This window comes from Mesorhizobium sp. WSM4989 (assembly GCF_029625795.1).
Classification (GTDB): Bacteria; Pseudomonadota; Alphaproteobacteria; order Rhizobiales; family Rhizobiaceae; genus Mesorhizobium.
This window is the reverse complement of the sequence record NZ_JARTVN010000002.1, coordinates 1,650,634-1,706,095: the sequence shown is the minus strand read 5'-3', so window position 1 is coordinate 1,706,095 and position 55,462 is coordinate 1,650,634. Positions and strand designations below refer to the sequence as shown.

Below are 55,462 nucleotides of genomic sequence, written 5' to 3'. Positions count from 1 at the left end.
AGTGGCGACCGGACTCCGGCCGCTGGCGATGACCGCAGAATCAGATGTCGAAGCTGACGACGTGGTCCATCGTCTGCGAGGGCAGGAGCTGGTCCATCTGTCGCGAAGGCTGGTCGCAGCCGGTCTCTCCGACGACACGCGCCGGCACGCCGGCGACCGTCTTGTTGTGCGGCACGGGCGACAGCACCACCGAACCGGCCGCGATCTTCGAGCAATGGCCGATCTCTATGTTGCCGAGGATCTTGGCGCCGGCACCGATCAGGACGCCGCGGCGGATCTTCGGATGGCGGTCGCCGCTGGCCTTGCCCGTGCCGCCCAGTGTCACGCCGTGCAGGATCGAGACGTCGTCCTCGATGACGGCGGTCTGGCCGACCACCAGGCCGGTGGCGTGATCGAGGAAAATGCCCTTGCCGATGCGGGCGGCCGGGTTGATATCGGTCTGGAACACCGAGGACGAGCGGCTCTGCAGGTAGAGCGCGAAGTCCCTGCGGCCCTGGTTCCACAGCCAATGCGCCAAACGGTGCGTCTGGATGGCATGAAAGCCCTTGAAATAAAGTACCGGCATGATGAAGCGGTCGCAGGCAGGGTCGCGATCGTAATAGGCTTGGATGTCGACGCGGACCGTCGTGCTCCACTCCGGATCGTCGGCAAGCATGGCCTTGAAGGTCTGCCGGATGAGGTCGGAGCCGATATCCTGATGCGCCAGGCGCTCGGCCAGGCGGTGAATGACCGCTTCTTCCAGGCTCTCCTGGTTGAGGATGGTGGAATAGAGGAAAGCAGCCAGCAACGGATCGCGGTTTACCGCTTCCATCGCCTCATCCCTGATCGCGCGCCAGATCGGGTCGACCGGCTGCACCATGCTGGGGCGGGCTATCGTAACGCTGTTCATCGACGGTCTCCGGCCTGCTCATTCATCCGGCGGCACATATAGGCCAGATCATAACACGGTTGAACTCAATTTTCCTTAGTGCTTTGTCAAATGAACTTGGTTCACCGAGATTCAAGCGGCGATGGAAAACGAACCCTTGATCGACGATGCGCTGAAAAGCGAGCTTGCCGCGCTCTATCAGACCGCGGATCGCGACTATCACGGCTTGCCTCACATCGAAGCGATGCTGGCGTTGGCAGCCGAACACCGGCACCTTCTTGACGATCCAGAAGCAGTCGAAGCGGCGATCTGGTTCCATGACGCGGTCTATGACAGCCGCGCCAAGGACAACGAGGCAAAGAGCGCGGTGCTCGCAGCAAGGAAGCTCTCCGGCCGCACCGACCCGGCCCGGCTTGCCCGGATTCTGGCCATGATCAGCGCCACCGCCACGCACCAGTTGCCGCCGCTCGAAGATGAGGGTGCCGCGAGTGATGCCGCCCTTTTCCTCGACATGGACCTCGCGATCCTCGGTGCCGACCCGAACCGCTTCGACGCCTACGAGAAGGCGGTCCGGCGCGAATATGGCTGGGTCGAGGAACCGATCTGGCGCGCCGGCCGCGCGGCTGTCCTGACGAGCTTCCTGGCCCGTCCGCATATTTTCAACACACAATCGTTTCGCGATCGGTTCGAGGCTCGGGCCAGGGAAAATCTGGTCCGATCGCTGCAGGTCCTGCAAGACCAGTCTCAACAGACCTGATCGCCACGCCGAACGTGAACGCCTCTGGGATGACCGAAACCATGGAAAACAACTTCTTCCAACCCGTCGACGCCGCCCAGGTGCCGCGATTTGCCGGGCTTTCCACCTTCATGCGGCTGCCGGCGGTGCCGAACGCGAAGGGGCTCGATATTGCCCTTGTCGGGATTCCTTGGGATGGCGGCACGACCAATCGGGCCGGCGCCCGCCATGGTCCGCGCGAAATCAGGAACCAGTCGAGCCTGATGCGCCGCGTCCACCACGTGTCGGGAACCGAGCCGTTCAGCATTGCCAATGTCGCCGATGTGGGAGACCTCTCGGTCAATCCCATCAACTTGCTCGACGGCTTGAAACGCATCGAGGACGGCATCGCCGCGATCGTTGCTGACGGCGCTCTCCCTTTGGCCGCCGGCGGCGATCATCTGACGACATTGCCGGTGCTGCGCGCCATCGCCCGCAAGGAACCCGTCGGCATGATCCACTTCGACGCGCATTCCGACACGAACGACCGCTACTTCGGCGACAATCCCTATACGCACGGAACGCCCTTTCGCCGCGCGATCGAGGAAGGGCTGCTCGACCCGAAGCGGGTTATCCAGATCGGAATTCGAGGCTCGATCTATGAGCCGGGCGAACACGACTGGGCGACCGCTCAGGGCGTGCGCATCGTATATATGGAAGAGTTCGTCAAACGCGGCACCGCTTCCGTCATGCAGGAAGCACGCGATCTTGTCGGCGACAGCCTCACTTACGTGACCTTCGACATCGATTGCATCGATCCGTCGATGGCCCCTGGCACCGGCACGCCGGAGCTCGGCGGCTTCACCACCCGCGAGGTGCAGGAGCTGGTTCGATTGCTCGACGGATTGAATTTCGCCGGAGCCGACGTCGTCGAGGTCGCGCCTCCTTTTGATATTGGCGGCATGACGGCGCTTGCCGGCGCGACCATGATGTTCGAGCTGCTTTGCGTCATGGCGAAATCCATCGCCGACAGGAGAACGCGCGGCTAAAGCATTCTCCCCGAAGTGCTTCCAGTTTCGGGAAAAGGACATCGCAAAGGTCAAAAGCAGGTCGCGTTTCGCGCAACCTGCTTTAGACGCGTCCTCGCCCGCAGCGGACGGTATGGGTCAGAGCGGATTTTCGGCGTAGAACTCCAGCACGCGCTGCTTGAAGCTCTTGTCGCCGACGGCAAGCATGTGGTCGCGGCCCTCGATGCGAAAAGCCTCTGCGTCGGGCATCAGCGCGGCAAGCTGGTCGGGCGAGCCGGCGATGTCGTCCTTGGTCCCGACGGCAATCAGGGTCGGCTGGGCGATCCGCGCGACATCGTCCTCGCTCATTGACGCGCGTGAGCCGACGATGCAGACGGCCAGCGCCCGGCGGTCGCTGCGCGTCTGGTCGGCGAAGGCGCGAAACGAGCGGCCGCGCGCATGGCTGATCGTACCGGGATCCTCGGCCAGAAGCGCATCGGCGATTGGATCCCAGTCGCCGACGCCGTCGACAAGACCGATGCCGAGGCCGCCGAACACCAGCGTCGCCACCTTGTCCGGATTGGACAACGCCATGAAGGCGGATACCCGCGCGCCCATCGAGTAGCCCATCACATGGGCGTGCTCGATGCCGAGGTGATCGAGCAGCGCGGCCGCGTCCGCGGCCATCTTGGCCGGCGTGTAGTCGGCCTCCTGGTAGCTCTTCGTCGAAGAACCGTGGCCGCGATTGTCGAGGGCGATGGCGCGGTACCCCGCGTCGTTCAGCGTCTTGAACCAGCCCGGCGAGACCCAATTGACGTAGTGGCTGGAGGCGAAGCCGTGGATCATCAGCACCGGATCGCCCTGACCGGACGCCGGCGGGCGGTCGAGGTAAGCGAGTTCGAAGCCGTCATGGGAAAAATATTGCATCTGGCGCAGCCGCGGTCAGTTGGAGCCGGCGCCCGAGGCCTTATCGATCGCTGGATGACGCAGGAGATCGCCGTCCTTCAGACCGTCCTTGGCGGCCGTTCCCGCCTTCAGCTCAAGCACGAAGCTTACCGGCTGTCCGGGCGAGATGATCGCCTCCGACTCCGGTTCGCCACGCTTGACGGCCTTGATCCTGCCGTCCTGGCCGATAAAGACCAGGTCGAGTGGCATCGGTGTATTCTTCATCCAGAAATTCACCTCAGCGGGCCGCTCGAACACGAACAGCATGCCGTGATCGTCGGCCATGTCCTTGCGGTACATCAGCCCGGCCTCGCGTTCTTCCGAGCTGTCGGCGATCTCGATTGAGAAGGAATGCTTGCCGGAGCCGGTGATCGCGACGAGCGGCGTCGGATCGGCAGGCAGCATCATCGCCTGACCGTCCGCCGAACTCGGTCTCAAGGCGCTGAAAATGGCGGCCAGAGCGATGGCGGCGCAAAGCGCGCCTGCGGTCAGCCAGTTGCGATGAGCCATGTGATACCTCGTACAGGCCCTGTCCTAGACCATGATCCGAGCGAGTGGAACTGGTTTTTGGACAGGAACGGCCTTGCACCGGGCAGGGCATCCCGATCGTATCGAGAGGGCCCGATGCATGTCGCCCAAAACTGCCAAGCGGTTTTGGCGAACCTGCATCAAGCAAAAAATAAAGTGCGTCGGGCCGCGCTTTAATGCGAGACCGGCAAGGTGCCCATATCGGGGTGTATTTCGGCGGCCATAAGGCCTTTGTCGCCGCGTCCGAAGCGAACCAGTACGACCTGGCCGGGCCTCAGCTCGGTGATGCCGTAGCGGCGCAGCGTCTCCATATGGACGAAGATGTCCTCGGTGCCCTCGCCCCGGGTCAGGAAGCCGAAGCCCTTGGTGCGGTTGAACCACTTCACCAGCGCCCGCTCGAGCCCGCTCTCGGCAGTCACGGTGACATGCGTGCGCTGCTCCTGCTCGGCCGGATGCACCGCTGTCGAGGCGTCCATGGAAAGAACCCGGAACGCCTGCAGGCCACGCTCGCCCTGCTTGACCAGACAGACGACGCGCGCGCCTTCCAGCGCGGTCTGAAAACCGTCTCTTCGAAGACATGTCACATGGAGGAGAATATCACCCGAGACGCCGTCGTCCGGAAGAATGAAGCCGTAGCCCTTGGCCACGTCGAACCATTTGATAGCGCCGGCGATTTCGACAAGCCCGGCGGAGTCGCCGCCACTGTCTCGCGTCAAGGCGTCGTCAAGGCTTCCGTCCCGCCTCGTAAAAGAGGCTTTTTCCCCCATAAGAACGCCCCCTTTTCCAACTGCAACCGCTAGTGATTCTTGCCATCAGATTAACACTGCGGCTTCCGGGGTGTGCAAGACCTGACGTGCCTTTTTTCACCGTTGAGCACCGGAAAGCCTCAATTGTTGTTTACCGGCGCGGCCTGAAGCGCAAAGGGGCGGCTGAAATCGATCACCTTATCGGTTTTGTCGGACGATTGCCCTTTGGCGGAGCGGCTCCTATGGTGCGCCGCAAACGTAACGCCGCGAGGAATCCGATATGCGCTATCTTCACACAATGGTCCGCGTCGCCGACATCGATCAATCGCTCGATTTCTACTGCAACAAGCTCGGCCTCAAGGAAGTGCGTCGCTACGAGAACGAGCAGGGACGCTACACGCTGATCTTCCTCGCCGCGCCCGATGACGAGCAAAGCGGCATTGCCGAGAAGGCGCCGCTGGTCGAACTGACCTACAATTGGGATCCGGAGGAGTACAAAGGCGGCCGCAACTTCGGCCACCTCGCCTATGAGGTCGACGACATCTACGCCACCTGCCAGAAGCTGATGGACAATGGCGTGACCATCAACCGGCCGCCGCGCGACGGCAACATGGCCTTCATCCGCTCGCCGGACGGCATCTCCATCGAGCTGCTGCAGAAAGGCCCGGCCAAGGCAAAGGCGGAGCCATGGGCCTCGATGTCGAATACGGGAAGCTGGTAGGCGCCTGCCCCTCCCGGGGATTTGACCGGCCGGGCTATGGCGTTTTGCCGGATCGCGCCTATCTAAGCGCTTGTGGCGCCAGCCAGATCAGGCTGGCGCTTTTCTTGATCGCCGGGAGAATTTCATGCCGACCAGCCGCGCCGACGTCGCCACTGAAAACGCCAGCCGCTATCTGCAGCAGCTCTGCAAGCACTGGGCGCACAAGTTCCCGGTCGAATTCGACCCGCATCACGGCGCCATCCAGCTCTCGCTCGGCCGCACCGTGATGGATGCAGACGACAAGGCTCTCCACATCGCGGTCGCCGCTGACGACGCCGCCTCGCTCGAGCGGCTGGAAACCGTGGTCGCCGACCACATCAGGCGCTTCGCCTTCCGCGAGGAGCTGACTTTCGATTGGCAGAAGGCTGCCTGAAAGTATTGAGCGTCAGCCGGCGGCCTTGCTGGCCATTTCGAGCAGCGCAAGCACGCTGCGCCAGTTGCGCGCCGTGCCCGGCACCTTGAGCGTTCGCCCAATAAGATTGGCAAACACCGATTTGCCAAGCCCTTCCGGCGCATGCAGGTAAAGCACGTCGCCTTTGATCTCGAAGCGCGCCGGGCCGGCACACTTTTCCGCCAGCCGCTTCGCCTCTTCCGCGGTCGGCTCTCGCTCCAGCGCATAGGCATGCAGCTTGGTCGGCTCGCCGGCAACCTCCGGATAGGGATTGTCCTTCACCAGGCGCTCGAACCAGCCGGCATTGCGCACCATGATGCGGGAATTGAACTCCCATTTCTTCTCGAAGGCCGCTTCGAGTGCTTTGGTCAGCGCCGCAGCGTCGTTGTTGTTGGCACGAAACACGACGTTGCCGCTTTGCACGTAGGTCGATACGTCGGTGAAGCCGAGGTCTTCGAAGAACGACCTCAGCTCCGCCATCTTGACGATGCGGTTGCCACCGACATTGATGCCGGAAAACAGGGCTACGAACACCGTTCCTTTTTCGCCCGTTTTTGCCCCGCTCATATGATGAACCCCGCGAGCGTCTCGTTGTCGGTGATGTCCTGATACTGCACGCCCTCGGCGTCGAAATTGGCCTTGAGCAGATCGAAATTGCGCCGGTCCTTGGTCTCGATGCCGATCAGCACCGAGCCGAAATTGCGCGCCGACTTCTTGAGATACTCGAAGCGCGTGATGTCGTCGTCCGGGCCCAGCATTTCGAGGAAATCGCGCAATGCGCCCGGCCGCTGCGGGAAGCGGATGATGAAATACTTCTTCAGCCCCTCGAAACGCAGCGCCCGTTCCTTAACGTCCGGCAGTCGCTCGAAATCGAAATTGCCGCCCGAGACGATCGCGACGATAGTCTTGCCCCTCATCTCCTTGCGCGAAAAATCCTTGAGCGCGTCGATCGCCAATGCGCCGGCTGGCTCCAGCACCACGCCCTCGACATTGAGCATCTCGATCATCGTCGCGCAGAGCCGGTTTTCCGGGACAAGGCGCACCGCGTCGACGGTGAATTCCTTGAGATGGCGCAGCGGCTCGCGGCCGATTTCAGCCACCGCCGCGCCATCAACGAAGTTGTCGACCTTGGCGAGCCTGACCCGCTTGCCACCGGCGAGACTCTCGCTAAGGCTAGGCGCGCCCGCCGGCTCGCAGAACACGAACCGCAATTCTCGCTGCTGGTCAGCGAAATAGTGGGTGACGCCGGCAGCCAAGCCGCCTCCGCCCACTGGCAGCATGACGATGTCGGGCATGCGCCCGCCCGGCATCTGGGCTGCGATCTCATAGGCGACGGTCGCCTGCCCCTCGATGATGTCCTTGTGGTCGAAGGGCGGCACCATATGCGCGCCGGCAGCTTCGGTGAATTCGAAGGCGGCGCGATAGCAATCGTCGAAGAAGTCGCCGACCAGCCTGATCTCGACGAAATCGCCGCCGAAAAGCCGCGTCTTGTCGATCTTCTGCTGCGGCGTCGTCACGGGCATGAACACCACGCCCTTTTTGCCGAAATGGCGGCAGACGAAGGCAAAGCCCTGCGCGTGGTTGCCCGCCGAGGCGCAGACGAACAGCTCGGCATTGTTGCCGGCGGCGAGCGCCTTGCGGAAGAAGTTGAAGGCGCCCCTGATCTTGTAGGAGCGGACCGGCGTCAGGTCCTCGCGCTTCAGGAGGACGCGGGCGCCGGTCTTTTTCGACAGATAGTCGTTCTCCTGCAGCGGCGTTTCCGGAAAGATCCCGCGGATCGCCTCCGCGGCGCCTGCGACGCGGGAAGAAAAACTGTTCATGAGGCAACCGGCTCCGAGACCATGTGGTTCGCAGCCCAAGCCTATTGCATAGTTTGGTTTTCGCGGCCACCGATGCAGCCGCTCGCCGGCCTGCTGCCGCCACTTTGGTTTTCGCGCAACAGTGCCAAGGCGGTTGGCACCCGCCGATCAAATTTCCGCTGGACACGACTTACTTCCGCCGCACTTCCCCTGTCCGGGAGATTTCGCGGAGGCAGATGGCCAATTGCGGCCGGAATGGAAGTTTCGACGTGCATTTGAAGACGATTTGCATCATTGCCCTGGCCTTGCTGGTTGTAGGCTGCGCGGGACGACCGTCACAGGAAATCCTGGGCAGCGTCGTGGTGCCGACGACGGCGACCGAGATCGCCGGCAACCATTCGATCTTCATCGCCACCACCCGCAAGCGCTCAGACGACCCGAACAAGGTTTTCGACGGCGAGCGCTCGGCGACGCTCAATTACGCCCGCGTCAACGTCACCGTCCCGCCGGTTCATGAGACCGGTCAGATCGAGCGTCGCTCGCGCGGGACGTCGAACGATCCGACCAAATATTTCATGGCTTCCGAGGTCGTCGGCTACGACACGCAGCCGAAATTCTCCAGCGCGCTCAATGCCGACATCGACGCCCGCGGCGGCCGCGTCATGGTCTTCGTCCACGGCTACAACACCGGCTTCGACGATGCCGTCTACCGTCTGACCCAGATCGTCCATGATTCCGGCTATCCCGGCACGCCGGTGCTTTTTTCATGGGCTTCGGGCGCCAAGACCACCGACTATGTCTATGACAAGGAAAGTGCCGCCGCCGCCCGCGACCAGTTGGAAGTGACGCTGAGAATGCTGGCGCAGACCGGTGCGCGCCGCATCGACATCGTCGCCCATTCGATGGGGACGTGGGTGACGATGGAAACACTGCGACAGCTCGCCATCACCGGTGACCGCGACCTCGGCGGCAAGCTCGGCGATGTTCTCCTGGCCTCGCCCGACATCGACGTTGATGTCTTCAAGAGCCAGATGCGCCGCTACGGCAAGCCCGACAAGCCGTTCATCCTGCTCCTGTCGGACGACGACCGCGCTCTCCGGCTCTCCGGCCTGATTGCCGGTGCACGGCCGCGCGTCGGCGACTACAGAGACGCGGCCGACCTCGCCTCCTACGGCGTCACGGTGGTCGACCTCTCCAAGGTGAAGGGCAACGACAGCTTCAACCACACCAAATTCGCCGACAACCCGATGCTGGTGAAGATGATCGGCCGGCGGCTGCGCCAGGACGACGGCTTTGCCAGCGACCGCGACGTCACCGACCGGATCAGCCAGCTCGCCACTCAATAACCGTGTTCACGCGGTTGCCGCCCTGCACGGACTTTGAACTGGACCAGACCGCTCGCTGGCTTTATCGAAGGAGCCCGAGAGGTTTGCCGCCCTTGGGGGATCCCGGGTGATCGTGCGTTGGAAGATCGTCCTTGGCCTTGCCTTCACGCTCGCCCTGACGGGCTGCGCCGGGCAGAACGCGCATGACCTGCTCAATCGGAAGGCCGTTACCGCGCCTGCATCGGACATTGCGGCCAAGCACGAGATCTTCGTCGCCACGACCCGGCAGCAGGCGACCAAGGACCCGCGGCAGGTTTTCGACGGCGACCGTTCGCTGACCACCAGCTACGCGCGCGTCGATGTCACGGTTCCAAAGATCCACCAGGTTGGCGCGATCGAGCGAGCCAAGGGTTCGGCCGACAGCATTCCGGCCAGGCAGTTCACCGCAACCGATGTCGTCCACTATGGGAACGCCTCGCAATTCGCCAAGGCGGTCGGCACCGATATTGCCATACGCGGCGACCGCGCCCTGGTCTTCGTGCACGGCTTCAACAACGGCTTCGACGATGGCGTTTACCGCCTGACGCAGATCGCGCACGACACGAATTATCCGGGCACACCGGTGCTGTTCTCGTGGGCGTCGAGCGGCAAGACAACCGGCTACATTTATGACAAGGACAGCTCCACCGCCGCGCGCGACGACCTGGAAGCGACACTGAGGATGCTTGCCAAGTCACGCGCCAAAAGCATTGACATCATTGCCCATTCGATGGGGACCTGGCTGACGATGGAAGCTTTGCGCCAGCTCGCCATCACCGGCGACCGCGATCTCAACGGCAAGCTCGGCTACGTCATCCTCGCCTCGCCTGACATCGACGTCGATGTCTTCAAGAAGCAGATGATCCGCTACGGCAAGCCCGACAAGCCTTTCGCCATCCTTCTCTCGGGCGACGACCGGGCGCTGAAGCTGTCCAGCTTCATTTCCGGCGAAAAGCCGCGCGTCGGCGATTACGACAACGCGGCTGATCTCGCCAACTACGGCGTGACGGTTGTCGATCTGACCCGAACCAAGGGCGGAGACCGGTTGAACCATGCCAAATTCGCCGACAATCCGATCCTGGTGCAGTTGCTCGGCAATCGGCTGCGCACGCCTGCCGGTCTTGCCTCCGACGAGCCGGATCCAACGCAGCTCAACAATATCGGTCAGGGTCTCGGCAAGGCGGTCGGCTCGGTCGCCGAGGTGGTCATCACCACGCCGTTCAGGGTGCTGACGATCGCCACCGGCGGCTGAGCACCGGTTAGGGCGTGTCGAGGTTCGGTCAGGCTGACCTCACCCGAACATCGGCACATGCTAGACGAACAGATCGACCTTCTGGAACGACGTCACATCGACAAGTCCGACATCGGAAATCCTGAGCTCCGGGATAACGACCAGCGCCAGCAGCGAATGCTGCATGTAGGCGTTGTTGAGCGAACAGCCGACCTTGCGCATCGCTTCCGTCAACTGCTCGGCTTTGGCCGCGACGATCTCGGCGCGCTCGTCCGACATCAGCCCAGCGATCGGCATTTCCACCAGCGCCAATTCCTTGCCCTTGGAGTAAAGCACGACGCCGCCGCCGACCTCGCTCAGCCGGTTGACGGCTAAAGCCATGTCCTCCTTGTTGGTTCCGACGGCGATGATGTGGTGCGCATCATGCGCCACGCTCGAGGCCATCGCGCAGTCTTCCACATAGCCGAAGCCCGACACGAAGGCGTTGGTGACGCCGCCCGTGCCCCTGTGGCGTTCGACCAGGGCGATCTGGCAAATGTCGTTGCGGCGATCCATGGCGACCAGCCCGTCCTCGACGGGCAGGTCGGCCTCGAGCGCTCTGGTCGGCGCCTGGTTCTCGATCACGCCGATCACCCGCGCCCGCACCTCGTTGGCACCCTGTGGCGCGGCAATGTCAAAGTCAGAGGCCTTGAGCCTTTTGCCGAGCTTGACCGTGTTTTTCGCCGTCCCGGGATAATCATAGGCCGGGATGTCGATCTCGAGCTTGCCGGCTTTCGCCAGCCTGACGCCGCGGCCATAGACCTCGTCTATCGTCATTTGGGCAAGATCGGACACGATCAAAAGATCCGCCAGCCGCCCCGGCGCGATCGAACCGACCTCGCGTTCCAGCCTGAAATGCTGGGCGGCGTTGAGCGTCGCCATCTGGATCGCCGTCACCGGCTTCAGGCCCTGGCTGATGGCGTGCCGCACCACCCGATCCATATGACCCTCATGCACCAGCGTGCCGGAATGGCTGTCGTCGGTGCACAGGATGAAGTTGCGCGGGTCGATGCCGCCTTCGGTGACCGCCTTGATCTGCGCAGCGACGTCGTACCAGGCGGACCCCAGCCTAAGCATCGCCTTCATGCCCTGGCGCACGCGGGCGATCGCATCCTCGGCGCGCGTGCCCTCGTGGTCATCTTCGGCGCCGCCGGCGACATAGCCGTGGAACGGCAACCCGAGATCGCGCGAGGCATAGTGGCCGCCGACGGTTTTGCCGGCCTTCACCGTCTCGGCGATCTCGCCCGACATCACCGGATCGTTGGCGGCGACTCCCGGGAAATTCATCACTTCGCCAAGGCCGATGATATTCTCCCAGGTCATCGCCTCGGCGACGTCTGCGACCGTAAGCTCCGCGCCGGCATGCTCCAGGCCGGGCGCCGAAGGCACGCAGGACGGCATTTGCACATGGACGTTGATCGGCATCGCGACCGCCTCGTCATGCATCAGCCGAACGCCCGGCAGGCCCAGAACGTTGGCGATCTCGTGCGGATCGATGAACATCGAGGTGGTGCCGTGCGGGATCACCGCGCGGCAGAATTCCGTCACCGTGACCATGCCGCTTTCGACGTGCATGTGCGCATCGCAGAGGCCGGGCACCAGATAGCGGCCGCCCGCATCGACCACCTTGGTCCCCTGCCCGATCGTGTGGCCGGCATTCGGCCCGCAATAGGCGAAACGTCCGGCCGCGACGGCGATGTCGGTGCCCGGAATGATCTCGCCCGAATGGACATTCACCCAGCGTCCGTTGCGGATCACGAGATCGGCAGCCCGGCGCCCCATCGCGACGTCGACCAGTTGCGTCGCCACTTCGGTCCAGGGCTTGGGTTTCGTCGGATTGGTGCGGCTCGCCATGAAGAAACTCCTGTTTGCCCGACTGTGCCAAGCTGGCGCGGTTTTGACCAGTTGGCAAAACTGCTTTGTTTTTAAGGCAGGACCGGTTCCCGACAGATCTCTCCTGCGGCAGGGCGAAATCTCGCCTAGACTGGATCTCCGGCTATTTGGGTTGCAGAAGAGATGGCAAAAACGATCCGGTTCGCAATTTTCATGCTGTCGGCATGTAGCGCCGGCCTGGCCTTCTTCACCTTGCATTCATTCTGGGCATGGGCCGCGCCGATCGCCATCTTCATCGCCGGTTCGTTACTAGCCGAATATGCTTTCACGCGGCTGGCCACTCCCGAGGAGAAACAGCGCGACCTGGAGGATCGCGTGCGCAGCCCGCCGAAGTAACCCACTGTTGCAGGAATACAATTCCGTTTTCGGGCGAATAACGCTAGGTTGCACCGAGAAGTTTTCGAAACCGCCATTTCGGAGCGCTCGATGGGTCGCCTGACACTTGCCAGTGCCGGCTTTTTCGCCCTGCTGTCCGGGCCGGCCTTGGCCGCGGACGCGATCGCCGACCTGCCCATGACTGCGCCGGGCTTCGATTGGACAGGCTACTATGCCGGCCTGCAGGCCGGCTATGGCTGGGGCTCATCTGACATCTCCGGCACGGAAGCCGAGCCGTTCGCCGCTTCTCCCGATGTCGACGGCGGCTTCGTCGGCGGCCATGTCGCCGGCCTCTGGCAGTTCAATCAGGCGGTTATCGGCGCGCGCGCTGAGCTCAACTATGCCTCGATCGACGCTTCGGCCTTGCTCGACCCTGGCAATGCCGTCGGCACCGAGGTCAAATGGCTGGGATCGATCAATGCCGAAGCCGGCTTGGCGGTCGATCGCTGGCTGATCTATGGCGTCGGGGGCGTCGCCTTCGCCGGTATCGAGACCTCGCAAGACGTCGGCGGCAGCGGCTTCGCCAAGACACGCACCGGCACCGGCTGGACGATCGGCGCCGGGGTCGACTATGCGCTGAGCAGCAACATCGTCGTCGGCGCCCAATACCGTTACTACGATTTCGGCAAGGAGCATTTCGACGTCCCGGACGACTTCTCCGATCGTGATCAGGACCTGAAGCTCCATACCCTGGGCGTAAGCTTCAGCTACAAATTCTGATTTGCGGAGCAGCACGGAACGAAGGTGGCCGGCGACCGCGGGATCAAAACAGAGTCGACCCACCGGGTTATTTGATGTCCGCCCTATAAGCAGCTCTCGAAGCGGCCGGCGCCGACTTCATTCCCGAGTACGGCGGCGGTGCCGGGGTGAGAACTGCGGAAGCCATGAAGCGGATAGCTGCTCCCCTTGGCAAGCCAGCTTGCGTGCGCCTCCTTTGCCTTTGACGGCCAATCCCTCTAAGATGTGCGGCCAAGAAGAAAGAGGGGGGAAGGCTTATGACTGAGCCTGACGCTGCGCACGAAGCAATCGTCGATACGTGGCGTAGTTTTGGCGCCTCTGATTATGAGTACTTTGAGAAATACGAAAACCCTGAGTTGGTGGCTTGGTTTTGGGCACCGGCGAGCCGCTTTCGCAAAGCTTTTGAGCGATATTTGAACTTGGATGATGTGCTCGAAATAGCCAGCGGTGCCGGACGTCATTCGGCGCAGATCGTCGGCCGTTGCAGGCGACTGACGTTGATCGATACTTCGGTCGATGCCACTGCATTGGCTAGGAAACGGTTTTCAAGCGCTTCTCATGTGACCGTGACGCTTTCACCGGACGGCAAGAGTCTACCGTTTGAAAAGGGGCGCTTTTCCTCCGTTTTCAGCTACGACTCGATGGTTCATTTCGAACCGCTGACCGTGGCGTCCTACATCATGGAAGTCGCCTCCGTCTTGAAACCGGGGGGACGAGCTCTCCTTCATCATTCGAACTACTCGGATAATCCAACCGCATCCTTCAAGGAAAATCCCGATTGGCGGAATTTCATGCCAAAGGGATTTGTCGAGCATGTCAGCGCGCGTGCAGGGCTGACCGTCATCGAACAGCAGACGTTCCCGTGGAACGGGAACAGCGAGACTGACGCTCTCACCGTCGTGGAGAAGGGTTAACAGCGCGCCCTGCGCTGGTCTTCTGCGGCCCGGAAGGCGAGCCATAGCCGGTCCAGTTGCGATGAGAACCGATGCGGAAGAGCAATATTCGGTGGCAATACGGTGCCATCCCGCCCACAAGGCTGGACTCGTGTCGGCCCAAGTGCTTGAAATCGCGGCGCGCGGACGTGGCGGAATTGGTAGACGCAAGGGACTTAAAATCCCTCGATCTCTGATCGTACGGGTTCGATTCCCGTCGTCCGCACCACCCTTCGCTCCTCGCTTCGGATGGCAGGCCACTCAACCCTTGATCGGATTGAGCTTCAGGTGCTGGATCAAAATGATGGTCTTGGCGTCGACGATACGGCCGTCGGCGATGCCGGCCAGCGCCTCGTCGAGCGGCATTTCCAGCACCTCGATGTCTTCGCCCTCTTCCGGAGCTCCGCCGCCGTCGGAAATACGGTCGGCCGGCGAATAGCGCGCGGTAAAGAACCAGAGCCGTTCCGTCACGCTCCCGGGGCTCATATAGGGCGCGAACAGCCGCTCAACGTTCTTCAAATGATAGCCGAGCTCCTCTTCCGCTTCCTTGCGGATGCAGGTTTCCGGATCGTTTTCGTCGAGCAGACCGGCACAGGCCTCGATCAGCGGCTCGCGATGACCGGTGACATAGGCCGGATAGCGGAACTGCCGCACCAGCAGCACCGTCGAGCGCTGCGGATCGAAAGGCAGGATCACCGCGCCGTCGCCGCGATCGTAGGTTTGGCGGATCTGCGTCTCCCAGCGCCCATCACGGCGGCGATAGTCGAGCACCGTCTTCTTGAGCACCGCCCAATCGTCGGACAGGACTTCTTCAGACTGGATGCGGACGCGATCTTCCATGATTGGCTCCGTGCTGTCGGCAAGCGTTATCGGCGAACAGGCGCGGGCGCAATCCTGGAAAGCGACTGGTCCAGCGAGACTTTCACCAGCTGTTGTCTGGCGCGAAGTGCCGCGGCTGCCTAGATAGCGATATCTCTCCCAGGAGCCGTTTCCATGACATCATCGCTTTTCCAGCCGATCACCCTCGGCGGCCTGACCTTTCCAAACCGTATTGCGGTAGCGCCGATGTGCCAGTATTCGGCCGAGGACGGTTCCGCCAGCGACTGGCATCTGCACCACTGGATGAACCTGGCCATGTCCGGCGCCGGCATGGTGACCGTCGAGATGACCGACGTCGAGCGGCGCGGCCGCATCTCGCATGGCTGCCTTGGCCTCTACTCCGACGACAACGAGGCGGCGGCCAAGCGCACGCTCGATGCGGCCAGGCGCGTCGCTGCGCCCGGCACCAAATTCGGCGTCCAGCTCGCCCATGCCGGCCGCAAGGCATCCAACAGAAGGCCTTGGGAAGGCGGCGGCCCCCTGCAAGCGGGCGAGGATCCCTGGCAGACCGTTTCGGCTTCGGCCATCGCCTATGACACAGGGTGGAATATACCGCACGCATTGGGCGAGGAAGAGATCCGGCAAGTCATCCAACATTTCGCCGATGCGGCCAAGCGGGCCGAGCGCGCCGGCTTCGACTTCATCGAGCTGCACGCCGCTCACGGCTATCTGATCTTCCAGTTCCTGTCGCCACTTTCCAACCAGCGCACCGACCGCTGGGGTGGCTCGCTGGAAAACCGCATGCGCTTCGCCGTGGAGATCGCCAGGGCGGTGAAGAAGGCAGCGCCGGGCCTGATGCTGGGGGCCCGCCTTTCGGTGAAGGAATGGGTCGACGGCGGCTTCGAGATCGAGGAGGCGATCGAAGTGGCCAAGGCGCTGAAGGCGGAAGGCGTCGCCTATCTGTGCTGTTCCAGCGGCGGCAATTCGCCGTTGCAGAAGCTGCCCAGCGGCCCCGGCTACCAGGTGCATCTGGCCGAGGCTGTGCGCAAGGGCGCCGGCATTCCGACGCGCGCCGTCGGCCTGATCGACGATCCGCAGCAGGCCGAGGCGATCGTGGCCGACGGCCGCGCCGACATGGTGGCTCTGGCGCGCGCCTTCCTTGCCGATCCGCGCTGGGGCTGGCGCGCGGCGGCGACGTTCGGCGAGGAAATCCGTCCGGCGCCGCAGCTGGCACGCTCGGTCACGACGATGCAGCACTGGATGAAGGCCGCGGGCTGAACGGCTTGCACAGGTGACGATTGGCTGAGACCTTTGGGCGCAGCCTTCCGCCACCATTGCAACCAAATTGGCCGTTTTACGTTGGCGGCCATGACAGACAGCAAGCCATTTGAGAAGCCGGTGGTGGTCGAACTCGGCCATGTCGGCAAATATCGCCAAATAAGCAGCACCCGCGAAGCGGCCGAGTGCCTGATGACCGTATGGCCGCTCAATCGCGGCCAGCGGCATCGTGATGCTCTCGATACTTGCCTGAAAGCGCTGGAGGGGTATCGTTCGACGGCGGACGCGCGCCGCGCGCTGATCGAGGCAGCCGAGGAATCTGAAGTGCTGGTTCCCGAAGAAAGGCTGTCCGACGGAAAGCTGCATTGAGCAGGCAAAGGGCTTCTCGACCGGAGGATTCCATGGCGAAACTGACCTACAAGATCGTCGAGCATGACGGCGGCTGGGCCTACATGGTCGGCTCGACTTTTTCAGAAACATTTCCCACCCGCCAGGACGCGCTGCGCGCGGCTGAAATTGCTTCGGCCGAGCAGCAGGTCGCCGGCACCACGGATGGCATCCAGTATGAGGATTCCGAGGGTGTCTGGCATGACGAACTGGCCGATGGCCGCGACCGGCCGCAGACCGAAGTCTCAGATTAATTTCCGTCGCTCGACCTTGCTGCGACCGACGCTGTAAAAGCTTCACGTCGGTCGCTCGCTGGCGAACGGACTACTTGCCGCAATACTGGTCGTTGACGTTCGGGCCGGCATTCGCGTCGGGGCCGGCCGTATCCGAGGCGCATGGGCCGACGGCACCGTTGCCGAAGCTGTTTAGCGCGCTGGCGTCGCGATCCGAATAAATGCTGCCCGTGGTGTAGGGATCAACCGGCGCTTGCTCGCTATGGACCGGGCGATCACGATGCCACCACCACCAAGCGTCCGACGATTGTGCCATAGCCGAGGTGCCCATGCCCAGGACAAGCGCCGAGGCTGCAAAAATCTTCCTAAGCATATTGGTCTCCATCTGGTGAATTGCCGCATTCTTGCTGGCCGGAAATTCGCCAGCCGACACGGATTAAAACCGAGGGTTGGAGCCGAAGTTCCCGTTGCAAGTGTAGGTGAGGCGGAATGTCCGACACTTTTGTGTGACGGTTCGTGAACGGACGCGATCCCTCTCGGCCTTTGACTCGAACGGGATCCTCACGCTGGGAATGCGCGCGCGGCGATGCGCTCGATAAAGGCTACGACGCGTTCCGGTTCCACGAATTGCGGCATGTGCCCGAGCCCTTGGACGCGTCCGAAATCGAGCTCTCTGATCCTGCCCGGCATCGGTTCGCCATGAGCCGCGATGCCGATCACCCGGTCATCCGCGCCGAACAGAATGCCGGCCGGCATCAGGATCTCGCCATAGCGCTGTTCGAGGCGGCCGAGATCCTCTTCCACCGCCACGATATCGGTGGAGGTCGCCTGGAAATGGGCGGGCCGCAACCCGAGCCAACCACCTCCGGCGATCATGTAGTCCCCCGGCACGGCTTGCGGCGCAAAGATGAACTTCATCGTCGGCTCCGCATATTTCAGGCTGTACGGTATCGCTAAAGTATGGGCCAAGATCCAGCGCTTCAGGCGCGAGGGAACATAGAGCAGGTCGAATTTCTGGCGCACCCTCGCCTCCAGATGCGTCAGCGGCGCGATGAGCGCGATGCCGGAAATCGCCGTCGGATGCTCGATCGCAAGTGCAAGCGCGATGGCGCCGCCCAGCGAATGACCGACGATCAAAGGCCGTTCGAGCCCAAGCTCCTCGATGAAGCGCCGCACCACTTCCGCCTGTTCGGGCAGACGGCCGCTCGCCCCGCCCGCCCGCACCGAGTATCCCGAGCCCGGCCGGTCGAGAGCGATCAGCCGGTAGCCGGCGCCGAAGCGGCCGAACAGCGTGTGCCGGAAATGATGGAGTTGCGCGCCGAGCCCGTGCAGGAACACGATCGGCCTGCCCTCGCCTGTTTCGACATAGTGGATGCGGCTGCCGCCGATCTCGATGAACTTGCCGCACGCCGGTACCAGCCTCTCGGCCTTGGTCGCGATCCACGATGTTGCGAGCATGAAGCCGAGCACGACGGCGGCCGCCGCAACGAGCAGACCACCGATCAGCCATGGCAAAATCGATATCAGCATCTTGCACCCGAGCCGTACCGACGCACCTTACTCGCAACCGTGTCTGCCACAAGAGCCCCGCCTCGCGTGCGCATTGCGGCCGGCTGTCCGCCGCGTTATTTCAGGCAACCTGCAGCCGGAGTGAGCCATGCCCGAAATCGTCACCGCCGCCATGCTCGTCATCGGCGACGAGATCCTCTCCGGCAGGACCAAGGACAAGAATATCGGCCATCTCGCCGATATCATGACCGCGATCGGCATCGACCTGAAGGAAGTGCGCATCGTTCCCGACGAGGAGGACGAGATTGTCGCCGCCGCCAACGCGCTGCGCGCCCGCTATACTTATGTCTTCACCACCGGCGGCATCGGCCCCACGCATGACGACATCACCGCCGATTCGATAGCCAAGGCCTTCGGCGTGCCTTGCGAATACGATGCCAGGGCTTACGCCATGTTGGAGGCAAGCTATGCCGAGCGCGGTATCGAATTCACCGAGGCGCGCAAGCGCATGGCGCGCATGCCGCGCGGCGCCGACCACATCGATAATCCGGTATCGATCGCGCCAGGCTTCCGTATCGGCAACGTTCACGTGATGGCCGGTGTGCCGTCGATCTTCCAGGCGATGCTCGACAATGTCGTGCCGACGCTGAAGACCGGCACCAGGATGCTGTCGGCCACCGTGCACTGCCCCTTCGGCGAAGGCCTGATCGGCGGACCGCTCGCCGACATCCAGAAGGCGCATCCCGACACCATTATCGGCTCCTACCCGAAATATGGCGACGGCAAATTCTGGACCGAGCTCGTGGTACGTGCCCGCGACGAAGCGGCTCTCGAGGCCGCGCGCCAGGACGTTGCGGCCATGGTGGCGGGCCTGTCGGCTGCGAGCTGACCCCGGAACCAGAAGGCGCGCGCCGACGTTTCTGGCACGGCACTTTCGTTGCGGCCATTGATGCCGGTGGCGATCTTGCGCCGATAAATTTGAGGGATCTGCCATGCGCTTCAAGACGATCGTCGCCATTCTGCAGAACGAACAGGACGCCGAGCGCGTGCTCGATTGCGCCATCCCGCTTGCCGAGCGGTTCGAAAGCCACCTCGTCGGCATCCACGCCGAAGCGCTTCCGGTCCCCTATACGTCGGCAACCGGTTTCCCCGACACCGAATTCCTGCAAGTCTCGGCCGAGATGAACAAGGAGCGCGCCGACAAGCTGCAGGCTGTCTTTCTCAGGCGCGTCGAGGATTCCGACCTGTCCTTCGAGTGGCGGAGCCTCGAAAGCTTCTCCGGCGACAGCGCGCTGACCGGCATTTCGAGCGTGCGGGCGGCTGACCTGATTATCGCCGCGCAGCGCGACACCGGGGGCGATCCGGGCGCCGATGTCGATACGCTGGTCTACGATGCCGGCCGGCCGGTGCTTGTCGTTCCGCATGCCGGGCCGCTCGTCACCACCTTCAGGCGTGTGCTGCTAGCGTGGAACGGCAGTAAGGAGGCGGCTCGTGCAGCATTCGATGCCCTGCCCTTCATCAGCGAGGCGGACAAGACCGACATTCTCGTCATCGATCCGCCGGAAACGCTCGACGAGGCTCCCGAGGCGGCGGGCGCCGAGATCGCGGCTGCCTTGTCACGCCACGGCGCCAATGTCAGCGTTTCCGTGCAGAAATCGGGGGCAAGCTCGGTCGACGACATCATCCAGGAGAGGATCGCCGAATCCGGCGCCGATCTGCTGGTGCTCGGCGCCTACAGCCACTCATGGCTGCGACAGCTCCTGTTCGGCGGCGTCACCCGCACCGTGCTGCGCACGGCAAACGTGGCAGCCTTCCTGTCGAGATAAGCCTGTCTCCGCGAAGTGGGAATCGGGTTCGGGGGACAAGGACATGTACCAAACAGGGAATTTGCACCGCGTCGCCTGAACAGCGCGACGCGGTATAAGTACACAGCCATCCCTGGCGGCCACCTTGCCAAGGCCGGCGCTTTCCGGCTAATTCCGGCTGCATTCCATCGTATCTGCGCGCTGCGGCGCGCGCTTGCGGAGTGCACGAACCATGTCCCTTCCCGAAAAAGCCTTTCCGGTCTCCTGGGACCAGTTCCACCGCGATGCCCGCGCGCTCGCCTGGCGGCTTTCCGGCACCAACAAAGGCCAGTGGAAGGCGATCGTCTGCATCACCCGAGGAGGCCTGGTGCCCGCCGCGATCATTTCGCGCGAGCTTGGCATCCGCGTCATCGAAACGGTCTGCGTCGCCTCCTATCACGACTACACCAGCCAGGGTCAGTTGCAGGTGCTGAAGGAGATCTCGCCTTCGCTTCTTGCCGATGACGGCGCGGGGGTGCTCATCATCGACGACCTCACCGATACCGGCAAGACGGCCGGCATCGTGCGCGCCATGATGCCGAAGGCGCATTTCGCCACCGTCTATGCCAAGCCGAAGGGCAGGCCTCTGGTCGATACATTCGTCACCGAGGTCAGCCAGGACACTTGGATCTACTTCCCGTGGGACATGGGTTTCACCTATCAGAAGCCGATTGCCGACGATCACGCCGGCTGATCGTTGGAAGCTGCTGCTTCCGTCCAGCGCCCGCCCAAATCACTGTTTGCCGCATAGAAAAGGCTCTCGGGGAGAAGGCTCTCGGCGGCGATGATTTCGCAATGGCCTGCCCTGTCCGGGTTAAGCAAACCGAGTGAAGTTTTTTACTTTTATCGTCCACAATACGTCGTAAGATTCGTTTGATGGCAAATGATTCTAGAGGCTCGGGGCAGCTTCTACGATGTTGACGAGGCCAACGACGCACAACCAGATGGCCGAAAGAGTCCGACGACTCTTCGGCTCAGTGCCTTGCCGCCTGCAGGTTGCAGCCCTGCCTTGGCGTGAGAACGAAAACGGCGTCGAGATCATGCTGATCACCAGCCGCGATACCGGGCGCTGGGTGCTGCCGAAAGGCTGGCCGAAAGCCAGGGAGCCGCTTTGCGTAGCTGCCGCCCGCGAAGCGGGCGAGGAAGCGGGTTTGCACGGCACGGTCTCGCATCTCGAAGCCGGCCGCTATTTCTACGGCAAGGTCCTGGCATCCGGCGAGGAAGTGCCTTGCGAGGTCCTGGTGTTCCCGCTCAAGGTCGACCGGGTCGCGGACCGCTGGAAGGAAAAGCGCGCCCGCACCCGCAAATGGGTCGGCTCCGCCGAGGCCGCCCGCATGGTCAACGAGCCCGATCTTTGCCAGATCATTGCCTATTTCTGCGCCGATCCGCGAAAATTCGCCTGAGTCATCGCTCACATAACGCATATGTGACCCGACGAGCATGCCGCGCGTTGCGGTGCGCGAACATCGGTGCTTTGTGTGGTTAATGCAGTGCCGATTCGGCTAATGGCGTCGATCGATGACGAACTCCGCGCAACCACTTGAAGAAGACTCCGGCGAACACCGGCGCGAGCACCGCCAGCGCGTGCTCAAGGGCGGGACGATCATCACCGGTATCCAGAATTCCGAGGTCAGTTGCACGTTGCGCAATCAGAATGCCGGTGGCGCCGAGCTGAAAGTCGCACCGGAATCACGCGTTCCCGATCGTTTCCTGCTCTACGTCCCGCTCGATGGCGTGGCGTATCGCGCGGAAGTCCGCTGGCGCCGCAACGACCGCGTGGGCGTCAAGTTCACCGGTACCGAGGCCAAGCCCAAGTTGCACTACGGCTAACGGTCGGCCCGCAAGGCGGGAAGGCACCCGGCCGAAGCCGGATGCCTTTCCTCAGGCGACCAGGCCTTTGGTGAGTTCGAGCGCCTGGCGCTCGAACAGCCGGCGGTAGATACCGCCGTTCAGCCGGATAAGCTCGTCGTGCGAGCCTTCCTCGATGATGCGGCCGCGGTCGAAAACCAGCAGCCGGTCGAGTGCCCGCACGGTCGAAAGCCGGTGCGCGATGACCAATGTCGTGCGCCCGACCATCAGCCGCTCCATCGCCTTCTGGATGAGCACCTCCGATTCGGAATCCAGGCTCGATGTCGCCTCGTCCAGGATCAGGATACGCGCATCGGCCAGGAAGGCGCGCGCGATCGCCACGCGCTGGCGCTCGCCGCCCGACAGTTTCACGCCGCGCTCGCCGACCAGGGTTCCGTAACCCTTGGGCAGATCGGCAATGAAGTCGTGCGCGCTGGCGAGCTTCGCGGCATGCTCGATCTCGGCCTGCGTTGCGCCCGGCCTGGCATAGGCGATGTTCTCGGCCAGCGACCGGTGAAACAGGATCGGCTCCTGCTGCACGATGGCGATCTGGCTGCGCAACGATGATTGCGCAACCTTCGAGATGTCCTGGCCGTCGATCAGGATCCGGCCCCCGTTCACGTCATAGAGGCGCTGGATCAGCTTGACGAAAGTCGTCTTGCCCGATCCCGAATGCCCGACCAGCCCGACGCGTTCACCCGCGGCGATCTCGACCGAGAAGTCGCGATAGAGCGGCAGCCGGTGATTGCCGTAATGGAACGTCACCTTCTCGAACGCAATGCTGCCGTCGGTGATCCGGATCGGAGCGGCACCGGGCCGGTCCTCGATGCCGAGCGGTTCGGACTGGAAGTCGACCAATTCCTCCATGTCGTTGATCGAGCGCTGCAGGTTGCGGATATGCGTGCCGATATCGCGCAGATAGCCCTGCAGGACAAAGAACGACGTCAAAACAAAAGCGATGTCGCCGGCACTCGCCTCGCCCCACGCCCAAAGCATGAGCGCAAGGCCGATCACGGCCGCCCTCATCAAGAGCAGCATCGTGCCTTGCGCGGTGCCGTTGAACGTGCCGCGCACCCAGGTACGGCCCGTGCGCAGACGCCATTTGGCGACCACGCGGGCAAGCCGCGCTTCCTCGCGCGCCTCGGCGCCAAAACCCTTGACCACGGCATTGCAGCTCACCGCGTCGGCCAGCGCGCCGCCGAGGCGTGTATCCCAGCTGTTGGCGAGGCGTGCCGCCGGCGCGACGTAGCCAAGCGACAGCATGGCGGTGACGGCGATGAACAGCACCGAGCCGATCGCGACCACCAACCCCATCATCGGCCAGAACCAGCCGAGCAGCAGCGTCGAGCCGACCAGCATGACGAACGACGGCAGCAGCGCGATCAGGATCGTGTCGTTCAGCAGGTCGAGCGCCCACATGCCACGCGTTATCTTGCGCACCGTCGAGCCGGCGAAGCTGTTGGCGTGCCAGTCCGTCGAGAAGCGCTGGACGCGGTGGAACGCGTCGGCGGCGATGTCCGACATCATCTTCAACGTCAGTTCGACAATCCCCATGAAGGCGGCGTTGCGCAGCACCACAGCCGCCAACGCCAGCGCCATCAGGATGGAGAACGCCGTCATTGCGGCATGCCACGCAACCTCGTCGGCGCCGGCGCTGCTGGCGACCGCGTCGACCAGCCGGCCGGAATAGAGCGGCGTCAGCACGTCGGCCAGCGTCGAGAGCAGGAATGCGCCCATGATGAGCGACAGGCGCCACGGCTGGCGGCGCCAGTGGCCAAGCGTGAAGCCGAGCACGCTGCGAAAGGCGCTGGCGCGCAGATCTATTCTGAAACGAGCCATGATGTCATCCGGGCGCAGAGAGGCCCGGTCCCGCTAAAATCAAATTGGAAAACCCGCGCCGGCGCCCTATGGCGCCCTTAGAACGGGGAGGTTCAGTATGGCTGGTCGCGCGCCCTCGGTGGCGACCGGCAGAGCCAGATGCCTGCCTGCGGATGGCCTTCCGAACGGAGTTCGGACGGCCGGTGCAGATCTAGGCTTCGCGGCCTCGCATAACGATGTCAAATCCTGCCATACGGTCCTCCCGAAAGGGAATCGCGGAAGCGCTCTTATAGAGGCGGCTCACCATCTCGCCAAGGCAGGGCGGCGCCAGGAGGGCGTCTTGTCCGGCCACTGAGACGATTTTGCAACAATGGTGGGTTGCGCTGCCAACAGCGCCGGTTCAGGCGAACAGCTTTGCGTTTCAGCGGACTAGCTGCGATCCCGGAACCGATTGGTGATCGGGTAGCGGCGGTCGCGGCCGAAATTCTTCTTCGTGATCTTCACGCCTGGGGCCGCCTGCCGGCGCTTGTACTCAGCAATGTAGAGCAGATGCTCGACGCGCGTCACCGTCGCCCGGTCGTGGCCGCGCGCGACGATGTCGTCAACGCCCATCTCGTGCTCGACCAGGCATTCGAGAATGTCGTCCAGCACCGGGTAAGGCGGCAGCGAATCCTGGTCGGTCTGGTTTTCGCGCAGCTCCGCCGACGGCGCCTTATCGATGATGTTCTTCGGAATGACCTCGCCCGATGGGCCGAGCGCCCCCGGCGGCACATGCGCGTTGCGCCAGCGCGCCAGCGCATAGACCTGCATCTTGTAGAGGTCCTTGATCGGGTTGAAGCCGCCATTCATGTCGCCATAGAGAGTGGCGTAGCCGACCGACATCTCACTCTTGTTGCCGGTGGTGACGACCATCGAACCGAACTTGTTCGAGATCGCCATCAGGATCGTGCCGCGCGCACGGCTCTGCAGGTTTTCCTCGGTGATACCTTCCTGAGTGCCCTCGAAGAGCTGGGTCAGCGCATGCCGGAAACCTTCGACCGGCTCGGAGATCGGCACGATGTCGTAACGGCAGCCGAGCGCGCGGGCGCAATCCTCGGCGTCCTTCAGCGAGTCCTTCGAGGTATAGCGATAGGGCATCATGACGGTGCGCAGCCGCTCCTCGCCAAGCGCGTCGACCGCCAGTGCAGCGCAGATCGCGGAGTCGATGCCGCCGGAGAGGCCGAGCACCACGTTCTTGAAGCCGTTCTTGTTCACGTAGTCGCGCAGGCCCAGCATGCAGGCCCGGTAGTCGGCCTCCTCCCGCTCCGGAATCTTCGACATTGGGCCTTCGGAACAGACCCAGATGCCATCCCTTCGCTTCCAGGTGGTGACGTCGACCGCTTCCTCGAACTGGCTCATCTGGAAGGCAAGCTTCTTGTCCGCGCCGATGGCGAAGGAGGCGCCGTCGAAGATGAGTTCGTCCTGGCCACCAAGCTGATTGGCGTAGATCATCGGCAATCCGCATTCGATGACCTGACGGATCACCACCTGGTGGCGGACGTCGATCTTGGCGCGGTAGTAGGGCGAGCCGTTCGGCACAAGCAGGATCTCGGCGCCGCTCTCGGCCAGCGTCTCGCAGACGGCGATGTCGCCCCAGATGTCCTCGCAGATCGGGACACCGATGCGCACCCCGCGGAAATTCACCGGCCCTTGCAGCTCCGGCCCGGCCTGGAAAACGCGCTTCTCGTCGAACTCGCCATAGTTCGGCAGGTCGAGCTTGTAGCGCTCGGCGATGATCTTGCCGCGATCGGCGAAGACGATGGAGTTATGCGTGCCGGTCCGGCGCTTCAGCGGCGTGCCGATGATGACGCCAGGACCGCCATCGGCGGTGTCGGCGGCGAAATCCTGCGCCGCCTTTTCGCAAGCCTTCAGGAAGGCCGGCTTCAGCACCAGGTCTTCCGGCGGATAGCCGGCGAGGAAGAGCTCCGTGTAGAGCACCAGATCGGCGCCCTGGCGGGTCGCATCCGCCCTTGCCTCGCGCGCCTTGGCGAGATTGCCGGCGACATCGCCGACGGTCGGGTTGAGCTGGGCGACGGCAATGCGCAGTAGGTCGGGAGCGGTCTGGGTCATGAATTGGATTTAGCGTGGCGGCAATCGCCGGGCAATGGCGATTGCTTGTGCCACCCAGGACTGGCCGGCGAATGCCGGTCATGTCCCGCCTCAGCCGGAGGCGATCAGGCCTGCTCGCCCATGTATTCGCGCAGCGTCTCCGGCGAATGGTTCTCGCCGATCGACATCGCCAGAATGCGCGAGATGTGCCGGCGCGGCAGCCCGGTCGCGGCGGACCATCGGTTGATCTGCGCCTGGATCTTGTCGAGATCCCGCTTCGAAGTCGGGCTTTCGGCGATGTCGAGACCGGCGTCGCGCAGCGCCGCCGCCATGTCGGCGGAAACAATGAAGGTGTCCCACTCCAGCCAGCGCAGAAAATACTGGCCGGTGTTGCCGCCGAGCCGGCTGCCATGCTTGCCGAGATAGGCGGTCAGCCCGACCTGGTCGTCGGCCGGCCAGTCGGCCAGGAACTTGCCGAAGCCGCCATGTTCCTTCGAGACGCGGTCGACGAAAGCCGCGTTGTCGCGCACGGATTTGATCTTTTGCGGGTTGCGCACGATGCGCTTGTCGGACGCCAGCTCGTGCCAGAAGTCGTCCGGCTGGAACAGGAGCCGCTTGGGCTCGAAGCCAAGGAACGCCTCCTCGAAACCAGGCCATTTCTGCTCGATCACACGCCAGACGAAACCGGCGGCAAAGATGCGCTCGGCCATCGTGGAGAGGATGCGGTCATCATGAACTTTCGCCACGGCAGCGTTGTCGGGCATAGGTCCGAGCAGCGACGCCAGCGCCTCTTCACCGCCCTTGCGTTTTGCCGCCCGGGCACGAATTCGCTGGAAATCGGCCATTTCCGCCCTCGCCTGTGCCGACCAATCTATCACTTCCCGTCAGGCTCGGTAGCCTCTACCTCTATACGCAATTCCAGGAAAAGTGCGAAGCGGTTTTCCGTCCGGAATTGCGTGAGATAAGTGAGAATTCCAGGAAAAGTGCGCAGCGGTTTTCCGTCCGGAATTGAGTGAGCTAAGTAAGCAATCTCAGGAAAAAGTGCGCAGCGGTTTCCATCCGGATTCTTGGAACCCGGGCCTGACGACGGAGAGGACGATGAACAAGACGGTCGAGGATCTGTCGAACCGCTGGCTGAAGCGAAAGCCGGACGGTCTCTCTCCTCTCGAGAGCCGCGTGCTTAAGTCGACGCTGGAACGCACCACCATCACCAGGGACACCAACAAGGCAGTCGCCTTTCATCAGAGCTATGGCGATCGCGTTGCCGACACGATCGCCCGTATCGGCGGCTCATGGTCCTTCATTCTGGGCTTCATCGCCTTTCTGGTGCTGTGGACCTTTGGCAATGTCTGGCTCTTGTCGCGGAACGCCTTCGATCCCTATCCCTTCATCTTCCTCAACCTCGTGCTCTCGATGGTCGCCGCCTTGCAAGCACCGGTGATCATGATGTCGCAGAACCGCCAGACCGAGCGTGACCGCATCGACGCCGCCCATGACTATGAGGTCAACCTGAAGGCCGAGATCGAGATCATGGCGCTGCATGAGAAGCTCGACGAACTGCGCCACAGTGAGCTCATCGGCATGCGCGACGAGATCCTGCGCATGGCCGAGCAGATCAGGCGGATCGACGACAAGCTGTCGGCGCGGTCGGCGGGCTGATGACCGAGGCCATCCATCGTCTCATCGAGCAATACGGGCTGATCGCGGTCTTCCTTGGCTGCATCGCCGAGGGCGAAAGCGCTGCCATCCTCGGCGGCTTCTTCGCCCATCAGCACATATTCGTGCTCTGGCAGGCTTTCCTGGCCGCGTTTCTCGGCGCCTTCGCCGGCGACACGGCTTTCTTCACCCTCGGCCGCAGCTTTGCCGATCATCCCTATGTCGTCAGGCTGCGCAGGCGGCCGGGTTTTCGCCGCGCCTACCGGCTGCTCAACACCCATCCCAACATCTTCGTGCTGACGAACCGCTACATCTACGGAATGCGGCTTGTCGGCGGCATCGCCGCCGGGCTGTCGACCGTGTCGGTGCCGCGCTTCGTCATCCTGAACGCCATCTCGTCGGCAGTCTGGGCAGCCCTCTTCGGCACGGTCGGCTATGTCTTCGGGCTGGGGGCGGAGCGCATGGTCGGCCAGGCATTTGCCCGCCATGAGCGCGTGCTCGTAGCCCTCGCCGTCGGCATCGCTGTGGCCGTCCTGGCCGGACTGGTTGCCCGCCATTTTGCCGGAAGGGAGCGCGCAAAGGACGCAAAAGAGGATCAGGCCGAATCCTAAGCTGTCGGACCGATGCCTCCCGGTCAGATCGGCGCGCCGATGATGCGCTCGATGATGGCAATGCCCCAGACGCCCCCCGCGATCACGATCGAAATCAGCACCGCCAGCGAGCCGCAATCCTTGGCGAGCTGGATGTCGATGTGGAACTCGCGGGAGATCGCGTCGCACGCCGCCTCGATGCCTGTGTTGAGCACCTCGACCAGGATCATCAGCAGAACCGCGCCGATCAGCAAGGCGTAGCCGCGCCAGGATACCGAGATGAACCAGCCGGCCGGCAGAGCGAGCACAAGCAGCATCAACTCCTGCTGGAACGCCTTTTCGTGAGCAGCCAGCTTGCGGAAAGCCCGCGCCGAATTGATGAAAGCGTCGATCAGCCGCTGCATGCCCAGCCCCGTTTCGAATCACCGTGAGGGGATATCGCAACAGCCGGATCAAGGGAATAAGGCAGGCGGCCCAAAAGTCACTCGACCGCGACCTTTATCGACGGCGTCGACTTGTCGAACTGCGGCAGGCCGTCGTCGATTGCATAATAGTCGCCCTTGTCGCCGACGAAGATGTGGCTTTCGGCCGAAAGCCCGGTCGGCTTGTCGAACGAGCCGGCCATGATGGAGATCGTGTCGAGCTCGTTGTGCTTCCAGAACAGCACCGAGCCGCAGCTGCGGCAAAAACCGCGTTTCGCTATGTCGGACGCGCCGTACCAAGCAAGCGCGTCGGCCCCCTCGATGTCGATGTCGGCGTCCCTCGAAGAAGTCGCTGCAACGAAATGGCCTGTTTGCTTGCGGCACTGCGAGCAGTGGCAATAGACCACCCCGCGCAACGCTCCTCTCGTCGTGAAGCGCACCGCTCCGCACAGGCACGATCCCGTGTGATTTTCGCCCATCCCCGGCCTCCTTCAACGCCATACGCCTCGATCGCGCCACACAAGATTCCAGTTTTGCGCTCTTCCGGCGCAGGCAAATGCGACACCGAAGCGGCGCGTTTCAAAAGCTGCGCCTGCACTGCAGTGCAACCTGAAGCAGCAAAAACGGTCTGGAAACGCCCGCCATTAAGGAAACTTTAGCGCAGCTGCATTTATGGTTCCTGCAGGCGATGGTCGTGTTGGGGACGCGGCCTAGCATCGCAATTCTGATTCGATCCCCGCATTGGCGGCTCCCGGCGGTGGCAGGTCTCCGGTCGCGCACTGAAGGGGGTAGTGAACAGACTATGCAGCCGGCAGCCGTCCCGAGCGACAGAAATGGCGACATCGCCAGCACCGTTGTGGCGACCATGCGCCAGCTCGGCCTGCTCGGCCTGCCGCGCAACTACGAAATCTTCTATGAAGCGCTGAGCGGCAGCAATCACGAGCTCAGCCTCGCTGTCGTCTCGTTGAGCAACCGCCCGACGCAAGAGGATCTCGATCGCATCGGACGCACCTTCTTCCCGCAGCACCACGGGCCTGCGATCGTCGAACACGCCCGCGAGGTGGTCGCCAAGGAGCTTGAGGACGTCGCCGCGCTGCTGCGCAGCGAGCGCAGCCATATCGAAAAGTACGGCCGCATCCTCGACGAGACGTCGAGCGGCCTGAGCAATCGCAGCCTGCTTTCCCAGGATCTGCTGCAAAAGATCGCCGGCGCGATGTCTGCCGCCACCAGCTCGACGCTGGATCACAACCGCCAGATCGCGAGCACGCTCAGCGAAAAGACGGCCGAGCTCGAGAGCGTCAAATCGAAGTTGGAGGAATACAAGCGGCTCGCCAATACCGATCCGCTGACGCAGATCTGGAATCGCCGCGCCTTCGACAAGGAAATCACGCGCATCTACAACAGCAACCGCGGTATCCTCTTCAACGCGCTCATCCTTGCCGACATCGATCGCTTCAAGGATATCAACGACCGTTACGGCCATCCGGTCGGCGACAGGATCATCCAGATCATCGCCGACATCTTCCAGTCCAGCATCCGCGCCGACATGTTCGTGGCGCGCACCGGCGGCGAGGAGTTCGCGCTGATCGTCGAAGGCGCCAGCGAGGACACCACCTATGAAATCGCCGAGCGCATCCGCGTGCTGATCGAACAGACGCCGTTCACAAGCACCCAGACCGGGATGAACTATGGCACGGTGACTGTCTCGATGGGCATTTGCATGGCTTCCGAGGCCGACACCCCCGAAGACCTCTACACCAAGGCCGACCGCGCGCTCTACCGCTCCAAGATCGGCGGCCGCAACCGCGTCACCAGGCATTCCACAATGGCCGGCCGTGCCGGCAAGGGCTGGCTGCTCTACAAGAAGGACTGAGGGCACATTGGACACCCTTTCCAAATGAATTTCTGTGGACTATATTTTCCACGGAAATGAAAGGGTGCGCTCATGCCACGTCCAGTCGCTGCCGCGACGGCGGCAGAAAATGCCGTCATCACCAAGGCCACGCTGCGCGCGGCCGACCTGCTCGAGATCACGGCGCGAACGCTTGCTCTGGTCATCGGCGTCTCTGAGGCGACGGTCTCGCGCATGCGCAAGCAGGAGTTCCTGCTCGAGCGCGGCACCAAGCCGTTCGAGCTTGCGGTGCTGTTCGTGCGGCTGTTCCGCTCGCTCGACGCCATCGTCGGCGGCGACGAGACGGTCGCCCGGGCATGGCTGAAGAACCCGAACACGGCGCTCGACGGCACGCCGCTCGAAAAAATCCTGACCATTGCCGGACTTGTCGATGTCATTGCCTACCTGGATTCCCGACGCGCTCTCGTCTGAGGCCGTCAGGCTCGAAGGCAAATATTGGCGGATGGTCGAGGCGCAGCATCGCGTCTCGACCCTGAAGCTCGTCGACAGGCTCGACGAGCAGGGCCTGCTCGAAGACCTCATCGAGGAAAGCAAGCCGCGGATCCCGCTGGAATGCCGCCATCTTCACTATCTTCTGGCGACGCCCTTCCGCTACGGCTCGATTTATCCGTACGGCTCGCGCTTCCGCCGCGCCGGCAAGACCAAGGGCGTCTACTACGCCGCCGAGACGGTGCTGACGGCAGTGGCGGAAATGGCCTTCTACCGCTTGCTGTTCTTTGCGGAATCGCCGCAAACGCAATGGCCGAACGACGCGGCCGAATATACCGCCTTTGCCGCGGCCATCAGATGCGAGAAGGCCGTCGACCTCACGCGGCCGCCGCTCGACCGCGACGAGAAGGCGTGGACGGATCCGACTGACTATGCCGCCTGCCAGGCCATCGCCGACGTGGCGCGCGAGGCGGGGATGCAGGCCATCCGCTACCGCTCGGCGCGCGATCCGAAGGGCGCCAACATCGCGCTCTTGACGTGCAGCGGTTTTGCCAAGGCCAAGCCGCTGGAGCCTCATACCTGGCGCATCCGCATCGGCTCGTTCGGGGTCCAGGCAATCTGCGAATTTCCAGACAGGCGGCTGGAATTCTCAAGGACGAGCTTTGTCGATCCGAGGCTGGCGAATATGCGCTGGGAGCGCGGGCGCTAGTTAAGCCAGAATGTTGACCGCACGCGCGGCGACCAGCGCGATCGTCAGCAGCGAGATCATTGCCTCGGCCATCATCAGGAGCTTGGCGCGCTGAGTGAGCGGTAATGTGTCGGTCGGCGAGAACGCCGTCGCATTGGTGAAGGCCAGGAACACGTAATCGACAAAGCCGGGCAGCCAGTCGCGGATCTCGCGATCGGACAGCGTCATCTGCGGGAACAGGAAATCGGCATGCGCGCGCTTGACCAGGCCGCAGGTCGGCGGGCCGCCGCGGTCGGTGCTCCAGAACCACAGCGCGAAGACGATGACGTTGGTGACCCAGATGTTGAGCGCGTCGACAAGCAGCGTCGTGCCGGCGCCGGCATGGCCTGCCAGCAGCTTCTGGACCAGAAAGACCAGCGAGCCGCAATTCATGATGCTGATGACGCCGGTCATGACCAAGGCGGTACGGCGGATGAAGACGCGAAACCGGCCGATCGCATACCAATGCTCGTGATCGACGGCCTTCTGAGTCGCCATTTGCGTCCAGGCCGTTGCGATCGACAAAGGCACGAGCAGCGCCGCCTCGATCGCAGGCGCGAGCCAGCGCGGACCGAAGGACAGGTCGTTGATGACCAGAAGCTGCAGGCAGATGACGACAAGCACCGCCGCCCGCGCCGACCAGAAGTCGATCGCGCGGTGATGAACGATGGCATGCTCGTGGCGCATGGGGGACCTGTGTCGTGTGCGCGGTTTTCGACCGCGGGCGACACCTCCACCTCAATCTTGGTCTTGCGATGGTCGCGTAACTATAAATTTTCGTAAGGTTTCGGCGGCCGGCGCCTCGCAGGATCGGCCCAAACGAAAAGGGCGTCGGACTTTGTCCGACGCCCCGGTTCGATCGCTGGCAAGCGGCTTAGGCGTTGGCGGCTTGCTTGTGCTGGATCGTATGGCTTTTCTTGAGCAGATCCGAGACCAGGAAGGCCAGTTCGATCGCCTGGTCGGCATTGAGGCGCGGATCGCAATGGGTGTGATAGCGGTCCTGCAGGTCTTCCGCCGTGATGGCCCGGGCGCCGCCGGTGCACTCGGTGACGTTCTTGCCGGTCATCTCGACATGGATGCCGCCCGGATGCGTGCCTTCGGCGCGGTGTACCTCGAAGAAGGTCTGCACTTCCTTCAGGATACGGTCGAACGGCCGCGTCTTGTAGCCGGCCGCCTCGATCGTGTTGCCATGCATCGGGTCGGAAGACCACACCACGTTGCGGCCCTCCTTCTTCACCGCCCGCACCAGCTTCGGCAGATGCTCGGCGACCTTGTCGGAGCCGAACCGCGCGATGAGCGTCAGCCGTCCGGGCTCATTCTCGGGGTTGAGCAGGTCGATAAGCTCCAGCAGGCCGTCCGGCGTCAGCGACGGACCGCATTTCAGGCCGAGCGGATTCTCGATGCCGCGGCAATATTCGACATGCGCATGGTCGGGCTGGCGGGTGCGGTCGCCGATCCAGATCATATGGCCCGAAGTCGCGTACCAATCGCCGGAAGTCGAATCGACGCGGGTCAGCGCCTCCTCGTAGCCGAGCAGCAGCGCCTCGTGGCTGGTGTAGAAATCGGTCTCGCGCAGCGCGAAATTGGTTTCCGACGTGATGCCCACCGCGCGCATGAAATCCATCGTCTCGGTGATGCGGTTGGCGAGCGATTCGTATTTCTCGCCCTGCGGGCTGTCGGCAACGAAGCCCAGCATCCAGCGATGCACGTTCTCCAGGCTGGCATAGCCGCCTTGCGCGAAGGCGCGCAGGAGATTGAGGGTCGCCGCCGACTGGCGATACGCCATCTCCTGCCTTGCGGGATCCGGGATGCGCGACGCGGCGTCGAACTCGATGCCGTTGATGATGTCGCCGCGATAGCTCGGCAGCGTCACGCCGGCCTTGGTCTCGCTGTCGGAGGAGCGCGGCTTGGCGAACTGGCCGGCGACGCGGCCGACCTTCACCACCGGCTGCGCGCCGGCGAAGGTGAGCACCACCGACATCTGCAGGAAGACGCGAAAGAAGTCGCGGATGTTGTCGGCGCCATGCTCGGCAAAGCTCTCGGCGCAGTCGCCGCCCTGGAGCAGGAAGGCCTCGCCGGCGGCGACCGCCGCCAGTTGCTTCTTCAGCTTGCGCGCTTCACCGGCAAACACCAGCGGCGGATAGGTGGTGAGCCGGGCTTCCGTGGCCTCCAGCGCCGCAAGGTCCGGATAGGCCGGAACCTGCTTGATCGGCTTTGCTCTCCACGAATTCGGCGACCATTTTGTCATCGCTGCACCCAAAACTCTTCAGAGCAATTCCAGGAAAACTGTGAACGGTTTCCGTCCGGAATTGCGTCAAAACAAACTGGCGAGCGGTCTCGCTCGCCATTCCCACCCCAATCAGAGGTCGCGGCTCCTTACACGAAGCCGATTTTCTATTCTAGCCGGGAATTTCAGCAGTGGCGAATGCCTTGAACTGCTCGGATGCCGGTCTGGAGCCGTCAGGCAGCTTTGTCGACCAGCCGCGCCAATTGAGTCATGACAACAGCCGAGCCGGCCAGCCGCTTCTCGGCATTCGGCCAGTCACGCATGAAGACGACGCTGTGGTCGGCCCTGATCTTGGCCAGCGAGCCCTGCTCGCCGATGAATTTGACCAGTCCGACCGGATTGGGGAATTCGCGCTTGCGGAAGTGGATGACGACGCCCTTGGGGCCGGCATCGAGCTTCTCGACATTGGCCTTGCGGCAAAGCGCCTTGATGAAGACGATCTTCAACAGATGCGTCACTTCTTCCGGCAGCGGCCCGAAGCGGTCGATCAGCTCGGCGCCGAAGCCGTCGATCTCCTCGGTGGTCTCCAAGTCGCCAAGGCGGCGGTAGAGCGCCATCCTGAGCTGCAGGTCCGGCACATAGCTCTCCGGGATCATCACCGCGGTGCCCACCGCGATCTGCGGCGACCAGCCGCCATCCAGCACTTCGCCGGAATCCTTCACTTCGGCCACCGCTTCCTCCAGCATCTGCTGGTAGAGCTCGAAACCGACCTCCTTGATGTGGCCGGATTGTTCCTCGCCGAGGAGATTGCCTGCGCCGCGGATATCGAGGTCGTGGCTGGCAAGTTGGAAACCAGCGCCGAGCGTATCGAGCGACTGCAGCACCTTGAGCCTGCGCTCGGCCGTATCGGTGAGCTTGCGGTTGGCCGGCAGCGTGAACAGCGCATAGGCTCGCACCTTCGAGCGGCCGACGCGGCCGCGCAACTGATAGAGTTGGGCCAGACCGAACATATCGGCTCGGTGGATGATGAGCGTGTTGGCGGTCGGAATGTCGAGGCCGGATTCGACGATGGTCGTCGACAGAAGCACGTCGTACTGGCCGTCATAGAAGGCATTCATGATGTCGTCGAGTTCACCGGCCGGCATCTGGCCGTGGGCGACCGCTACTTTCAGTTCCGGCACGGATTCTCTCAGGAAATCATGGATTTCGGCAAGATCGCTGATACGCGGCACGACATAGAAGGAATGGCCGCCGCGGTAGCGCTCGCGCAGCAGCGTCTCGCGGATGACCAGCGGATCGAAGGGCGAGATGAAAGTGCGCACCGCCATGCGGTCGACCGGAGGGGTGGCGATCAGCGACAGCTCGCGAACACCGGTCAGCGCCAACTGCAGCGTGCGCGGAATCGGCGTCGCCGAAAGTGTCAGCACATGCACGTCGTTCTTGAGCTCCTTCAGCCGCTCCTTGTGCTTGACGCCGAAATGCTGCTCCTCGTCGATGATCAGCAGGCCGAGATTTTTGAAGGAGATCGAGCTACCGAGCAGCGCGTGCGTGCCGACGACGATGTCGACCGTGCCGTCGGCGACGCCCTTCTTGGTCTCGGCCAGTTCCTTGGAGCCGACCAGGCGCGATGCCTGCGCGACGCGGATCGGCAGGCCGGAAAAGCGTTGCGAGAAGGTCTTGAAATGCTGCCGCGACAGCAGCGTCGTCGGCACCACGACGGCGACCTGGAACCCTTCCATCGCCGCGATGAAGGCGGCGCGCAGCGCCACTTCCGTCTTGCCGAAGCCGACGTCGCCGCAAACCAGCCGATCCATCGGCTTGCCGGCGCCGAGATCGTCCATGACGGAATCGATTGCCGTCTGCTGGTCGTCGGTTTCTTCATAGGGAAAGCGCGCCGCGAACTCGCCATAAAGGCCGTCGGCCGGAATCATGGCGGGTGCTGCGCGCATCTGCCGCTCGGCGGCGATGCGGATCAATTGCCCGGCCATGTCGAGCAGGCGCTTCTTCAGCCGCGCTTTGCGCGCCTGCCAGGCGCCGCCGCCGAGCTTGTCGAGTGGCGCTTCCGCCGAATCCGATCCGTAGCGTGAGAGGAGCTCGATGTTTTCGACCGGCAGGAACAGCCGGTCGTCGCCGGCATAGTGGATTTCGAGACAGTCATGCGGTGCGCCGACCGCTTCGATGGTGCGCAGACCAATGAATCGGCCGATGCCGTGGTCCGCGTGAACGACGATGTCGCCGGATGACAGCGACGATGCTTCGGCAATGAAGTCGGAGGCACGCTTTTTGCGCTTGGAGCGGCGGATCAGCCTGTCGCCTAGAATGTCCTGTTCGGCGACGACGACCATCCCGTCGGTCTCGAAGCCGGATTCGAGCGGCAGCACGGCAAGACCGGCCTGCCCCGGCTCGAGCTTTTCGACCTCGGAAAGAGTCGCCACCGGTTTCAGGTTGCCGAGATGATGCTCGGCGAGGATCTGGCCGAGGCGGTCGAGCGAGCCCTCGGTCCAGCCGGCGACGATGACGCGGCGGCGCGCGGCGCGCTCGTCGGCAATATGCTTCACCACCACGTCGAAGACATTGCTGTTCGGGTCGGCGCGCTCCTCGGCGAAGCTGCGGCCTTGCCGCGAGCCCGCATGGAAGACCTTCTTGCCGCCGACATCGGGTGCGTCGAAGACGGTGAAATCAATGTCCTCGCGCGGTCCGAGCGAGGCTTTGAGATTTTCCGGCGAGAGATAGAGCAGATCCGGCGCCACCGGCTTATAGGGCACGGCATCTTTCAGCGCGCCGTCAGCCTGCTTCCGCCGCGCCTCATAGTGATCGAGGATCAGCGTATGGCGCTCGGCCAGCGCCTCATGCGCGAGATGATCGAAGATGACAGGCGCGTCCGGCAGATAGTCGAACACCGTCTCCAGTTGCTCGTAGAAGAAAGGCAGCCAGTGCTCCATGCCGGCAAAGCGCCGTCCTTCGCTGACGGCTGCATAGAGCGCATCGTCGCGCGACGGCGCGCCGAAGGCTTCGATATAGGAGCGGCGGAAGCGGCTGATCGTTTCCGGCGTCAGCGCCACCTCGCTCATCGCCTGCAGCGCCATCGACTTGCGCTGGCCGGTCGTGCGCTGGGTCGCCACGTCGAAGACGCGGATCGATTCCAGCGTGTCGCCGAAGAAGTCGAGCCTCAGCGCCTCGCTCCAGCCGGGCGCGAAGAGGTCGAGAATGCCGCCGCGCACCGCGAACTCGCCGACGTCGCGCACGGTCGGCACGCGCTCGAAACCGGAATTCTCCAGCCGCGCGATCAGCACGTTCATGTCGATCTGGTTGCCGGGCTTGGCGTGGAAGGTCTGCGCCTCGATCAGTTCGGCCGGCGGAATGCGCTGCAAGAGCGCATTGGCCGTCGTGAGGATAACGGCGCGGTGCGGCTTTTTCGCCAGCGCAACGATGGCGGAGAGCGCGTCGAGGCGCCGCGCGGCGGCATCCGCGCCCGGCGAGACACGATCGTAAGGCAGGCAGTCCCAGGCAGGCAGTTCCAGAACCGGCAGGCCGGGAGCGGCAAAGGCGAGCGCATCGATGATCGCCGGCAGCCGCTGGCCGTCGCGCGCGACGAACAGCACCGGCTTGTCGGGCGCGATCTCCTGCGCCGTCCGCGCCAGCGCGAAAGCTTCGTAACCGTCGGCGACGCCATCGACGATGAACTGGCCGGCGCGGCCCTTCGGCAGGCCAATGAAGGGAATGAGACTCATGCTTCTTTCAAAATGTCATGGTCCGGCGCGACGCCAGGATCTTCTGCAGCACCGCGCAATCGATATCGGGCGGAACCGGGCGCTCGCCGGTGATCATCGGCAGGAATTCGGTGTCGGAGATTTCGAGGAGCTTTTCATATTGGTCGATTTCGTCGGCGGTCAAGGCGCCGATCTCGGCATCGGCGAAGGATCCCAGGATGAGATCCATCTCGCGCATGCCGCGATGCCAGGAGCGGAACAGCAGCTTGCGGCGGCGGACGTCCAGTCCCTCGCTTGATCGCTGTGTTCCGGTCATCGCGCTGCATCCCTGTTCGAAGCGGCGCATATAGCGTGGATAGCGATTGGTGTCAGCCTTTGCGCTGCGGCCTCCGCGACATAAGCTGACGAGATGCGTCCTTCCATCCTCGATCCCCTGTTCGTCCCGATCACCTCGCTCGCCGGCGTCGGCCAGAAGGTCGGGACCATGATCGAACGTGTCGTGCCGGCCGATCTCGGCGACCGCGCCGCGCGCGCCGCCGATCTTCTGTTCGTGCTGCCCGACACGGTTATCGACCGCCGCAATCGGCCTGGCATCGCGCTAGCGGCCGAAGGCCAGATCGTAACACTCGAGGTGCGGGTCGACCGCCACCAGCCGCCGCCGCGCGGCAACAGGTCCGTGCCCTACCGGGTCTACGCCCATGACGACACCGGCGAGATCGCCTTGACCTTCTTCCATGCCCATGCCGCCTATCTGGAGAAGATGCTGCCTGAGGGCGAGCGCGTCGTAATCTCCGGCCGCATGGAATGGTTCAACGGCCGCCCGACCATGGTTCATCCCGACCATATCGCGCCGCTCGACGAGGCCGAGGGCCTGCCGCTGGTCGAGCCCGTCTATCCGCTCACCGCCGGCCTGTCCGCAAAAGTGCTGCGCCGCGCCATCGGACAGGCGCTCGGCCGCTTGCCGGAACTGCCGGAATGGCAGGACGACGCCTTCATGCGCCGCCACACCTTTCCGTCCTTCGGCGATGCGCTCACCCGCATCCACTATCCCAAGGACCCGATCGACGTTGCCGTCGAGGGTGCGGCCTGGCGGCGCCTGGCCTATGACGAGCTCCTGGCAGGGCAGGTGTCGCTGGCGCTGGTGCGCGCCAGAATCCGCCGCCTTTCGGGCCGGCCGCTGGTCGGCGACGGGCGCGTTGTCGAGAAACTGCGCGCTGCCCTGCCCTACAAGCTCACCCCCAGCCAGGAATTCGCGCTCGGCGAAATCAACGCCGACCTGGCCGACCCCGAACGCATGCTGCGTCTGCTGCAGGGCGATGTCGGCTCCGGCAAGACGGTGGTCGCGCTGCTTGCCATGGGGCGCGCGGTCGAGGCAGGCGGCCAGGCTGCGCTGATGGCGCCGACCGAAATCCTGGCGCGGCAGCATCTGGCGACCATCGCCCCGCTGGCGGAAAAAGCCGGCCTCAGCGTCGCCGTCCTTACCGGCCGCGAGAAGGGCCGCGAACGCGCCAAAACACTGGAAGGCCTCGCCAGCGGTGCGATCGACATTGTCGTCGGCACGCACGCGCTGTTCCAGGAGACGGTGACCTTCCACGACCTCGTGCTTGCCGTCGTCGACGAGCAGCACCGCTTCGGTGTCCACCAGCGTCTCGCCATCACCGCCAAAGGCGACGCGCCCGATATGCTGGTGATGACGGCGACGCCCATTCCGCGCACGCTGGTGCTGACCGCCTTCGGCGACATGGATGTCTCGAAGCTCACCGAAAAGCCGGCGGGCCGCCAGCCGATACGCACCGTCACTTTGCCAATGGAGCGGCTGGACGAGTTGGTCGGGCGCATGGTCGACGCCGTCGCCGAGGGTCAGAAGATCTACTGGATCTGTCCGCTGGTCGAGGAATCCGAAGAGATCAAGCTGATGTCGGCGGAAGACCGCTTCACTTCGCTGAAGCCGCTCTTCGGCGAACAGATCGGCCTCGTCCATGGCCGCATGAAAGGGGCAGAGAAGGACGATGCGATGCGCGCCTTCAAGCAGGGCGAAACGCGCATATTGATCGCCACCACCGTCATCGAGGTCGGCGTCGACGTGCCGGACGCCACGATCATCGTCATCGAGCATGCCGAGCGCTTCGGCCTTGCCCAGTTGCACCAGTTGCGCGGCCGGGTCGGGCGCGGCGACAAGCCCTCGTCCTGCGTGCTGCTCTACAAGGATCCGCTCGGTGAGACGGCGAAGCGCCGGCTGTCAGTGATGCGCGAGACGGAGGACGGCTTCCGCATAGCCGAGGAGGATCTGAAGCTGCGCGGCGAAGGCGAACTGCTGGGCACCCGCCAGTCCGGCACGCCAGGTTTCCAGGTCGCGCGCATCGAGTTCCATGCCGACCTGCTGGAAGCCGCCCGCGACGACGCAAGGCTGATCCTGTCGCGCGACCCCGAATTGCAGTCTGGGCGCGGCGAGGCGCTGCGGCTGTTGCTCTACCTGTTCGGGCGCGACGAGGCGGTTCGGCTGCTGCGCGCCGGCTGAGCCGCGCCCAGCGCCGGATTGGCAAGCGGCCCTTCGATCGGCTCGCCGTTCAGCGTCACCAGCTTGGCCTTGACCTCCGGCGCCACCATGCCGGCCGAAACGATCAGCTTGGCGCCGTCCTCGATCGTCATGTCGAGCAGCACGATCTCGGATTTGTAAACATACATCAGGAAGCCTGTGGTCGGGTTCGGCGTGCAGGGCATGAACACCGCGATCAACGGATCGCCTTCCTGGTCGAGCTTCTGGTTGATCTCGGTTTCCTTCTCGCTGGCGACGAAGACCAGCGACCAGACTCCCTTGCGCGGATATTCGACCAGCCCGACCTGGCGGAACATGTCGCCCTTGTTTGACAGCACCGTCTCGAAAATCTGCTTCAGGGAGCGGTAGATACCGCGCACCAGCGGCATGCGGCCCAGCAGCCGCTCGCCGAAATTGACGATTGCGCGGCCGACGATGTTGGCCGTCATGAAACCGATGAACGTGATCAGCACCAGCGCCACGATCAGCCCGAAGCCGGGGACCGGAAACGGCAGATAGGTGTCCGGATTGTAGCGGGCGGGAATGTAGGGCTTCACCCAGGAATCGACCCAGCCGATGAGCGACCAGGCGATATAGGCGGTGATCGCCAGCGGCGCGCAGACGATGAAGCCCGTCAGGAAGTAATTCCTGAGCCGGGTCATGCCAGAGGTCTTCAGGGCGTCGGACATAGGATCACCGCGGCGCAGATTGCGGTTGAACTTTAGTGAACCGCAATTCGGTTTGGAACTGCGAAGTTTTTAAAGAGCGCTCTCTATGAAGCGGCTTTCAGCGTTCCAAATGGAAGCTCCTGCGTTCGCGACTGGCTGCAACACCCCTCCCTTCGTCATCCACGCGCGGAGCAAGGAGCGAAGCGACGCGGCGTAGACCCAGGATCCATTCCGCGACGCCCCTCGAGGAGTGAAAGGGCCATCGGCAAGCCATACTTCGAACTACGGTGCCCAAAAGAAGCAGTGACAGTGCTATTCCACCGTGACCGATTTCGCCAGATTGCGGGGCTGGTCGACATCGGTGCCCATGAACACCGCGGTGAAATAGGCGAGCATCTGGATCGGCAGCGCGTAGATGATCGGCGCGATGATCTCAGGTACTTCGGGCAGGATGATCGTCTCCATCGACTTGATGCCGGCCTGGGCCGCGCCCTTGGCGTCGGTGATCAGGATGATCTTGCCGCCGCGCGCCGCGACTTCCTGCATGTTGGAAACCGTCTTTTCGAAGATGCGGTCATGCGGCGCGATCACGATAACCGGCATGTTCTCGTCGATCAGCGCGATCGGTCCGTGCTTCAGCTCGCCGCCGGCATAGCCTTCGGCGTGGATGTAGGAGATTTCCTTGAGCTTCAGCGCACCTTCCATGGCTAGTGGAAAATTGGTGTCGCGGCCGAGATAGAGCACATCCTTGTAGCGGGACAGCTCACGCGAGATGCGTTCGATCTGCTCGTCGAGCTTCAGCACCTGTGTGGCAAAGCGCGGCGCCTCGGAAAGCTCCCGCACCAGCCGATTCTCCTCATCGCGCGAGATCGTCCCGCGCGCCACGCCGGCCCGCACTGCGAGCGAGGCCAGCACGGAGAGCTGGCAGGTGAAAGCCTTGGTCGAGGCGACGCCGATCTCCGGCCCGGCAAGCGTCGGCAGCACGACGTCGGATTCGCGCGCCATGGTCGATTCGCGCACATTGACGACCGCGCCGATCTTCATGCCGGCCTGGCGGCAGTAGCGCAGGGAAGCCAGCGTGTCGGCGGTCTCGCCCGACTGCGAGATGAAGAAGGCCGCGTCATTCGCTGACAACGGCATCTCGCGGTAACGGAATTCCGAGGCGACGTCGATGTCGACCGGCAGCCGCGCATAGCGCTCGAACCAGTACTTGCTGATCAGCCCGGCCAGATAGGCGGTGCCGCAGGCCGAGAGCGCCAACCGGCCGATCTTGGCAAAGTCGAAGGGCAGATCGAGCGGCCTCGACACGCCGGAGACGAAATCGACATAATGCGCCAGCGTGTGCGAGATCACCTCCGGCTGCTCATGGATTTCCTTTTCCATGAAATGGCGGCGGTTGCCCTTGTCGACCATGAAGCTGGTCGAGAGCGACTGCTGGCGCTTGCGGTCGACCTTGTTGCCGTCGGCGTCATAGATGGTGACGCTGTTGCGACGCACTTCCGCCCAGTCGCCATCTTCGAGATAGGTGACTGCGTTGGTGAAAGGCGCCAGCGCGATCGCGTCCGAGCCCAAAAACATCTCGCCGTCGCCATGGCCGACGGCAAGCGGCGGACCGTTGCGGGCGCCGACGATCAGATCCTCGTCGCCCTTGAACATGATCGCCAGCGCAAACGCGCCCGAGAGCCGCTTCAGCGCCTGGTGCGCTGCCTGGACCGGCTTCAGCCCCTTGGCGAGCTCCCGCGCGACCAGATGCGCGACGACCTCGGTGTCCGTCTGAGAGGCGAATTTGTAGCCATCGCGGGAGAGCTCGTCGCGCAGCTCGGCGAAGTTCTCGATGATGCCGTTGTGGACAATCGCGACGCCTTCGGAAAAATGCGGATGCGCATTGGTCTCGTTCGGCACGCCATGGGTCGCCCAGCGGGTATGGCCGATGCCGATCGTGCCTTCCAGCGGATCTTCTTTCAGCCGGCGTTCGAGATTGATGAGCTTGCCTTCGGCGCGGCGGCGGCCGAGCGTGCCATTCTCGATGGTGGCGACGCCGGCCGAGTCATAGCCGCGATATTCGAGCCGCTTCAGCGCATCGACGATCAGCGGCGCGACCTGTGAATGGCCGACAATTCCAACGATACCGCACATACGCTGCCCCCGATTCCCCGCGAAAACCCAGCGCTATTTACGGATGGCCGGCCTGCCGCGAAAGTCACTTTGCGTTTCGTTCGGTGTCACCCGGAACGGTTTTACGACTGATGCACCATGACACGCCGCGCTTGCAATCCGGTTACTGCAAATGGTTGGTTTTTCGCGGCGCGGTGCTCGATCATTTATGGTTGGCGCCAGCGGCGCCGGCCCAGCAAACGTCCTTTGACGATCATTCCGCGGCTCTTTTCTTCGCCGCGGCCGCCGACGCGAAGCGCTCGCGCAATTCCTTGCCTTTTCTGGGCAGCGTCTTTTGGCGGGCGCGGCCGAAGGCCAGCGCATCGTCGGGCACGCTCTCGGTGATCACGCTGCCCGAAGCGATGTAGCCACCCTTGCCTATCGTGACCGGCGCCACCAGCGCGGAGTTGGAGCCGACGAACGCGCCCTCGCCGATATCGGTGAAGAATTTGGAAAAGCCGTCATAGTTGCAGGTGATGGTGCCAGCGCCGATATTCGCCCCGGCACCGACCCGCGCGTCGCCGATATAGGTCAGGTGGTTGACCTTGGCGCCTTCCTCGATCGTTGCCTGCTTGACCTCGCAGAAATTGCCGACCTTGGCCTTTTGCCGCAGATCGGCGCCCGGCCGCAGCCGCGCGAACGGCCCGACATCGCAATTGGAAGCGATCGTGGCGCCTTCGATATGGCTGAAGGCGTGGATTTTCGCCCCTGAAGCGATCTTGACGCCCGGGCCGAACCAGACATGCGGCTCGACAATCGTATCGGCACCGATCTCGGTGTCGTGCGAGAAGTAGACGGTTTCAGGCGCGATCAGCGTCACGCCGGCAAGCATCGCCTCGCGCCGCTGGCGCGCCTGCCAGATAGCTTCCGCCTCGGCGAGCTCGGCCCGGTTGTTGATGCCGAGCGCGCTTTCGAAGCTCGCCTCCGTGGCCACCACATCGAGCCCGTCCGCGCCGGCGAGCTCGACGATGTCGGTGAGATAGAACTCGCCCTTGGCATTGTTGTTGCCGACCTTGTCGAGCAGCCGAAGCGCCTGGTTGCCGGCCACCGCCATCATCCCGGCATTGCAGAAGCCGAGCTTTTTTTCCGCCTCGGAGCAGTCCTTCTCCTCCCTGATGGCGACGAGACGCCCGCCCTTCTCGATCAGCCGGCCGTATCCCGTCGGATTGGGCGGGCGGAAGCCGATCACCGCAACGGCAGCACCCTCCGCCAGCTTCTGCCGCGCGGCAGCCAGCGCTGCCGCATCGATCAGCGGCGTGTCGCCGAACATGACGAGGATGTCGTCGTAGCCCTTCGCTATCGCTTCGCGCGCGGCAAGCACCGCATGGGCCGTGCCGAGCCGGTTCTCCTGCACGAAGGTCTCGGCTTTCGGCGCGAATTTCTGCACCGCCTTCCGCATCTCGTCGGCGCCGTGGCCGATCACCAGCGCCAGACCCGTTGCCCCGGCGGCCTCAGCGGCCTTCACCACATGAGCCACCATCGGCAGGCCGGCAATGGCGTGCAGCACCTTGGGCATCGCGCTCTTCATGCGCGTACCTTCGCCGGCGGCGAGGATGACGGACAGGCAGGATCTCTGGCTCATAGGGCAACCGTATGAAGGATTCAAATCATCGCATGCTAGCAGCGGCGTGATGCTGCACCAATGCGGTTAAATTCCGGTGAGACAGCGGATCACCTGGACTCTTGATCGGCGGGTCCACAATTCGATCCTGTGCACGAAGTGGCAGATCACCCGAGCCGCCCGAGCGCCGGGAAGTTTTCCAGCAGCCAGTAGGATGCGCTCTGCACGCCACCGGTGAGAAAAAACACGCCGGCGACGACGAGCAGCGCGCCGATCGCTTTTTCCACGCGACCGAGATGGACGCGGAATTTTCCCAGGAAGCGCATGAAGGCGCCGGAAAACAGCGCCGCGATCAGAAAGGGGATGCCGAGCCCGAGCGAATAGGCGGCGAGCAGCAGCGCGCCCTCGCCCACCGTCTCGCGGCCGCCGGCTAAAGTCAGGATCGGCCCCAGCACCGGGCCGATGCAGGGCGTCCAGCCGAAGGCAAAGGCCAGCCCCATGACATAGGCGGCGATCATGCTGGCCGGCTTGCCCTGCGACTGGAAGCGCGCCTCGCGCGACAAGAGCGGGATGCGCACGATGCCGAGGAAATTCAGGCCCATGATGATGATCAGCGCGCCGGCCACCATCGCCAGCGGTTCCTGCCAGACGCGCAGCAGCCGGCCGATCGTCGAGGCGCCGGCGCCAAGCGCGACGAAGACGGTCGAGAAGCCGAGCACGAAGGCAACAGAGGCATAGAGCAGCGCGCCACGTGCGCCTTCGCGCGCCGTCGCGCCGGCGTTGCCGCGGAAATCGTCGACCGAAACGCCGGCCATGTAGCAAAGATAAGGCGGCACCAGCGGCAGCACGCACGGCGACAGGAACGAGATCGCCCCTGCTCCGACCGCGCTGACATAGCCGATGTCCAATGCCATTTCACGATGCCCCGGTTGTGCTGGCGCCGATATAGCGATGCCGGCGCCCTCGTGCCAATCACCATTGTGTGGCGCGTGGTCGCTAGCCGAGGAAGAAGCGGCGGCCGCTGCGCGTTCAATGGATGGCGCGCCAGTGCCGCGTGCCGTCCGCGTACCGCCGGGCCGATGCTGGTTCTGTCGGCGACTCCCCTCGGTAAAAGACCGAACCAAGACACGATCCGTCGGTGCGCCAAAAAATGTGTTCTCCGCCATACACTCTAAGAGTGTATCGCTGTCGGCCAGTTCGCAAATTGGGCCTGTCCCCTTGACCGATTGCAAAAGCACGGCCATGTGAGCGACGAAAAGAGTGGGATTTCGTCGTGCGCCGCGGAGCTCTTCCGCCGCCTCACAGCTGATAAGAGACCTCATGGACGTCGTCGTCGTCGAATCGCCGGCCAAGGCGAAGACAATCAACAAATATCTGGGCAAGAACTATAAGGTCCTGGCCTCGTTCGGCCATGTCCGCGATCTGCCGGCCAAGGACGGCTCGGTGCGCCCGGACGAGGACTTCGCCATGTCCTGGTCGGTAGACACCGCCTCCGGCAAGCGCCTCGCCGACATCGCCAAGGCGGTCAAGGACGCCGACGGGCTGATCCTCGCCACCGACCCGGATCGCGAGGGCGAGGCGATTTCCTGGCATGTGCTGGAAGTGCTGAGGCAGAAGCGCGCGCTGAAGGACAAGCCGGTCAGCCGCGTCGTCTTCAACGCCATAACAAAGACCTCGGTAATGGAGGCCATGGCCAATCCGCGCCAGATCGATGCGCCGCTGGTGGACGCCTATCTCGCGCGCCGCGCGCTCGACTATCTCGTCGGCTTCACCCTCTCGCCGGTGCTGTGGCGCAAACTGCCGGGCGCCCGTTCCGCCGGGCGCGTCCAGTCGGTGGCGCTGCGGCTGGTCTGCGACCGCGAATCCGAGATCGAGCGCTTCGTCCGCGAGGAATACTGGCAGATCGCCGCCATCCTCAACACGCCGCGCAACGACAGTTTCGAGGCGCGGCTGACCGCCTATGCCGGCAAGAAGCTGCAGAAGCTCGACATCGCCAACAAGGCCCAGGCCGACGACATCAAGGCGATGCTCGAAGGTGCGACCTTCAAGGCGCTGTCGGTCGAAGCCAAGCCCACCAAGCGCAATCCGGGCCCGCCCTTCACCACCTCGACGCTGCAGCAGGCCGCCTCCTCGCGGCTCGGCTTCTCGGCCAACCGCACCATGCAGGTGGCGCAGAAGCTTTACGAAGGCATGGATGTCGGCGGCGAGACCGCCGGCCTCATCACCTATATGCGAACCGACGGCGTGCAGATGGCGCCGGAGGCGATCACCGCGGCGCGCGATGCCATCGCCAGCGAGTTCGGCGCGAAATACCTGCCCGAAAACCCACGCTATTATTCGGTCAAGGCCAAGAACGCCCAGGAAGCGCATGAGGCGATCCGCCCTACCGATTTCAAGCGCACGCCGGCATCGGTCAGGCAATATCTCGATGCCGATCAGGCGCGCCTCTATGAGCTGATCTGGAAGCGCGCGATCGCCAGCCAGATGCAGCCGGCCGAGATCGAGCGCACCACGGTCGAGATCGAGGCGGTCAACGGCGCCCGCACCGCCGAGCTTCGCGCGGTCGGCTCGGTCATCCGCTTCGACGGCTTCATCGCCGCCTACACCGACCAGAAGGACGAGGACGCGGAGGACGAGGAAAGCCGCCGCCTGCCCGAGATCCGCGCCGGCGAGCAGCTTGCCCGCGAGGCGATCAACGCCACCCAGCACACGACCGAGCCGCCGCCGCGCTATTCCGAGGCGTCGCTGATCAAGAAGCTGGAAGAGCTCGGCATTGGCCGGCCGTCGACCTACACGGCGATCCTGAAGACGCTCGAGGACCGCGACTACGTCGCCATCGACCGGCGCAAGCTGGTGCCGCAGGCCAAGGGCCGGCTGCTGTCGGCCTTCCTCGAAAGCTTCTTCGAGCGCTATGTCGAATATGACTTCACAGCCTCGCTCGAGGAAAAGCTCGACGAGATCTCCGACGGCAAGCTCGCCTGGAAGGACGTGCTGCGCGACTTCTGGAAGGATTTTTCGGGCGCCGTCGACGACATCAAGGAACTGCGCGTCTCAGACGTGCTCGATGCGCTCAACGACGAGCTGGCGCCGCTGGTGTTCCCCGCGCGGGAGGACGGCTCAAACCCGCGCGTCTGCCCGAAATGCGGCACCGGCAACCTGTCGCTGAAGCTCGGTAAGTTCGGCGCCTTTGTCGGCTGCTCGAATTATCCGGAATGCTCCTATACCCGCCAGCTTGGCGACGCCGCCAATCCCAACGGCGAGAACGGCAACGGCGACGACGGCGTCAAGCTACTCGGCAAGGATCCATACACCGCCGAGGAGATCACGCTCCGGAGCGGCCGCTTCGGCCCCTACATCCAGCGCGGCGAAGGCAAGGACGCTAAGCGCTCGAGCCTGCCCAAGGGCTGGACCGCCGAGTCGATCGACCATGAGAAGGCGCTGGCGCTGCTGGCATTGCCGCGCGATGTCGGTAAGCATCCGGAAACCGGCAAGATGATCTCGGCCGGTCTTGGGCGGTACGGACCCTTCGTGCTGCACGACGGCACCTACGCCAATCTCGAAAGCATCGAGGACGTGTTCTCGATCGGCCTGAACCGCGCCGTTTCGGTGATCGCCGAGAAGCAGCAGAAGGGCAAGGGCGGCCGCAACGGGAGCACGCCGGCTGCGTTGAAGGAACTGGGCGAGCATCCCGAAGGCGGCGGCAAGATCGTCGTGCGCGACGGCCGCTACGGACCCTACGTCAATTACGGCAAGGTCAATGCCACGCTGCCCAAGGGCAAGGATCCGCAATCGGTGACGATGGACGAGGCAATCGCCCTGATTGCTGAGAAGGAAGCCAAGGGCGGAGGCGGCAAGAAGCCGTTCCGCCGGGCGGCAAAGAAAGGATAGCACGACGTGGCGCGCAGGATCTCCGGAAGAAGTCACGGCGATCCGCGCAGCGCCGACACCAGGGCGAAGGTGGTCAAGGATGACTACCGGCCCTCGCGCGACGAAATCCTGCGCTACATCGCTGAGAACCCCGACCGCTCCGGAAAACGCGACATCGCCAAGGCGTTCGCGCTGCGCGGCGAGGACCGCATCTGGCTCAAGGATCTGCTGCGCGACCTGCAGGATGAGGGCCTGCTGACCAGGAACCGCAAGCGGCTCACCCGCGCCGGCTCCCTGCCCCATGTCGCCGTGCTCGACATTTTCGGCCGCGATAACGATGGTGTGCTTCTGGCGCATCCGAGCGAATACACCGGCCCGGGCTCGCCGCCCGTGATCGCCATCCGCATTTCGCGCGGCGCCAGCGGCCCGGTTCCGGGCATCGGCGCCCGCGTCCTCGCCAAGACCTTCCCGACCGAGGATCCCTCAGGCCCCGCCTATACCGGGCGGGTCATGAAGATTTTCGAGAAGCGCAGCGAAGCCGTGCTCGGCGTCTTCCGCGTGCTGAAGGACGGCACCTTTCGCATCGAGCCGGTGGAACGCCGCCAGCCCGAGCTGATCGTCGACAAGGAATTCCAGAACGGCGCCAAAAATGGCGATCTGGTCGAGGTCGAGCCGGCGCGCGCTTCGCGCTACGGCCTGCCGCGGGCCAAGGTGCTGGCGGTGCTGGGCTCGCTGACTAGCGAGAAGGCGGTCTCGATGATCGCCATCCACGCCCACGACATACCCCACGTCTTTCCGGCCCATGTGATCGCCGAAGCCGACGCCGTGAAGCCGGTTTCGCTTGCCGGGCGCGAGGACTGGCGCGATCTGCCGCTGGTTACCATCGATCCGGCCGACGCCAAGGACCATGACGACGCGGTGTTCGCCACGCCCGATACGGATAAGAAGAATCCCGGCGGCGTCATCGTCACCGTGGCAATCGCCGATGTCGCGGCCTATGTCCGCTACGGCACGCCGCTCGACCGCGAGGCGCTGAAGCGTGGCAATTCGGTCTATTTCCCGGACCGCGTCGTGCCGATGCTGCCCGAGCGCATCTCCAACGACCTCTGCTCGCTGCGCGAAGCGGAGGACCGCCCGGCGATCGCCGTGCGCATGACCTTTTCGGCGGAAGGCCGCAAGCTCAGGCACTCGTTCCACCGCATCATGATGAAATCGGCGGCCAAGCTCGCCTACCCGCAGGCGCAGGCGGGGATCGATGGCGTGCCCGACGACAAGACGGGGCCGATCCTCGAAGGCGTTCTGAAGCCCCTCTGGGATGCCTATGCCGTGCTCAAGCGCGGCCGCGACAGCCGCCAGCCGCTCGAACTGGAGCTGCCGGAACGCAAGATCCTGCTCAAGCCCGACGGCACCGTCGACCGGGTCGTCGTGCCGGAGCGCCTCGACGCCCACAAGCTGATCGAGGAGTTCATGATCCAGGCCAATGTCGCGGCCGCGGAGACGCTTGAAGGCAAGAAAGAGCCGCTCGTCTACCGCATCCACGACGCGCCGTCGCTGGCGAAACAGGAATCGCTGCGCGAGTTCCTGCACACCCTTGGCCTGTCGCTGGCGCGCGGCGCGCAGATGCGGCCCGGGCAGTTCAACGGCATTCTGGAGCGGGTGCGCGGCGCCGACAACGAGGCGCTGGTCAATGAAGTGGTGCTGCGCTCGCAGAGCCAGGCCGAATACTCGCCGAAGAACATCGGCCATTTCGGTCTCAACCTGAGACGCTACGCGCATTTCACCTCGCCGATCCGGCGCTATGCGGATCTCATCGTGCATCGCGGACTGATTGCCGCGCTCGGCCTCGGTCCCGGCGGCCTGACGCAGCAAGAAGCGGATCGCCTGGAAGAGGTCGGCGCGCTGATCTCGGCCACCGAACGCCGCGCCATGGCGGCCGAACGCGACACGGTCGACCGGCTGATCGCGGCCTATCTCGCCGAGCGCATCAACGACACCTTCGACGCTCGCATCTCCGGCGTCGCCAAGGCGGGACTCTTTGTCCAATTGCCGCAGTATGGCGCCGATGGTTTCATCCCGGTGTCAAGTTTGGACGGCGATTACTATATCTACGATGAAACCGCTCGATCGCTGTTCGGAGAGCGCACCGGCAAGGGCTACCAGCTAGCCGACCGCGTCGAGGTGCGGCTGCTCGAGGTTGCGCCGATGGCGGGCGCGATGCGTTTCGAAATGCTGAGCGACCCGAAGCCGCTGCCAGGCTCGCGACGGTCGTTCCACAAGACCAAGGGCCGCGCCCGCGCGTCGCAGTCGCGCACGGGTCCCCGCGGCAGGAGAAGATGATGTCGAAGGGCATGGAAGAACAGGTTTTCGGCGGCGAGCACCATTCGGGCCGCGTCGCGCGTCCGCTGTGGACGGCAATCAAGCGCGGCATGCTTGGCCGGTGCCCGCATTGCGGCGAAGGCAGGCTGTTCGGCGCCTTCACAAAGCCCGTCGACAAATGCGGCGTCTGCGGCGAGGAGCTTCATCACCATCGCGCCGACGACCTTCCCGCCTATCTGGTGATCGTCATCGTCGGCCACATTGTGGTTGGCGCCTTCATGACTGTGGAGGCCGCCACCACGCTTTCGACCTGGCAGCACGCGCTGATCTGGGTGCCGCTGACCATTATTGTGGCTATCGCGCTGTTGCAGCCGGTCAAAGGCGCCGTCATCGGCCTGCAATGGGCGCTCTATATGCACGGCTTCGGCGGCGAGAAGGACGAGTTCGAGCCGCATCTCTAAGCCTGGAGCGGTTCTGTCCTTGATACAAACAACGACCATCTCCGAGCAGTGGAATTCCAGATCGAGAACCGCTGCGCGTTTTTTCCTGGAATTGCTCCGGCAGCGACGTTTGGTCCGGGCTGGTGCAAAGGCCCGAACACGTAAGCCACTTTCGCGTTCGAGAAGTTTCCGCTAGGTCGAGCGCATGGAAGGAATGACCAAGGCGGATGTCGACAAGCTCGATAAAGGCTTGGCCGTGCACGGCGGTCGGGCGCTTCGCCCGCGCGATGCCGCAACCTTGATCCTGCTCGACAGGAGAGCCAGCGACGTTCTGGTGCTGATGGGCCGGCGCCATGCCGGCCACGCTTTCATGCCGGGAAAATTCGTCTTCCCCGGGGGCCGCACCGATCCCGCCGACAGCCGCGTTCCGGTGGCTGCCCCCCTGCATCCTGAGGAAGAGGCGAGGCTTGTGAGCGGCCCCGGCCGCGCGAGTGCCGCACGGGCGCGCGCCATCGCCATGTCGGCAATTCGTGAGACTTACGAGGAAGCCGGCCTGCTGATCGGTCGTAAAGGCCCGTTCGCGACCGCCAAGCGCGATTGGCAGGGTTTCGTCGAACACAGCGTCGCACCGTCGCTGGACGCCCTGCGCTTCATTGCCCGCGCCATAACGCCGCCCAACCGCGTGCGCCGCTTCGATACCCGCTTCTTCAGCGCCTGGCGTGAGGATGTCGCCGTCGAATTGCCCGACGGTGGTCCAACCAACGAGTTGGAGGAGCTCGTCTGGCTGCCGCTTGGCGACGCCCGCAAGGCCGATACACCCGACATCACCCGCATGATCCTGGAAGAACTGGAAAGGCGGCTCGCCCACGATCCGTTGCTGCGTCCGGGCGGCGCAGTGCCGTTCTTCCGCCTCATCCGAAACCGCTTCGTTCGCGAAGTCCTTTAGAAGCAGAGCATCCCCATCGATGACGGTCGATACCCAGCAACAGGGCGACGAACGCGTACACTGGCTGCCGATGACTGCGGCGATCTCCTCGATCAGCGTGGTCGGCATTGCCATTGGCCTCGGCATGCCGCTGCTCAGCGTCATCCTCGAATCGCGCGGCCACTCGGCCTCGATGATCGGCCTCAACACGGCGGTCGCCGGGCTCGCCTCGATCGCCGGCGCGCCGCTCGCCACGCCGCTGGCCATGCGCCTCGGCGTCGCCCAGACCATGCTTTTGATGATCGCCGTTGGCGCGCTCGCTTTTGTCGGCTTTCATTTCGCGCCGGCCTTCTGGATGTGGTTTCCGCTCCGCGTCGCGCTGCACATTTCGCTGACAGTGCTCTTCATTCTGTCGGAATTCTGGATCAGCACCTCGGCGCCCCCGCATCGTCGCGGCCTTGTGCTTGGCATCTACGCCACGGTGCTTTCTCTGGGCTTCGCCGCCGGGCCGTGGCTGTTCGCCCATGTCGGCTCCGGTGGCTTCCTGCCGTTCGGCGTCACCATTGCGCTGGTGACGCTTGCTGCCATCCCGGTGCTGGCGGCTCGTAACGAGAGCCCGGCGATCGTCGCCGACGGCGAAACCAGCCATTTCCTGCACTATATCTGGATGGTGCCCACAGCAACCTTCGCCGTGCTGGTGTTCGGCGCCGTCGAGACCGGCGGCTTTTCGCTGTTCCCGGTCTATGGCAGCCGCGTCGGCTACTCCGAGGCCGACGCCGCGCTGTTGCTGACCATGATCGGGCTCGGCAACGTGCTGCTGCAGATACCGATCGGGATGATCAGCGACCGCGTCTCGGACCGCCGCTACCTGCTTCTGGCCTGCGCCACGGTCGGCCTCATCGGAACCGTGTTCATGCCTTTCTTCGCCAAGGACTGGCACCTGATGGCGGCGCTTCTGTTCGTCTGGGGCGGTGTGGTCGCGGCCATGTACACGATCGGCCTTGCGCATCTGGGTTCCCAGCTTTCCGGCCATGAGCTCGCCTCCGCCAATGCCGCCTTCGTGCTCTGCTACGGCGTCGGCATGGTGATCGGTCCGCAGGCGATCGGCATCGGCATGGACGCCTTCGGCCCTTCGGGCTTCGGCTGGTCGCTGGCGCTGTTCTTTGCCGCGTACATGCTCCTGGTCCTCGTCAGGCTGGTGCGAAAGATCCTCTAGTGAAAATGTCGCCCAGCGCCGGGCATGCTGACATCACCGTGTCAGCAGGCCCCCTGCTATACCCTCGCTCCGATGCAGGAAGAGCGAGGATATAGCGATGATCGACAGCGGCTTTGAAACCAAATCCCTCAGGATGGAACTGCTTCTGCTCGTCACCTTCCAGGCGCCGGCAGCCGATGTCGAGCGCATCATGGAGGCGGTGGTGGCGATCACGCCGCTGCGCATGGGCAAGTATGACGGCAATGCCTACCAGTCGGCGCAAGGCATAGAGCGATACCGGACGCTCGAAGGCGCTGCCGCGGGCGCCGAGATCGAGTTGCGCAGGCGGCCGGGCACGGTCGAGGTGTCGTTCGAACTGCCCGACGATCAGGCGCTCGCCGCCCGTGTCGCCGAAGCGATATTCCAGGCCCATTCCTACCAGGAGCCTGTGATCCGCATTCAGCCGCTGCTGACCAGCCGTTCCAAGGGACTCGACGACCATACCAATCCGAACCGCTGGTGGAACACGACCGGTGACTGGAAGAAGCCCGATCTGCAGGTCAGGGAGAACGCCTGACGCGGCGAGTTCCGCCGCGTCAAAACGGGGCAAGAAGGGGCTTGGGCTTGACTTTCCGGGCGTCTTCTTTATGTGTCGCGCCAAGTTTCCCGCGTCCGGGTGTTTTCCCCGTGCTCCAGCGGCCAAAACTCCACGAACATTAACGGACGATCATCATGGCCAAAGCCGCAAACATCAAGATCAAGCTTCTGTCGACCGCCGACACCGGTTTCTTCTACGTGACCAGCAAGAACAGCCGCACCAAGACGGACAAGCTGTCGTTCCGTAAGTACGACCCGATCGCTAAGAAGCACGTCGAGTTCAAGGAAACCAAGATCAAGTAATCTGGTTTATCCTGAAATGCCGAAACGCCGCCCCTTGGGGCGGCGTTTTTGTTTTCAGCGGGCGGATGCTCGAGCAAGAAAGCCCGCGGCTGCCTGACGCTGAATCATCATGAGAAAAAGGGGGCCGGTCGGCGGTTGGCAGCGGTACGAGGAGGCCACTATGTGCCAGCGCCGGCCGGCCGACCCCACGGACCCAGGAGATGCGGCGGACCTGAGCATCATGGGGTATTTTTTTGGATCGAGCCGGGCAGTCTACCCTCGTGCCGGCTTCGTCTTCGTTCTATGCCAAGCAGATTTGCTCAAGAACTTATGAAAATCAACCATTTCTTAACCACGGCTCCCGAATCGCTTGGATTAAGGTAAATTCCTAACCCTATCGGGTTGACGCGGAATTGGGGCTTCCGTGGGTAACCGCAGCGCGGCGCAACGATTTCAGGCAACGCGCTTAAGTCTTCCAGTCTTGTCCATCGATGCGCCAAAACTGCTGCGCACTGTTGGGTGACATGGATTAGGCGGCCTTGGCGACAACCCGGTTGCGTCCGCCGCTCTTGGCCTCGTAGAGCGCAAGGTCGGCTCGCTTCATCAACGCCGCGACCGTATCGGCTCCCCTCAGCACCGATGACACGCCGACGCTGACCGTCACCTCGATCGTCTTGCCATCCCCGCCGATTGCGAAGGGCGCCTGCGCGATCTCGGCGCGGATACGCTCGGCCACCTTCTCGGCGATGGGCCCGTCGGTATCCGGCATGACCACGACGAACTCCTCGCCGCCGAAGCGGCAGGCGAGATCGATGCCGCGCACGTTCTTGCGCAGCCGCCTGGCGAATTCACGCAGAACGTCGTCGCCGCCGTCATGGCCATGGGCGTCATTGATGGATTTGAAACGGTCGAGGTCGGTGATCATCACCGAGAGCGGCCGCCGCCGCGCCACGGCGCGGTCGAACAGCGTCTCAAGATGGCTATCCAGGTAGCGGCGGTTGTGCAGGCCGGTCAGCGCGTCGGTCACCGCCATCTCGATGGTCTGGGTGACGCTGGCGCGCAGCTGATCGTTATAGCGCTTGCGCCGCACCTG

General features: G+C 63.7%; 54 protein-coding genes and 1 tRNA gene (1 of these 55 cut by a window edge). 31 read left to right on the top strand and 24 right to left on the bottom strand.

Translation table 11 applies throughout. The features are described from left to right. Positions 1-40: 40 nt before the first annotated feature. Positions 41-889 (bottom strand): serine O-acetyltransferase, encoded by an 849-nt coding sequence (gene cysE, locus P9217_RS20940; RefSeq protein ID WP_067328223.1) that lies wholly within the window; start codon positions 887-889, stop codon positions 41-43. 121 nt (positions 890-1,010) lie between these two features. Between cysE and P9217_RS20935 the strand changes: the two genes are divergently transcribed. Next, a complete protein-coding gene (locus P9217_RS20935) occupies positions 1,011-1,625 on the top strand; it encodes a hypothetical protein (RefSeq protein ID WP_127241681.1) in 615 nt (204 codons plus the stop codon). Positions 1,626-1,666: 41 nt separating this feature from the next. After that, a complete protein-coding gene (speB, locus tag P9217_RS20930) occupies positions 1,667-2,632 on the top strand; it encodes an agmatinase (RefSeq protein ID WP_127215142.1) in 966 nt (321 codons plus the stop codon). Between the two features lie 117 nt (positions 2,633-2,749). Here speB and P9217_RS20925 read toward each other — a convergent pair whose 3' ends face one another. The 3 genes from P9217_RS20925 to P9217_RS20915 form a co-directional block, all read right to left on the bottom strand. After that, positions 2,750-3,517, bottom strand: a complete 768-nt coding sequence (locus P9217_RS20925) for an alpha/beta fold hydrolase (RefSeq protein WP_278087446.1) — start codon at positions 3,515-3,517, stop codon at positions 2,750-2,752. A gap of 15 nt (positions 3,518-3,532) precedes the next feature. After that, positions 3,533-4,045 carry a DUF192 domain-containing protein gene (locus P9217_RS20920; protein ID WP_127215140.1) on the bottom strand — a complete coding sequence of 171 codons (513 nt, stop codon included), beginning with the start codon at positions 4,043-4,045 and terminating at the stop codon, positions 3,533-3,535. Positions 4,046-4,236: 191 nt separating this feature from the next. Beyond that, complete coding sequence (locus P9217_RS20915) at positions 4,237-4,830, bottom strand: cold-shock protein (RefSeq protein WP_066998870.1); 594 nt, start codon at positions 4,828-4,830, stop codon at positions 4,237-4,239. Positions 4,831-5,089: 259 nt separating this feature from the next. On the opposite strand from P9217_RS20915, the gene gloA reads away from it, so the two are divergent. Next, complete coding sequence (gloA, locus tag P9217_RS20910) at positions 5,090-5,530, top strand: lactoylglutathione lyase (protein ID WP_066998873.1); 441 nt, start codon at positions 5,090-5,092, stop codon at positions 5,528-5,530. Between the two features lie 124 nt (positions 5,531-5,654). Continuing rightward, complete coding sequence (locus P9217_RS20905; protein WP_095802263.1) at positions 5,655-5,942, top strand: DUF2218 domain-containing protein; 288 nt, start codon at positions 5,655-5,657, stop codon at positions 5,940-5,942. Between the two features lie 12 nt (positions 5,943-5,954). Here the strand turns inward: P9217_RS20905 and P9217_RS20900 are convergent, their stop codons facing one another. Both P9217_RS20900 and ilvA read right to left on the bottom strand, forming a co-directional pair. Then, a complete protein-coding gene (locus P9217_RS20900) occupies positions 5,955-6,527 on the bottom strand; it encodes a DUF1697 domain-containing protein (RefSeq protein WP_278087445.1) in 573 nt (190 codons plus the stop codon). Next, positions 6,524-7,780, bottom strand: coding sequence for a threonine ammonia-lyase IlvA (gene ilvA, locus P9217_RS20895; RefSeq protein ID WP_095802233.1), 1,257 nt, complete (start codon positions 7,778-7,780; stop codon positions 6,524-6,526). Before ilvA ends, P9217_RS20900 begins: the two co-directional genes overlap by 4 nt. 215 nt (positions 7,781-7,995) lie before the next feature. Between ilvA and P9217_RS20890 the strand changes: the two genes are divergently transcribed. Next, positions 7,996-9,105: an alpha/beta hydrolase gene (locus P9217_RS20890; RefSeq protein ID WP_278087444.1), complete on the top strand. Its 1,110-nt coding sequence runs from the start codon at positions 7,996-7,998 to the stop codon at positions 9,103-9,105. A gap of 106 nt (positions 9,106-9,211) precedes the next feature. Further along, positions 9,212-10,375, top strand: coding sequence for an alpha/beta hydrolase (locus P9217_RS20885; protein ID WP_278087443.1), 1,164 nt, complete (start codon positions 9,212-9,214; stop codon positions 10,373-10,375). Between the two features lie 60 nt (positions 10,376-10,435). Here P9217_RS20885 and ade read toward each other — a convergent pair whose 3' ends face one another. Beyond that, positions 10,436-12,247, bottom strand: a complete 1,812-nt coding sequence (ade, locus tag P9217_RS20880) for an adenine deaminase (protein ID WP_278087442.1) — start codon at positions 12,245-12,247, stop codon at positions 10,436-10,438. Positions 12,248-12,409: 162 nt separating this feature from the next. Here ade and P9217_RS20875 point away from each other — a divergent pair, with 162 nt between their 5' ends. The 4 genes from P9217_RS20875 (at position 12,410) to P9217_RS20860 (ending at position 14,560) form a co-directional block, all read left to right on the top strand. Continuing rightward, entirely contained in the window at positions 12,410-12,622 is a 213-nt protein-coding gene (locus P9217_RS20875) for a hypothetical protein (RefSeq protein ID WP_278054178.1), read from the top strand. A gap of 90 nt (positions 12,623-12,712) precedes the next feature. Then, on the top strand, positions 12,713-13,381 hold the full coding sequence (locus P9217_RS20870; protein WP_278054177.1) for an outer membrane protein: 669 nt from the start codon (positions 12,713-12,715) through the stop codon (positions 13,379-13,381). A 275-nt stretch (positions 13,382-13,656) separates the two neighbouring features. Beyond that, the gene (locus P9217_RS20865; RefSeq protein WP_067328201.1) at positions 13,657-14,313 is read left to right on the top strand and encodes a class I SAM-dependent methyltransferase; all 657 of its coding nucleotides are present in this window, start codon (positions 13,657-13,659) and stop codon (positions 14,311-14,313) included. Between the two features lie 161 nt (positions 14,314-14,474). Beyond that, positions 14,475-14,560 (top strand) — tRNA-Leu (locus P9217_RS20860). Positions 14,561-14,592: 32 nt separating this feature from the next. On the opposite strand, the gene P9217_RS20855 is transcribed toward P9217_RS20860, so the two are convergent. Next, positions 14,593-15,171 carry an NUDIX domain-containing protein gene (locus P9217_RS20855; protein ID WP_095802227.1) on the bottom strand — a complete coding sequence of 193 codons (579 nt, stop codon included), beginning with the start codon at positions 15,169-15,171 and terminating at the stop codon, positions 14,593-14,595. A gap of 153 nt (positions 15,172-15,324) precedes the next feature. On the opposite strand from P9217_RS20855, the gene P9217_RS20850 reads away from it, so the two are divergent. From P9217_RS20850 to P9217_RS20840, 3 genes are all read left to right on the top strand, one after another. Continuing rightward, on the top strand, positions 15,325-16,428 hold the full coding sequence (locus P9217_RS20850; RefSeq protein WP_278087441.1) for an NADH:flavin oxidoreductase/NADH oxidase: 1,104 nt from the start codon (positions 15,325-15,327) through the stop codon (positions 16,426-16,428). Between the two features lie 90 nt (positions 16,429-16,518). Further along, positions 16,519-16,797, top strand: a complete 279-nt coding sequence (locus tag P9217_RS20845; protein ID WP_066998903.1) for a DUF982 domain-containing protein — start codon at positions 16,519-16,521, stop codon at positions 16,795-16,797. A 32-nt stretch (positions 16,798-16,829) separates the two neighbouring features. Further along, a complete protein-coding gene (locus tag P9217_RS20840; RefSeq protein WP_067328195.1) occupies positions 16,830-17,069 on the top strand; it encodes a DUF2188 domain-containing protein in 240 nt (79 codons plus the stop codon). Between the two features lie 70 nt (positions 17,070-17,139). Here the strand turns inward: P9217_RS20840 and P9217_RS20835 are convergent, their stop codons facing one another. Continuing rightward, a complete protein-coding gene (locus P9217_RS20835; protein WP_347404364.1) occupies positions 17,140-17,481 on the bottom strand; it encodes a hypothetical protein in 342 nt (113 codons plus the stop codon). A 128-nt stretch (positions 17,482-17,609) separates the two neighbouring features. Next, complete coding sequence (locus P9217_RS20830; protein ID WP_278087439.1) at positions 17,610-18,578, bottom strand: alpha/beta fold hydrolase; 969 nt, start codon at positions 18,576-18,578, stop codon at positions 17,610-17,612. 127 nt (positions 18,579-18,705) lie between these two features. On the opposite strand from P9217_RS20830, the gene P9217_RS20825 reads away from it, so the two are divergent. The 5 genes from P9217_RS20825 (at position 18,706) to P9217_RS20805 (ending at position 22,231) form a co-directional block, all read left to right on the top strand. Further along, a complete protein-coding gene (locus tag P9217_RS20825; RefSeq protein ID WP_278087438.1) occupies positions 18,706-19,446 on the top strand; it encodes a competence/damage-inducible protein A in 741 nt (246 codons plus the stop codon). Positions 19,447-19,549: 103 nt separating this feature from the next. Further along, positions 19,550-20,383, top strand: a complete 834-nt coding sequence (locus P9217_RS20820) for a universal stress protein (protein ID WP_095802222.1) — start codon at positions 19,550-19,552, stop codon at positions 20,381-20,383. A 211-nt stretch (positions 20,384-20,594) separates the two neighbouring features. Then, positions 20,595-21,095 (top strand): xanthine phosphoribosyltransferase, encoded by a 501-nt coding sequence (gene gpt, locus P9217_RS20815; RefSeq protein WP_066998919.1) that lies wholly within the window; start codon positions 20,595-20,597, stop codon positions 21,093-21,095. 220 nt (positions 21,096-21,315) lie between these two features. Then, a complete protein-coding gene (locus tag P9217_RS20810; RefSeq protein ID WP_095802221.1) occupies positions 21,316-21,804 on the top strand; it encodes an NUDIX hydrolase in 489 nt (162 codons plus the stop codon). 115 nt (positions 21,805-21,919) lie between these two features. After that, positions 21,920-22,231 carry a PilZ domain-containing protein gene (locus P9217_RS20805; protein WP_095802220.1) on the top strand — a complete coding sequence of 104 codons (312 nt, stop codon included), beginning with the start codon at positions 21,920-21,922 and terminating at the stop codon, positions 22,229-22,231. A gap of 51 nt (positions 22,232-22,282) precedes the next feature. Here P9217_RS20805 and P9217_RS20800 read toward each other — a convergent pair whose 3' ends face one another. The 3 genes from P9217_RS20800 to P9217_RS20790 form a co-directional block, all read right to left on the bottom strand. Beyond that, positions 22,283-24,088, bottom strand: a complete 1,806-nt coding sequence (locus tag P9217_RS20800; RefSeq protein WP_095802219.1) for an ABC transporter ATP-binding protein — start codon at positions 24,086-24,088, stop codon at positions 22,283-22,285. Positions 24,089-24,496: 408 nt separating this feature from the next. Beyond that, positions 24,497-26,176 carry an NAD+ synthase gene (locus tag P9217_RS20795; protein WP_095802218.1) on the bottom strand — a complete coding sequence of 560 codons (1,680 nt, stop codon included), beginning with the start codon at positions 26,174-26,176 and terminating at the stop codon, positions 24,497-24,499. A 104-nt stretch (positions 26,177-26,280) separates the two neighbouring features. Further along, positions 26,281-27,000, bottom strand: a complete 720-nt coding sequence (locus P9217_RS20790; RefSeq protein ID WP_067328175.1) for a DNA-3-methyladenine glycosylase I — start codon at positions 26,998-27,000, stop codon at positions 26,281-26,283. Positions 27,001-27,253: 253 nt separating this feature from the next. Here P9217_RS20790 and P9217_RS20785 point away from each other — a divergent pair, with 253 nt between their 5' ends. Together P9217_RS20785 and P9217_RS20780 are read left to right on the top strand one after the other, a co-directional pair. Beyond that, positions 27,254-27,814, top strand: coding sequence for a DUF1003 domain-containing protein (locus P9217_RS20785; protein ID WP_095802217.1), 561 nt, complete (start codon positions 27,254-27,256; stop codon positions 27,812-27,814). Further along, positions 27,814-28,422, top strand: coding sequence for a DedA family protein (locus P9217_RS20780; protein WP_278087437.1), 609 nt, complete (start codon positions 27,814-27,816; stop codon positions 28,420-28,422). The genes P9217_RS20785 and P9217_RS20780 overlap by 1 nt, the downstream gene beginning before the upstream one ends. A 23-nt stretch (positions 28,423-28,445) precedes the next feature. On the opposite strand, the gene P9217_RS20775 is transcribed toward P9217_RS20780, so the two are convergent. After that, the gene (locus tag P9217_RS20775; protein ID WP_095802216.1) at positions 28,446-28,805 is read right to left on the bottom strand and encodes a diacylglycerol kinase; all 360 of its coding nucleotides are present in this window, start codon (positions 28,803-28,805) and stop codon (positions 28,446-28,448) included. A 77-nt stretch (positions 28,806-28,882) separates the two neighbouring features. Then, positions 28,883-29,302 carry a GFA family protein gene (locus P9217_RS20770; protein ID WP_095779305.1) on the bottom strand — a complete coding sequence of 140 codons (420 nt, stop codon included), beginning with the start codon at positions 29,300-29,302 and terminating at the stop codon, positions 28,883-28,885. 323 nt (positions 29,303-29,625) lie between these two features. On the opposite strand from P9217_RS20770, the gene P9217_RS20765 reads away from it, so the two are divergent. The 3 genes from P9217_RS20765 (at position 29,626) to P9217_RS20755 (ending at position 31,873) form a co-directional block, all read left to right on the top strand. Further along, positions 29,626-30,696 (top strand): diguanylate cyclase, encoded by a 1,071-nt coding sequence (locus tag P9217_RS20765; protein ID WP_278087436.1) that lies wholly within the window; start codon positions 29,626-29,628, stop codon positions 30,694-30,696. A 72-nt stretch (positions 30,697-30,768) separates the two neighbouring features. Next, positions 30,769-31,146, top strand: a complete 378-nt coding sequence (locus tag P9217_RS20760; protein ID WP_066998964.1) for an antitoxin Xre/MbcA/ParS toxin-binding domain-containing protein — start codon at positions 30,769-30,771, stop codon at positions 31,144-31,146. Beyond that, a complete protein-coding gene (locus P9217_RS20755) occupies positions 31,106-31,873 on the top strand; it encodes an RES family NAD+ phosphorylase (RefSeq protein WP_066998946.1) in 768 nt (255 codons plus the stop codon). Before P9217_RS20760 ends, P9217_RS20755 begins: the two co-directional genes overlap by 41 nt. On the opposite strand, the gene P9217_RS20750 is transcribed toward P9217_RS20755, so the two are convergent. The 4 genes from P9217_RS20750 to P9217_RS20735 form a co-directional block, all read right to left on the bottom strand. Further along, positions 31,874-32,578: a hypothetical protein gene (locus tag P9217_RS20750; RefSeq protein WP_067000338.1), complete on the bottom strand. Its 705-nt coding sequence runs from the start codon at positions 32,576-32,578 to the stop codon at positions 31,874-31,876. 187 nt (positions 32,579-32,765) lie between these two features. After that, the gene (locus P9217_RS20745) at positions 32,766-34,139 is read right to left on the bottom strand and encodes a 3-deoxy-7-phosphoheptulonate synthase class II (RefSeq protein ID WP_067328161.1); all 1,374 of its coding nucleotides are present in this window, start codon (positions 34,137-34,139) and stop codon (positions 32,766-32,768) included. A gap of 212 nt (positions 34,140-34,351) precedes the next feature. Further along, positions 34,352-37,849, bottom strand: a complete 3,498-nt coding sequence (mfd, locus tag P9217_RS20740) for a transcription-repair coupling factor (RefSeq protein WP_278087434.1) — start codon at positions 37,847-37,849, stop codon at positions 34,352-34,354. Positions 37,850-37,856: 7 nt separating this feature from the next. Next, positions 37,857-38,144, bottom strand: a complete 288-nt coding sequence (locus P9217_RS20735) for a succinate dehydrogenase assembly factor 2 (RefSeq protein WP_067328436.1) — start codon at positions 38,142-38,144, stop codon at positions 37,857-37,859. Positions 38,145-38,237: 93 nt separating this feature from the next. Here P9217_RS20735 and recG point away from each other — a divergent pair, with 93 nt between their 5' ends. Then, a complete protein-coding gene (recG, locus tag P9217_RS20730; protein WP_278087433.1) occupies positions 38,238-40,346 on the top strand; it encodes an ATP-dependent DNA helicase RecG in 2,109 nt (702 codons plus the stop codon). Here recG and P9217_RS20725 read toward each other — a convergent pair. From P9217_RS20725 to P9217_RS20710, 4 genes are all read right to left on the bottom strand, one after another. After that, entirely contained in the window at positions 40,298-41,053 is a 756-nt protein-coding gene (locus P9217_RS20725) for a DUF502 domain-containing protein (RefSeq protein ID WP_067000327.1), read from the bottom strand. The genes recG and P9217_RS20725 overlap by 49 nt on opposite strands. Positions 41,054-41,344: 291 nt before the next feature. After that, complete coding sequence (gene glmS, locus P9217_RS20720) at positions 41,345-43,168, bottom strand: glutamine--fructose-6-phosphate transaminase (isomerizing) (protein WP_278087432.1); 1,824 nt, start codon at positions 43,166-43,168, stop codon at positions 41,345-41,347. Between the two features lie 232 nt (positions 43,169-43,400). Continuing rightward, on the bottom strand, positions 43,401-44,768 hold the full coding sequence (gene glmU / locus P9217_RS20715) for a bifunctional UDP-N-acetylglucosamine diphosphorylase/glucosamine-1-phosphate N-acetyltransferase GlmU (RefSeq protein ID WP_127248438.1): 1,368 nt from the start codon (positions 44,766-44,768) through the stop codon (positions 43,401-43,403). Positions 44,769-44,914: 146 nt separating this feature from the next. Next, positions 44,915-45,661 carry a cytochrome c biogenesis CcdA family protein gene (locus tag P9217_RS20710; protein WP_067000319.1) on the bottom strand — a complete coding sequence of 249 codons (747 nt, stop codon included), beginning with the start codon at positions 45,659-45,661 and terminating at the stop codon, positions 44,915-44,917. Between the two features lie 406 nt (positions 45,662-46,067). Here P9217_RS20710 and topA point away from each other — a divergent pair, with 406 nt between their 5' ends. From topA to rpmG, 7 genes are all read left to right on the top strand, one after another. Beyond that, a complete protein-coding gene (topA, locus tag P9217_RS20705) occupies positions 46,068-48,635 on the top strand; it encodes a type I DNA topoisomerase (protein ID WP_127248439.1) in 2,568 nt (855 codons plus the stop codon). 6 nt (positions 48,636-48,641) lie between these two features. After that, entirely contained in the window at positions 48,642-50,951 is a 2,310-nt protein-coding gene (gene rnr / locus P9217_RS20700; protein WP_278087431.1) for a ribonuclease R, read from the top strand. Continuing rightward, positions 50,951-51,391, top strand: coding sequence for a DUF983 domain-containing protein (locus P9217_RS20695; protein WP_278087430.1), 441 nt, complete (start codon positions 50,951-50,953; stop codon positions 51,389-51,391). Before rnr ends, P9217_RS20695 begins: the two co-directional genes overlap by 1 nt. Positions 51,392-51,575: 184 nt before the next feature. Beyond that, positions 51,576-52,316 carry an NUDIX domain-containing protein gene (locus P9217_RS20690; protein WP_095825215.1) on the top strand — a complete coding sequence of 247 codons (741 nt, stop codon included), beginning with the start codon at positions 51,576-51,578 and terminating at the stop codon, positions 52,314-52,316. 19 nt (positions 52,317-52,335) lie between these two features. Next, the gene (locus P9217_RS20685; RefSeq protein ID WP_278087429.1) at positions 52,336-53,511 is read left to right on the top strand and encodes an MFS transporter; all 1,176 of its coding nucleotides are present in this window, start codon (positions 52,336-52,338) and stop codon (positions 53,509-53,511) included. A gap of 97 nt (positions 53,512-53,608) precedes the next feature. Beyond that, positions 53,609-54,067 (top strand): hypothetical protein, encoded by a 459-nt coding sequence (locus P9217_RS20680; RefSeq protein ID WP_095802205.1) that lies wholly within the window; start codon positions 53,609-53,611, stop codon positions 54,065-54,067. A 155-nt stretch (positions 54,068-54,222) separates the two neighbouring features. Further along, complete coding sequence (gene rpmG / locus P9217_RS20675; RefSeq protein WP_040995604.1) at positions 54,223-54,390, top strand: 50S ribosomal protein L33; 168 nt, start codon at positions 54,223-54,225, stop codon at positions 54,388-54,390. Positions 54,391-54,898: 508 nt separating this feature from the next. Here rpmG and P9217_RS20670 read toward each other — a convergent pair. Beyond that, positions 54,899-55,462, bottom strand: partial view of a PleD family two-component system response regulator gene (locus tag P9217_RS20670; protein WP_278087428.1) — the final stretch only. Its footprint extends 810 nt past the window's final position; 564 of the gene's 1,374 nt are visible here — the last part of the coding sequence; its start codon lies beyond the right edge, outside the window; its stop codon occupies positions 54,899-54,901.

Excerpts from the sequence above, each read along its gene's own strand:
- cysE (WP_067328223.1), bottom strand. The coding sequence starts at position 889 with ATGAACAGCGTTACGATAGCCCGCCCCAGCATGGTGCAGCCGGTCGAC.
- P9217_RS20935 (WP_127241681.1), top strand. The coding sequence starts at position 1,011 with ATGGAAAACGAACCCTTGATCGACGATGCGCTGAAAAGCGAGCTTGCC.
- speB (WP_127215142.1), top strand. The coding sequence starts at position 1,667 with ATGGAAAACAACTTCTTCCAACCCGTCGACGCCGCCCAGGTGCCGCGA.
- P9217_RS20925 (WP_278087446.1), bottom strand. The coding sequence starts at position 3,517 with ATGCAATATTTTTCCCATGACGGCTTCGAACTCGCTTACCTCGACCGC.
- P9217_RS20920 (WP_127215140.1), bottom strand. The coding sequence starts at position 4,045 with ATGGCTCATCGCAACTGGCTGACCGCAGGCGCGCTTTGCGCCGCCATC.
- P9217_RS20915 (WP_066998870.1), bottom strand. The coding sequence starts at position 4,830 with ATGGGGGAAAAAGCCTCTTTTACGAGGCGGGACGGAAGCCTTGACGAC.
- gloA (WP_066998873.1), top strand. The coding sequence starts at position 5,090 with ATGCGCTATCTTCACACAATGGTCCGCGTCGCCGACATCGATCAATCG.
- P9217_RS20905 (WP_095802263.1), top strand. The coding sequence starts at position 5,655 with ATGCCGACCAGCCGCGCCGACGTCGCCACTGAAAACGCCAGCCGCTAT.
- P9217_RS20900 (WP_278087445.1), bottom strand. The coding sequence starts at position 6,527 with ATGAGCGGGGCAAAAACGGGCGAAAAAGGAACGGTGTTCGTAGCCCTG.
- ilvA (WP_095802233.1), bottom strand. The coding sequence starts at position 7,780 with ATGAACAGTTTTTCTTCCCGCGTCGCAGGCGCCGCGGAGGCGATCCGC.
- P9217_RS20890 (WP_278087444.1), top strand. The coding sequence starts at position 7,996 with ATGGCCAATTGCGGCCGGAATGGAAGTTTCGACGTGCATTTGAAGACG.
- ade (WP_278087442.1), bottom strand. The coding sequence starts at position 12,247 with ATGGCGAGCCGCACCAATCCGACGAAACCCAAGCCCTGGACCGAAGTG.
- P9217_RS20875 (WP_278054178.1), top strand. The coding sequence starts at position 12,410 with ATGGCAAAAACGATCCGGTTCGCAATTTTCATGCTGTCGGCATGTAGC.
- P9217_RS20870 (WP_278054177.1), top strand. The coding sequence starts at position 12,713 with ATGGGTCGCCTGACACTTGCCAGTGCCGGCTTTTTCGCCCTGCTGTCC.
- P9217_RS20865 (WP_067328201.1), top strand. The coding sequence starts at position 13,657 with ATGACTGAGCCTGACGCTGCGCACGAAGCAATCGTCGATACGTGGCGT.
- P9217_RS20855 (WP_095802227.1), bottom strand. The coding sequence starts at position 15,171 with ATGGAAGATCGCGTCCGCATCCAGTCTGAAGAAGTCCTGTCCGACGAT.
- P9217_RS20850 (WP_278087441.1), top strand. The coding sequence starts at position 15,325 with ATGACATCATCGCTTTTCCAGCCGATCACCCTCGGCGGCCTGACCTTT.
- P9217_RS20845 (WP_066998903.1), top strand. The coding sequence starts at position 16,519 with ATGACAGACAGCAAGCCATTTGAGAAGCCGGTGGTGGTCGAACTCGGC.
- P9217_RS20840 (WP_067328195.1), top strand. The coding sequence starts at position 16,830 with ATGGCGAAACTGACCTACAAGATCGTCGAGCATGACGGCGGCTGGGCC.
- P9217_RS20830 (WP_278087439.1), bottom strand. The coding sequence starts at position 18,578 with ATGCTGATATCGATTTTGCCATGGCTGATCGGTGGTCTGCTCGTTGCG.
- P9217_RS20825 (WP_278087438.1), top strand. The coding sequence starts at position 18,706 with ATGCCCGAAATCGTCACCGCCGCCATGCTCGTCATCGGCGACGAGATC.
- P9217_RS20820 (WP_095802222.1), top strand. The coding sequence starts at position 19,550 with ATGCGCTTCAAGACGATCGTCGCCATTCTGCAGAACGAACAGGACGCC.
- gpt (WP_066998919.1), top strand. The coding sequence starts at position 20,595 with ATGTCCCTTCCCGAAAAAGCCTTTCCGGTCTCCTGGGACCAGTTCCAC.
- P9217_RS20810 (WP_095802221.1), top strand. The coding sequence starts at position 21,316 with ATGTTGACGAGGCCAACGACGCACAACCAGATGGCCGAAAGAGTCCGA.
- P9217_RS20805 (WP_095802220.1), top strand. The coding sequence starts at position 21,920 with ATGACGAACTCCGCGCAACCACTTGAAGAAGACTCCGGCGAACACCGG.
- P9217_RS20800 (WP_095802219.1), bottom strand. The coding sequence starts at position 24,088 with ATGGCTCGTTTCAGAATAGATCTGCGCGCCAGCGCCTTTCGCAGCGTG.
- P9217_RS20795 (WP_095802218.1), bottom strand. The coding sequence starts at position 26,176 with ATGACCCAGACCGCTCCCGACCTACTGCGCATTGCCGTCGCCCAGCTC.
- P9217_RS20790 (WP_067328175.1), bottom strand. The coding sequence starts at position 27,000 with ATGGCCGATTTCCAGCGAATTCGTGCCCGGGCGGCAAAACGCAAGGGC.
- P9217_RS20785 (WP_095802217.1), top strand. The coding sequence starts at position 27,254 with ATGAACAAGACGGTCGAGGATCTGTCGAACCGCTGGCTGAAGCGAAAG.
- P9217_RS20780 (WP_278087437.1), top strand. The coding sequence starts at position 27,814 with ATGACCGAGGCCATCCATCGTCTCATCGAGCAATACGGGCTGATCGCG.
- P9217_RS20775 (WP_095802216.1), bottom strand. The coding sequence starts at position 28,805 with ATGCAGCGGCTGATCGACGCTTTCATCAATTCGGCGCGGGCTTTCCGC.
- P9217_RS20770 (WP_095779305.1), bottom strand. The coding sequence starts at position 29,302 with ATGGGCGAAAATCACACGGGATCGTGCCTGTGCGGAGCGGTGCGCTTC.
- P9217_RS20765 (WP_278087436.1), top strand. The coding sequence starts at position 29,626 with ATGCAGCCGGCAGCCGTCCCGAGCGACAGAAATGGCGACATCGCCAGC.
- P9217_RS20760 (WP_066998964.1), top strand. The coding sequence starts at position 30,769 with ATGCCACGTCCAGTCGCTGCCGCGACGGCGGCAGAAAATGCCGTCATC.
- P9217_RS20755 (WP_066998946.1), top strand. The coding sequence starts at position 31,106 with ATGTCATTGCCTACCTGGATTCCCGACGCGCTCTCGTCTGAGGCCGTC.
- P9217_RS20750 (WP_067000338.1), bottom strand. The coding sequence starts at position 32,578 with ATGCGCCACGAGCATGCCATCGTTCATCACCGCGCGATCGACTTCTGG.
- P9217_RS20745 (WP_067328161.1), bottom strand. The coding sequence starts at position 34,139 with ATGACAAAATGGTCGCCGAATTCGTGGAGAGCAAAGCCGATCAAGCAG.
- mfd (WP_278087434.1), bottom strand. The coding sequence starts at position 37,849 with ATGAGTCTCATTCCCTTCATTGGCCTGCCGAAGGGCCGCGCCGGCCAG.
- P9217_RS20735 (WP_067328436.1), bottom strand. The coding sequence starts at position 38,144 with ATGACCGGAACACAGCGATCAAGCGAGGGACTGGACGTCCGCCGCCGC.
- recG (WP_278087433.1), top strand. The coding sequence starts at position 38,238 with ATGCGTCCTTCCATCCTCGATCCCCTGTTCGTCCCGATCACCTCGCTC.
- P9217_RS20725 (WP_067000327.1), bottom strand. The coding sequence starts at position 41,053 with ATGTCCGACGCCCTGAAGACCTCTGGCATGACCCGGCTCAGGAATTAC.
- glmS (WP_278087432.1), bottom strand. The coding sequence starts at position 43,168 with ATGTGCGGTATCGTTGGAATTGTCGGCCATTCACAGGTCGCGCCGCTG.
- glmU (WP_127248438.1), bottom strand. The coding sequence starts at position 44,768 with ATGAGCCAGAGATCCTGCCTGTCCGTCATCCTCGCCGCCGGCGAAGGT.
- P9217_RS20710 (WP_067000319.1), bottom strand. The coding sequence starts at position 45,661 with ATGGCATTGGACATCGGCTATGTCAGCGCGGTCGGAGCAGGGGCGATC.
- topA (WP_127248439.1), top strand. The coding sequence starts at position 46,068 with ATGGACGTCGTCGTCGTCGAATCGCCGGCCAAGGCGAAGACAATCAAC.
- P9217_RS20695 (WP_278087430.1), top strand. The coding sequence starts at position 50,951 with ATGTCGAAGGGCATGGAAGAACAGGTTTTCGGCGGCGAGCACCATTCG.
- P9217_RS20690 (WP_095825215.1), top strand. The coding sequence starts at position 51,576 with ATGGAAGGAATGACCAAGGCGGATGTCGACAAGCTCGATAAAGGCTTG.
- P9217_RS20685 (WP_278087429.1), top strand. The coding sequence starts at position 52,336 with ATGACGGTCGATACCCAGCAACAGGGCGACGAACGCGTACACTGGCTG.
- P9217_RS20680 (WP_095802205.1), top strand. The coding sequence starts at position 53,609 with ATGATCGACAGCGGCTTTGAAACCAAATCCCTCAGGATGGAACTGCTT.
- rpmG (WP_040995604.1), top strand. The coding sequence starts at position 54,223 with ATGGCCAAAGCCGCAAACATCAAGATCAAGCTTCTGTCGACCGCCGAC.